We start from the raw sequence: 56,643 nt of genomic DNA, 5'->3' as shown, positions 1-56,643 counted from the left end.
AGGCCCAGGACGGCGGTGACAGTGACGATGGTCCAGCGCAGTTGGACGATCGTTTCCCAGTAGATGCGCAGGCCCGTTGAAGCCCTGACCTTGTACAGCACCATGGTGAGGATTCCGGAGATCAACAGGAGGGTACCGGTCGCCTTGAAGTGGTCGAGCTTGAATTTGGTGGCCGCGACAGGCTTGCCGGCCGAGTCGGTGATGTCCAGCCCTGGCCAGGCAAAGGTCACGCTGCCGACCTGGCTCAGCCAGGCCTTGACGAACGGAATCTGGGCCACAGAGAACACGGCGATGATGACCAGGTAGGGGGCGATCGCCATCCAGATCTGGCGGGGTTCGGGCCTCGTGTTGTCGGTCGGCACGGACGCGCCGCCGGTGGCAGGGACTGCCGACGATGAGCCAATCTGCCCGGCCCTGTTGGATGGACCCGCAGCGGACGGACCCGCAAGTGACGCGCCCGCACCTGACGGGCCGGCGGTGGAACCGCTGCGGCGGGAGCCGGTGGCGGCGGCGACGGCGGCGTGGGCAGGCTCTGAGGAGCCCTCCACGGAGCCTTCCATTCCCACTGTTTCCGTGGGCTGCCAGACCTTCAGCATCAGGAGCACGGCAGCCACGGTTACCACTGCGGCGACCACATCGGTCAGTTCCACAGCGAAGTAGTTGGAGGTAATGAACTGGGCCAGGCCGAATGCGGCGCCCGCAACGAGGGCCACCGGCCAGGTCTGCTTCACGCCGCGCCGGCCGTCAACGATGAACACCAGCAGCAGCGGAACGATCAGGGCAATGAAGGGCGTCTGGCGCCCTGCCATCGAGGACAGTTCATTCAGCGGCAGGCCAGTCACACCGTTCAGGGCGATGATTGGTGCTGCCATGGCGCCGAAGGCCACGGGAGCGGTGTTGGCCAGCAGCGAAACAATGGCGGATTTCAGTGGTTTCATGCCTGCCGCCATGAGCATGGCCGCTGAAATCGCGACGGGGGCGCCGAAGCCGGCCAGGGATTCCAGCAGGGCGCCGAAGCAGAAGGCGATCAGGATGGCCAGGATCCGAAGGTCGTTTGAGATGGAACGGATGGTGCGTCCCAGCACTTCGAACCAAGGGGTGGCCACGGTGAGCCGGTAGATCCACAATGCGTTGACCAGAATCCACAGGATGGGGAACAGGCCGTAGAAAATGCCGGCGGCAGTGGCGCTCAAGGCCTGGTTCACCGGCATCTGCCAGCCGACGACGGCGAGCACAAGCGAGAGGGCCAGGCTGGCCAAGGCAGCTTTGGGTGCGCGGACCTTGAAGACGCCCAGTAGGACGAAGAGCAGGACGAGGGGAAGCGCAGCGCAGAGCGCAGAAAGCACAAGGGACCCGGCGATGGGGTCGAGTATCTGCTGAAACATGGGTCTCCAGATTTGTGGTTGGCGTCACAACACCGTGGCGCACAACGATTGTCTAACAAGTACACATGTAGGTCAAGCGTTACTTGTTCACTTGTCTGGCAAGATGGAGAAGAACGCCGAAACTTACGGGAGGGAAGCTGACGTGCCTGGCCGGATTGCTGCAGTCTCGATCGTGGAAGCGATCGCCGCCGACCTTCGGAGCCGGATCTTCTCCGGTGACCTCGGCTCCGGCCAGAGCCTCACCGAGACAGAGGTCGCCTCGTCCTATGAGGTGGCCCGCCCCACGGCAAAAGCCTCGATCGAGAAACTCGTTGCCGAAGGGCTTCTGGACCGGGGTACGCACAAGACTGCGCGGGTGGTGGACCTCGGGCCGGATTCGGTGCGGGATATCTACCTCGCACGGGCCTATTTGGAAAGCGAAGTGCTCCGCAGGCTTGCCCGCACCAAGGCTGTGCCCCAGACGGCGGTCCAGGCCAATCGCGATATCGCAGCAGTGCAGACGGGTACGCCGCTCGACGTCGTCGAACCCGACATGCGGTTCCACACCAGCCTGATTGACGCCGCGGGCAATCAGCGCATCAGCAGGATGTACCGCTCGCTGGTGGGCGAGGTGCGGTTATGCATGGTCCGCGTCCAGTCCCTGCAGCTGTTGGACACCGAACTGATTCACGCCGAACACCAGAAGATCCTTGAATTGATCGAGGCCGGACAAGGCGAGGCAGCCGCCGACCTGCTGGATGAGCACCTTGGGCGGGCCCGCGAACGGCTGGTGGCGGCGATGGGCGGGGCCGCCGGTCCCGAGGCCGAATATCCATCGGGGATGCTTTCGCAGTAAGCATTCCGGCTTCTGGGCCAACCCCGACGTCATCACACGAGTGACGTGATGGTTCCGGGCAGGAACCGGTCCGCCGTCGTGCTTGCCCTAAGGGTCTGGCGGGCTGCTCCGCGCAGGGTGAGAATGTGAAAGAGCCGGGGCTCTGCAACCGGGCATTCACAGGGAGACCCTTATGGCCAATGCGCCCGTACTGGTTTTAGGCGGCACCGGCATGCTGGGCAGCCAGGTTGTCACTGAGTTGCTCAAGCGCGGTAAGCACGTCCGGGCGCTGGTGCGTCCCGGTTCGGATGCCTCACGGCTTGAGGCCGCCGGCGTGGACATTGCACGTGGCGACATGCTGGATGCCTGGTCGCTGCTGCGGGCCATGGAGGGCGTTGACGCCGTGGTCACCTCGGCGGCGGGATACACCAGGCACCGTCAAGGCGACACCCCCAAAACAGACATGGTGGGCAACGCCAACCTGGCCGAAGCAGCGAGCCGCTCCGGCGTCCGAAGGTTCGTTCTGACCAGCATCCTCACGTGCGACCAGACGCCCCAAGTGCCGCATTTCTGGCACAAAAAACTGGCCGAAGACAAACTGCAGGAACTCGGTGTCCCGTTTGTGGCGCTGCGGCCGGGGGCGTTCCTTGATCAGGTCACTCGTTTCGGCGGCGACCCTGTCACCAAAGGACGGCTGACCTGGATGGGATCCCCGCAAATCCCGTTGACTTTTGTGCTCACCTCCGACGTCGCCGCCTACCTTGCCGAGGCCGTTGACCTCCCGGGGCTGGAAGGGCAGCGTATCGATATCGGCTGGGACCGGGCGGTGGCGATGCAGGAGGTTGCCGACGTCGTGGGCCGCCTCTCCGGCCGGCCCATCCGCGTCCGGTCCATCCCCCTGGGCGTCCTGCGCGCAGCGGGGACGGTCCTTGCGCCGGTCAACGCCATGGCCAAGGACGGTGCCGCCATGTTGGAGTGGTTCCAGTCGGGCCGTTACGTTGCGGACACCGCCCTGCAGCGTCAGTTTTTTGGCGAGCCTCCCACCGCCGAGGTTGCCATCAGGCGGTTCGTCGCGGGCCTGGGGCACACTCACCACCCAGGCCCGCGACGCCGCTAGTTTTCCCGGACTGACTAACCTTCCTTGTACTAACCCGCTCTGGACTTAACCCGCCGTGAGCAGGTGGGTGAAGTGGTCGTACCGGAAGGTGACCGCTCCGCCGTCGTGCTTGTAAACGATGTTTCCGCCGTTGGGCGCACCGCCGGCACCGTAGTTTTCGTCCCAGCCGCGGTTAAGCGCCGCCTTGAACTCATAGGTGCCTGCCTGCAGTTTCTCAACGGCCAGCTTCCACACCATGGTTGCCGGGTCCAGCGTCAGCTGGGCCTCGTCGCAGGCGGGAGCCCAGTCCTCCGGGCACCCGAGTTCGGTGTTGAGGCTCCCGGCGATGGCAACGGCCCCGGGCTGCTGCGAGGCGTAGATGGCGCCGAGGATGTGTGTGCTGTTGTCGTAACGGAACGTCACGGCCCCACCCGGGTGGTCCAGCACAATGTCCGTGCCTCGGAAGACTCCGCCGGCGCCATAGTTCGCATCCGGGTTGCCGTCGAGCACGGCCTTGTACTTGTACTGTCCGGCAGGCAGTGCGTCAACGGTGAGCCGCCAGATGTTGTCCGCCGGATCCAGTGTCATCATGGCCTGCGGGCACGCCAGCTCCCCCTCGTCGCAGCCCATCGCCAGGTTCAGGTCTCCGGCCACCGTCACGGTATCGGGTTGCGGAGCCTCACCCACAAAGACGGTCCGCAGCTCGCTTGCCACACTGAACCCGGGGCCGGTCATGGTGGCGCGGTACTGGACCTTGGTGCCGTCAGCGAGTCCCAGGGCCGCCAGGTCATCGACCACCGAGTACACCGGCGACGAATCATCGGAGCCCACAGCTATCCACGCCCCGCCGGCAACGCTGCGTTCGAAGGACACCACGTGGCTTGCCTTCTCGGGGTCCGCGGTGGCGCTGAGCTCAACTGGACTCTTCACACCGCTGCCTTCGGCAGGCTTCTGCAGGGTCAGGATCGGCGCGGGAACTGCTGCTGCGCGGGAACTGCTGCTGCGCGGGACTGGCTGGTGGCCGTGTGGCCGCCGTTGTCCAGCACGGTGGCCCTGTATTCGAGCGCAGTGCCGGCCTCCAGCGCTGCCACGTCATGGAACACCTCGTATGGCGCGGTGTCATCGGTGCCGATCGGTTCCCAGCCACCGCCTGCCGTTTTCGCCTCGAAGGTGACCTCATAGAACGACGTACCGTCGACGTCGGCCGTTACGTTGATCCGCCCGTTGTCCGCGGGTGCCGCGGCGGGTTCCTGGAGCGCGACGGCGGGGGCTGCCTTGGAGTGCGGGATGCGGCCCGATGCCTGGTAGACCACGGCGGACAGCGGCGGGACCGTGACGGTCAGCTTGCCCGCTGCGGAGGTTTTTGCTTCTTCGGCGGCGTCACCGTAGATCTTCGTGTAGCTGCGCTTGCCGATGTAGGTGGGAACCTCCGCCGTCTGCGGCTGCTCGCTGTTGTTCAGGGCAACGACGTATTCGCGCTGGTCCTCGGCATCGGTCCGGGAGAAGGCGTAGATCCCGGCTCCTTCGGAGGCGAACCGATGCTGGTGGGCGCCATCGCGCAGGGTCGGGTGCTCCCTGGTCAGGGCAGCCAGCTGGCTGATCTTGGAGTACAGCGGGTGGGCTGCGTTGAAGTTGTCCGTTGCGTGTGTGGCGTCGGTACCGAGGAGATTGTCGTCCAGGTACTCCGGCACCTGGCTGGCGAAGAGCGTCTGCCGGGCATCCTGGTCACCGCCCGGACCCGTAAAGCCCTGCTCGTCGCCGTAGTAGACCACCGGGTTGCCGCGCGAGAAGTACATGAGTTCGTGCGCCAGCTGATCGCGGGCCACCTGCTCCGTGTCGGTTGCCCCGGGGTTGTCCGCGGCGATGAAACTGCCGATCCGGCCCATGTCGTGATTGCCCAGGAATGTGGGCAGTTGGTAGACGTTGGAGTCGGCGTCGGTGTACCAGTCGTCAGTGGCGAAGAACGTCTCCAGGGAGCGGGTGTCCTGGCCCTTCGACGCGAAGTTCCGGGCTGCATCCTGGAACGGGAAGTCCAGAACTGCCTGCATCTCGTTCCGGGTGGTGAACTGCGACGTGAAGCTCTTGGTGGTATCGAACACCTCGCCGAACATAAAGAACTCATCCTTGCCCTGTTCATGGGCATAGTTGAGAACGTCCGGGCCGAACTCCTGCCAGAACTCGTTGTTCACGTGCTTCATGGTGTCGATCCGGAAGCCGTCCACGCCGAACTTGCCTATCCAGGTCTTGTAAATGTCCTCCATCCCCTTCACCACAGTGGGGTGCTCGGTGAAGAGATCGTCCAGGCCGAAAAAGTCACCGTAGTAGGAGTCCTCGCCCACAAAGGTGGTGTCGCCGCGGTTGTGGTAGAGCTCCGTGTTGTTCAGCCAGTCGGGAACCTTCAGCTCCTCTTCGCCCACCTGCAGCACGGGTTTGTAGGGGAAGGACGTCTTGGGGTCCAGCTCCGGAAAGCTGTCCGAGCCTGCGAAGTCACGGTCGTCGAACTCCACCCCGGCCGCCGTTTTGTAGGGATCCGTGTCCTTCGACTTGTAGGGCTGGCGGGCACCGATTCCCTCGCTGTTTTCGAAGCCGATCACGTCCGCAGTGTGGTTGGTGATGATGTCGAAGTACACCTTCATTCCGCGGGCGTGGGCCTCGTCTATGAGTGCCTGCAGTTCGGCGTTGGTACCGAGGTGGGGATCGATCTGGGTAAAGTCGGTGACCCAATAGCCGTGGTAGCCGGCGGACTTGTCCTCCGTCTGCACCGCTTTGTTCTTGAAGCTGGGGGTCAGCCAGATCGAAGTGGTGCCCAGGCCCTGGATGTAGTCGATTTTGTCCAGCAGGCCAGCCAGGTCGCCGCCGTTGTAGAAGCCCTTTTTGGTGGGATCGAAGCCGGACACCATCGGGTCGTCCGGGAGGCCGCCGAGGTCGTTGGTGGTGTCCCCGTTGCTGAACCGGTCAGCCATCACAAAGTAGAAGTTCTCATCCGTCACCGGGGCGCGGAGCGAGTGGCTGGCAGCCGACGACGGCGTTCCCGGCTTGTCAGGGCCGGCCTTTGACGGGTCGGGTGCAGCCTGCGCGGGGAGCAGCGCGGTTGCGGCAGCGACGGCCGCTACGAGAATGCCGGCGCCGGCCCGAAGGAGGGGCGTGCATTTGGATGCCGTCTTGGGGCGGGTGGCTGGTTGGAGCCTTGGGGTGGAGCCTTTGAGAGTGCGGTATTTCACGTCAGGAGAGACCTTCCTGGTAGCGGCGTTGCTGTACAGGCTGCGTTGTATCGATGGGCCGCGCACATGGCTTCTGTGCCCCGTGGCGGTTTGGGACTCGGTTTACCGGGCGATCAACGACCGCCGTAGGGTGAACCACGTCAGAGTGTAAGCGCTTGCATCGAATAAATCCAGTCTTTTGGCTGCCGTCTCCAAGGGCTATTCTGCAGGCGCCGAAGGGTGCACTCGGCCCTGCTGGAAGCGTCGGTTAGCATGGAGTTTCCAGCCACATCGGGAGGACGGTTGGCCCATATTTGTGTAGCCGCTGCGATGCTGATTCCCTCTGCGCATGAACCGACGACTGGATCCACTAAAAGGATTGGGCCGACAAGGCCCAGAGGTCACCGAAATTGCAGCCTGCCCATCGAGAGGGCGTCTCATGCCCGCCAGTGAACTGCGGTCAGCTTCCTTTGATGACATTTGTGCCCGGCTTCGGTCCGCAGGGTGTGTCTTTGCAGAGGAGGAAGCTCAACTGCTCCTTGCTGCGGCATCCAGCGCTGCCGAGCTCGCTTCGTCGGTAGAGCTGCGCCTCGCCGGCTTCCCTCTGGAGCATGTGCTGGGTTGGGCAAGCTTTTGCGGACTCCGGATTGAAGTGGATGCGGGCGTTTTTGTTCCCCGCTGCCGCACCGAAATTCTGGTGGACGAAGCTGTTGCGCTGCTGGAGGATGACCGGCCGCGGGCCCGCCGCAGAGGAGATTCGCCTGCCGTCGTAGTGGATCTGTGCTGTGGTTCCGGCGCCGTCGGTGCTGCAATCGCCTCCCGTGTTTCCGGAATCGAGTTACATGCTGCGGACATGGACCGGGGCGCTGTGGATTGCGCTCGACGTAATGTAGCCCGGGTGGGCGGCCAGGTCCACGAGGGCGATCTGTTCGCTGCGCTGCCGCCCGCGATCCGTGGCAGGATCCAGATCCTGGCCGTCAACGCCCCCTATGTCCCGACAGGTGAGATAGGCACCATGCCCCCGGAAGCCCGCTTGCATGAAAAGCGACTGGCGCTTGATGGCGGGCCGGACGGTCTTGATTTCCACCGTCGTCTTGCCGACGGGGCATCGGAGTGGCTCCACCCGGGCGGCAGCCTCATCCTGGAGACCAGCCAAAGGCAAGCTGATCAGACGGCCGCGATTTTGGCCGATGCGGGACTGGCCGTCCGGATCGTCCGCTCTGAGGAGCTCGACGGCACAGTGGTTGTTGGCGTTGGCGTTGGCATTGGCCCTGGGCTGGGCTGACTAAATCAAATAAGTCCTAGCGGGTGGCGGTCGACGCTCCAACGCTGATCCACAAAGTTCGTTTCCCGTGTGTGCTCAACCCAATGTGCTCAACCTGAAGTAATCAACCTGAAGTACTCAGCCCGAATTTCTCATCCGTCCGGTGCTCATACCGGCGAGGTCTGTCGGCGCAGGTTTGAGCCGGGTGACCGGCAACGCTCTCGGCGCATGGTTGAGCCGGGTGCGCTATTCGCGTTGGGGTGGTGGGGGTGGTTTGAAGTAGTGGTTTTGTTGGGGTTTTTGGGTGGGGTCGATGTGGCGTGGGGGTGTGTACCAGGGGGTGCCGTGTTGGGTGGTGATGGTCCATTGTTCTTTGTGGATGAGGTGGTGGTGGTGTGAGCAGAGGAGGGTGCCGTTGGTGGTGTTGGTGGGGCCGTTGTTGGACCAGTAGGTGATGTGGTGGGCTTCGCACCAGGGGGCTGGGATGGTGCAGTTGGGGAAGGTGCAGCCTTGGTCGCGGGCGGTGAGGGCGAGGCGTTGGGCGGGGGTGAAGAGGCGGGTTTTGCGGCCGAGGTCCAGGATTTCGCTGTTGGTGCCGAGCAGGACGGGGATGATGTCGGCGTCGCAGGCGAGTTTGCGCAGGGTGGTGTGGCGGCGACGGGGCCGGTGAAGGTGTAGTTGCCCGTCTCTGTCTCTGGCCCTGGCCCGGTGCCCGTGCCTGGGCGCGTTTTGGTGGTGATGTTGTTGCCGGTGGTGGTTCCGTCCGCGGGGTGGGGGAGGAGGTCTTGGTAGTGGATGGTGGCGAGGATTTGGGGGCGGTTTCCGCCGGTGATGGGCAGGGTGTCGGTGCGTAGTGCTGCTTTGAGGGCGCCGATGATGCCGTCGAGTTGTTTTTGGGAGCGGGTGCGCCGGTCCAGTTCCACATCCGCGTTGGCGTCCGCGTCGGCCCAGCGGTTCTGGCCGGTGCCGGGACCGGTATCGGGGCCGTTGCCGGTGCTGCCGCCGATGTCCCCGTCAATGTCCCCGTCGATGCGGCTGGTGCTGCTGGTGCCGGTACTGCTGCTGGTGGTGGGTGTGGTGCGGGGGTTGGTGGCGGTGTTCATGACGGTGAGGAGGTGTTCGTATTGGTCGGTGGTGGCGAAGATTTCGAGGTGGTGAAGGCCGTGGCGGGGTTTGCGGATGAAGGCGCCTTGGGTGTGGCGGAGGGCTTCTTCGGACGGTTCGGTGCCGTCTGCGTCGAGGGTGTCGGACCAGCGGCGGGCGACGCGGGCGAGGAAGTCCGGGTCTGCGGTGGCTGCGGTGCGGGTGAGGTCGGTTTCGATCAGGGTGAGGGCTTCGGGGGTGGTGCGGTGTTGGAGCCGGTCCAGGGTGAGGCTGATGATGGTCCCGGCCCGGGAGGACACCGCCGGGCAGGCAAGCGCGGGCCCTGAGTCCTTTGGATCCAGGGTGCTGGCAGTGACTGCTGGGTCCGGGGTGGGGGTGAGTCCTGCGGCGAGGTGTTCCCTGGGTGGTGGGGTGGTTTCTCCGGTGAGGGTGGTGGCGGGCAGGATGGCGCGGGCGAGGGCGAGCCGGCGGTGGGCTTCGGATTTGCCGATCCGGAGCCTGACGCGGAGGAATTCGGCGGTGTTCGCGCATCCGTCGTCCGCGGGCGAGGACACAACGGGCGGGGCGGCGGGGCCGGTGGGCCAGGTGGTGTCGGTTTCGTTCAGGGTTTCGGTGCCGTGGTCCCAGCCGGTGACCCAGGTCCTGGTGGACCTGGTGCGGGCGGTTGCGGCGTCGGCGATGGCTTGGGTACGGGTGCGGTCCACCGACCCTGCGGCGAGGACTTGGAGGTATTCCACGGTCCGGGAGATGTCTTCGACGTCGCCGGCGAAATGTGCGCTCTCAACATAGCCGGCCATCGCGAGCCGGGCCGGGGCGGCAGCCGCGGCGGCGTTCACAGCGGCCAGCAGCGCGGCCAGCCCGGCGTCGGCCGTCCCGACACCCGCCCTGTCGGCCGTCCTTCCGTTGGAAGCGCCCCCAACAGGCTGGCCCGCGTGCGTGAGCACGGCGGTGGAACCGCCGGACTCCGCAAGCTGACCACTAAAAGCTTCCATGGGAACACTCTGCCAGGGGGGTACGACATTTAAGCCGTGGAGGTGGCCAGCGTCCACCTTCAACGTATTGGAAGCACCCCCAACACGCGGATCCGCCCGCAAAAGTGCAGCGGTGGAACCGCCGGACTCCGCAAGCTGACCACTGGAAGGTTCCATGGGAACACTCTGCCAAGGGGGTACGACAGTAATGATGAAATTGGCTCGTGCCGGCGGGTCGGCCACCCCGTCGGCTGGGCTGGCTAGCCAGTCCCGTGTGAACGAGCAAGCTACATCGGCCTCGACGTCAGGCCACAGGGGTAAGATGGAGGGGTGGCCGGGCCGGGCTACCGCTGCCTGTCCAGCAGACTCGCGAGCCAGGGCAGGAACCCTGAGCCTGGGCATCGGCCCTTAAAACTCTGCCGGCCGCCGCGTCCCCCAAGGATCGCGACGGCCAGCAAGGTCAAACAGTTTTAGCACAGTTCCGCCCCGACCTCAGTGTCAAGCGGCGGCCCTGCGTAACGTTCCGGGCAGGAACCCTGAATCAGTCCCTTCGCGGGTCCACGTTCGTGGCTGCCCCGGCGGGGGTGGCGCCACCTTCATCGGACCAGTCCTGGCCCTGGGCGTCATTGAGGGCAGGATCGGATTCAACATCCGAAGTCCCCAGGTTCACTGTTTCCGGGTGCGTGCTGTGGGCCGGGATGTGATCCCCGGCTTCGGCTGCGCGGGCTTCGGCTGAGCCGGCAGCGTGAGCTGACGAGGCACTGCCCGAGGCGCCGGCACTGACCGACGTGCCGACGTCGGACGTCTTGCCCTTACCGTCGCCTGACGCGCTGTCGTGGTGGACGGCGGAACCAATGACGGTGCCCGCGCGGCGGGCGGCCTCACCCAGCTGGTCAGCCAAGTCGGGAGCCTTTTCCTTGATGGCCTCCGTGGCTGCAGTGACTTTGTCCTGAACAGGCTTGCTGTCCCAGAAGCCTGCCGCCCTGGACTTGAGCTTGTCGTACGCCGCACGGCCGGAGCGCGAACCCAGAACGTAGCCTGCCGCTACTCCGATACCCAAAAGAAGTTTGTTTTTCATGATGAACTCCTGCTCCATGAGAAGGTTTTCAGTCCGGGCCTACCTGGCCCGGAGAATAGAAAACCGGCCCGGGGATTTTGTCCCCAGGCCGGTTTCCTGGCGCGCGTCGCAATTAGCTGCGGACGCCGCGCTTGGTGATCATGCCGTAAACGAGAAGCACGATGAGGGCGCCGCCGATGGCGAGCAGCCAGGTCTGCAGGGAGAAGAACTCCTGCAGGCCGGTGCCGAAAATCATTCCACCGATCCAGCCGCCGAGCAGTGCTCCAACGACGCCGAGCACGAGGGTGATGATCCAGCCGCCACCCTGCTTGCCCGGAAGGATCGCCTTAGCGATCGCACCAGCGATAAGGCCGAGAATCAGAAATGCAAGAAATCCCATTTTTACGTTCCTCTTCCTAAGTAAAGGAGGTTCCCGGATCCCGGGGACGCTTAATCCTTCTGCCTCAATAGTAATCATGCTTACTATCGGTTTGCCAACCCCACCCGTTATAAAAAGGCCTCGTCAGGTACGTTTCAGTGGCCGGTGGCGTCGGAGTCATTGCCGGCCCCGGGGCCCTCGTCCAGGATGGCAATTTCCGCTAGATCCAGCGGATCCAGGGCGAAGTCGAAGACGTCCAGATTCTCCCTCATCCGCTCCGGATTTCCGGACTTCGGAATCGTTACAAGACCCTGCTGAATATGCCACCGCAAGACAACCTGGGCAGGTGTTTTCTCGTACTTTTCACCCAGCTGGTAAAGGATGGGGGCGCTCAAAAGGTCTCCTCCTGAGCCTCCCAGCGGACTGTACGACTCCGTGACAATATCCAGCCGGGAGTGGAACTCCCGCTCCGCATTCCTCGTAATGGCAGGGCTGAGCTGGATCTGATTCACCGCCGGAACCACATCCGTTTCCGCCAACAGACGCTCCAGATGCGCAGGTTTGAAGTTGGACACTCCGATCGACCTGACTTTCCCCTCCGCCTGCAGCCGCTCGAACGTTTTCCATGTGGAGATGAACTCGTCACGCTGGGGGAGCGGCCAGTGGATCAGCAGCAGGTCCACATAGTCCAGTCCCAGCCGCTGCAGCGAACCGTCCAGCCCCTCAGCTGCGCGGTCGTTGCCCTGGAACTCGCCGTCCAGCTTGGTGGTGACGAAGAGGTCCTCCCGGTCCACACCGCTGGCCCTGATCCCGTCACCCACCCCTTTTTCATTGCCGTATTTCACGGCGGTATCGATGTGCCGGTATCCGGCTTCCACGGCGCGTACGACGGCGGCACTCACCTTTTCGTCGTCCAGCGGCCAGGTGCCAAGCCCCAGCTGCGGGATGCTGTAACCGTCATTGAGCTTGATCAGCGGTGCGAGTGTCATCTCAACAGTCTCTCCTGCTTTCTGCCTTCCTAGCCCTCGAATGCGCGGAGAATATTGCCCGCCTGGTAATCGAGCACGGTCCGCGCAAGGTCAGACACTTGGTCCGGGTTCTTCTGCTGGTCCAGGAACTCCACGAAGCGTGCGATGGCCTGCGCAGCCTTGGCGGCATCGCCGTCGGAAACTGCCTTAGCGGCCTGCTGGACACTCGCCTCCAACTGCTTGACCGCCGGACCCGATACCCCGCCGGACTCAATGTGGTCCTCCAGGGTCTGCTGGAGTGCTTTCACGCTGCCGGGGAGCCACGCTGCGCGCAGCGGCACATCAGTGAAGTCCATATCTGCGGCAAGGTAGAAATCGGTGTACGAAGGCTGGTTGTAGGTGGTGTTCTGCCGCGCCACCTCGGCGCGGTACTGGGGATCGTGCATCAGCGTGTAGAGCTTGTGGTTGGTCACTTCGGTGCTCATGTACATGCGGAGGGCCGAGCTGTCGGCCGTGCGGACGAGCATTTCTTCGCGCCAGTCACCCACGACGTCGGCCACCAGGCTGGGGGTGCCCTTGGTGCCGTTGTTGGTGCGGGTTCCCTCGGCTGTCAACAGCCTGCCGCGCTTGAAGTCATCGATGGTTGGCGTCTGTTCCTGGGAACCATTGATGATCTGAGTGGTCATATCCGCAGCCCACTTGATGCTCATATTGGTGCCCGGAGCGGTGGTGGAGAGCTTGTCGCCGTCGGCCGACTGCATGCCGATCGCCCAGTTCTCGATTCCGGGAACAGATGGATCAACGTCGCCGATCATGCCGCGGCCGGTGTCCTTGCCGGAGTAGGCACCGAACAGGACCTCGCCGGTGGCGGCGTCGCGCATGGCATAGCCGTAGGGGGCGTAGGTGCCGCCCTCGTGGACGGTGAAGATTTCCTTGCCGGGCCGGGCGGGATCGATGTCGGTGACGTGCATGGCGTCGCCGTGGCCCAGCCTGGCCTCCTCGCCGGGGGCGGCGCTGGCCGCGGGCATGGTGTCGAACGAGCTGTAGAGCAGCGAGCCGTCGTCGTCGATGGCGGCGGAACCGTACACAATCTCCTGCTTGCCGTCGCCGTCCACGTCAGAGGCACTCAGGGAGTGGAAGCCCTGGGTGGTGAGCGTACCGAATTCAGGGTCCGTACCGTTGCGGCCGTGCGGGCCGTCGTTGAACGGGTTGGTCATGGGCGTCCAGCCGGAGTCCACATTCCAGACGGGGGACAGGTTGGCGCCGTCCCAGGTGTAAGCAGCCAGCGTTGTCCGTGTGTAATAGCCGCGGGCGAACACGGCGGCCGGCTTCTTGCCGTCCAGGTACGCGACGCCGGCAAGGAAGCGGTCCACGCGGTTCCCGGGTTCAATCCGGGCCATGGCGTAATCGCCCCACATCAGTCCGTCGTCGTGCCTGCCGGGCTCATAGGCCACGGTCTTCAGTTCCTTGCCCGTGGCACCCTCGAACACCGTGAGGTATTCCGGGCCGGAGACGATAAAGCCTTCAAAGGCGCGCAGGTTGTTCCGGGCGCTTCGGGAGGGCGCGTAGACGTCCATGAAGTAGTCCGCCACGGCTTCGGCATCCGTCCGGGACAGCGGGTACTGGTACTTCGGGGCGATGCCGAACGCTTCCTCCAGCGTTGCAGGCCAGTTGCCGGCCTTCACCTCGGGGTGGTCGCTCCAGCCCTGGAAGGTGGCCACCATGTGCTGGTAGTAGTCGGCGGCGCTCATCCGGTAGTCATCGGCGTTGGAGAAGCCGGCGTCCAGGTCGGACTGGAGCATCGAAATGAAGGATTCGCCCGCCACCGAACCGTTCACGTTGTACGAGATGGTCTTGGTCCCCGGCGCCGTCTTGAACATCATTTCGGAACGTCCGTCGCCGTCGAAGTCGTTCACGAGCATCTGCGTGTAGTGCGCACCGGAGCGGATGTTGACGCCCAGGTCGATCCGGTGCAGCAGGGTTCCATCTGCCTTGTAGGTGTCCACGTAGGTGTTGCCCGTGTAGCCAACCTGGGAGACGTCCTTGGAGTTGTTCGGATCCCACTTGACCACGAACTCGTACTGGCCGTCGCCGTCCACATCGCCCACCGAGGCATCGTTGGCTGAGTAAGTGTACGCCTGGCCGGCTGGAGTGACGCCGTCGGCCGGCTTCTTCAGCGGAATGTCCTTGAAGTTGCCGCCCCATGAGGTGGCTGTGGCGCTCCGGTCCAGCTCAACGCCGCCGACGACGGCACGCACGTCGTATTCCGACGCCCCGGTTCCTGCGGCGTCAAGGAAGTTGGTGCTGTCCGTGACAGTGGCGAGTTTCTGTCCGTCCCGGTAGACGTTGAAATCGGTGCCGGTGAGGCCGGTTGCCGTGGAGCCCGTTGCCTCATGGCCCAGGAGGCGCCAGCTGACGAAAACACCTTCGGACGTGCCGGCTGCCACCAGCCCGCGATCGAGAAAGTCCAGCTGGACGCCTGCGGTGCCTGGCTTCCCGGAGGGCCCGGCTGCGGCTGCCGGGGCAGCGAGGCAGCCAACGGTCAATGCCAGGCCGGCTACTGCCGCAACAGAGAGGTGGCGTACGGATTTCCTGCTCGGATTCATCGGTGAATCCTTTCAATTTTCGATTGGGAAAACGCTTCCCCAGTAACTTAGGGTGCATCCAGTCACAAATCAACCCTTGCGGCGTGCCCGGAATGACGGTATTTAGAACGTTGTAGAGGAATCCTGCGGTTTGGTGACTGCTGACTCTTCGGGCTCCCAGCGCAGCAGGTCCCCGGGCTGGCACTCGAGGACGTCGCATAGGGCCTCGAGGGTGGTGAAGCGCACGGCCTTGGCGCGGCCGTTCTTGAGGACGGCCAGGTTTGCCGGGGTGATCCCCACCCGGTCCGCCAGTGTGCCCACCGCCATCTTCCGCCGGGCCAGCATCACATCGATGTCCACGACGATCGGCATCAGATCACCTCGTCGAGCTCGGTGCGCAGGTGCTTCGCTTCGGCATCAAGCTCAACGGCCTGGGCCAGCAGTGTCCGGAGTACCAGGACGATCAGCGCCACTCCGGCAATCAGCAGCGATGCGCCACAGATCAGCAGGATTATGCCCGGAGCGGCATCGCCTGGTGCGAGCATGACCGCGAGGGCGAAGACCAGGACCGATGCGGACGCCACGGCCCAGAAGATGATGTCCACGTACCGGAAGGCGCTGTGCGAGAAGACCGTGTTCCTTCGTGCCATCGTCAGGAGGCGCCAGACGCACACCAGCGTGACCTGGACTGCGGCGATTCCCAGCACGACGATCAGGATGGCCAAAATGCGTATGCCGCTATCCGTGCCGGCCTCTTCCAGGTCCGTGGACAGAAGGGGGACCATCCGCACTTGGACAAAGAGCGAGCCGGCGAGCGCCAGGGCAAGAACTGCGCGCAGCGCAAGGGTTGTCAGCTTTCCCACAGGGTCTCCTAGAGTATCGATTTACGGTGAAAGTCTATCGATAATCAACAGGTACGGCAAGGTTGCCCGCGGTCAGCAGAGTGATGGGGCGCGGTCCTGTGTGCGCTCGTCCCCGTTGTGCCCGCCCAGGGGCCGAACCCGCGATACCTCCCGGCGTGCCGTTAGCCGGTACGCCCCGCCCACCTGACCAGGCGGTCGCTCAGGTCCATGAACTTCAGGTCCACCACCTGCAGGCCGGGGTGGGCGTCGTGCCACTGGACAATCTCCCGGGCGCCGTCCGCGAACGGGATGCTGGCGGCGTAGCCCGGCACCAGTGACTTGATCTTGGTGTTGTCGAACACCACCGAGTGGGAGCGGTCGCCCAGCAAGCCGGGCCCCAGTTCGGGGATGTTGCCGGCATTGAGCGCCGCGATGGTTTCCGACGCCACGTGGACAAGTTCAGGCTCGGGAACGCCTGCCGCCCGGGCGAACAGGCGGTAGATCTGGTTCCACGGCAGGTATTCATCAGACGTGATGGTGTAGCTCTCGCCGACAGCCTGGGGCCTGCCGAGGACTCCCACGAAGGCCTTGGCGAAGTCCCTGCTGTGCGTCACCGTCCACAGCGAGGTGCCGTCGCCGTGCACCACCACCGGCGCTCCGGTGCGCATCCGGTGGATGTCCGTCCAGCCGCCCAGCATGGCGATCTTGGTGCGGTCGTAGGTATGGGAGGGGCGGACCACCGTGACCGGAAAATCGTCCGAACGGTAGGCCTCGAACAGCAGATCCTCGCAGGCGATCTTGTCGCGTGAATACTGCCAGAAGGGGTTCTTCAAGGGAGTGGACTCCAGGATGGGCAGCCGGGTGGGCGGCTTCTGGTAGGCCGAGGCAGAACTGACGAAGACATACTGGCCGGTCCTGCCGCGGAACAGCTCCATACTGGTGCGTGCCTGATCCGGAGTGAAAGCAATAAAGTCCGCGACGGCGTCGAACTCCCGCCCGCCCAGCACGTCCTGTACCGATGCCGGGTCACGGATGTCCGCGTGAAGTACCTCGGCGCCATCCGGCACGGACCGGCCCGAAGACTGGCCCCGGTTAAGGACGGTCACCCGGTGCCCCAGCGCGACGGCGCGGTCCGCCGCCGCCGCGCTGATGACCCCCGTGCCGCCGACGAACAGGATGTTCCTCGGCGCCACGGTATCGGTATCGGCCACAGGTTGAGTGCCCGCCTGGGGAAGGGGCGGATTTACCACGCGTAATCTTCCGGGGCGGTGCGGTGCCCCGGGAAGATGTCATCGAGGCGCTTGAGCGCATCGGCGTCGAGCGTGACATCCAGAGCCCGGATGGCGGCGTCGAGCTGTTCCTGCGTCCGCGGGCCCACGATCGGCGCCGTGACCGCAGGCTGGTGCAGCAGCCAGGCAAGTGCGACGTCGCCGGGTGCGTGGCCCAGTTCGTCCGCAAAATCCTCGTACTGTTTGATCTGGTCCTGGTGCTTCTTCAACGTCTCGAGTGCCCTGCCCTCGGCGCGGCGGACGCCCTGCTCCTGCTTCTTCAGCACACCGCCCAGGAGGCCGCCCTGCAGCGGTGACCAGGGGAGGAGCCCCAGGCCGTACTGCTGCGCGGACGGGATGACCTCCAGTTCCACTTCGCGGCGGAAGAGGTTGTAGATGGACTGCTCGCTGACCAGGCCCGTGTAGTTCCGCCGCCGGGCAGCTTCCTGTGCCTGCGCTATGTGCCAGCCCGCGAAGTTGCTGCTGCCGGAGTACAGGATCTTGCCCTGCTGGACGGCGACTTCGATGGCCTGCCAGATTTCATCCCATGGGGTGTCGCGGTCGATGTGGTGGAACTGGTAGACGTCGATGTAATCGGTCTGCAGGCGCTTCAGGCTGGCGTCCAGGGCCCGGCGGATGTTCAAAGCGGAAAGCTTGGATTCGTTGGGACGCTCAGTCATGGTGCCGTACAGCTTGGTTGCCAGGACGGTGCGTTCGCGCCGCTCGCCGCCCTGGGCGAACCAGCGGCCAATGATTTCTTCGGTCCAGCCACGGTGCCCGGTGCCGCCGTACACATTGGCGGTATCAAAGAAGTTGATGCCGGATTCCAGGGCGGAATCCATGATCGAGTGGGCGTCTGCCTCCTCGGTCTGGGGGCCGAAATTCATGGTGCCGAGGCAGAGGCGGGAGACCTTCAGGCCGGAGCGGCCAAGGTGGGTGTACTGCATGGGTGGATCCTTAGGGTTGGTGGGGCTATGCGTCGGGAATGTCAGGGTCAGAGCTGGGTGAAGGCAGCGACGGCGGGATCGGAACCGATGCGGGCGCCGGACTCGAGGGCGGTGATGGACGCACGTTCGTCGTCGGTAAGAGTCAGTGATGAAGCAGCCAGGTTTTCCCTCATCCGCGATGAATCGGCTGACTTGGGGATGACGATGTTGCCGGCGGCAAGGTGCCAGGCGAGGACAACCTGCGCGGTGGTGGCGCCGTGGGCCTGGGCGATCGCCGTCACGGCACGGCCGTTGAGGTCCCCGCCCTGGCCCAGCGGACTGTAGGCCTCCACCTCGATACCCAGGGCACGGCACTTCGCCGAAAGTTCGGCCTGCTGGTAGCTGGGGTGCAGTTCGATCTGGTTGACGGCAGGAACAACTTCGGCGGAGGCCAGCAGGGTATCCACGTGATCGGCCAGGAAGTTGGACACCCCGATGGCGCGGATCTCCTTGTTGGCGTAGAGGCGCTCCATCTCCTTCCAGGCCTGCACGTAAAGGTCCTGGGACGGGACGGGCCAGTGGATCAGGTACAGATCCACGTAGTCCAGGCCCAGTGCTTTGCGGCTGTTCTGGAATGCTTCCTGCGCCCGGCCCTGCTCGCCGTTACGGAGCTTTGTGGTGATAAAGAGTTCTTCCCGCGGAATCCCGGCGGCGGCGATGGCGGCACCCACTCCGGCTTCATTGCGGTAGGCGGCGGCTGTGTCGATGTGGCGGTAGCCGGCCTCCAGGGCATCTTCGACGATCCGTTGGGTATCCTCCGGCGGAACCTGAAAGACTCCGAAACCCAACGGGGGAATGGTGACGCCGTTGTTCAGGGTCAACTCTGACATGGTGTGGCTCCTTTGCTGCGGGTATTGCCTACGCTGCGGCCTGGTTGGGAAAGCCGGGAAACCGCTTTCAGGAAGGCTCTGAAACGAGCCTATGCACTTTCGGACAGATAGTCAGCCCTTGACCCTGTTCCTGTTTGTCCTAGGACTGCCAGTCCTACCTTCGTTGTAGATAGAGGTCATTCCACCGGGGCACAATGGGGTGCATGGGTCAGAGCGCCGAGTTCGGAAAGTTCCTCAAAGCCATGCGGTCCCGGTTGAGCCCCGAGGACGCAGGAGCAGAGGGGAGCTCAGGCGCGCGCAGGGTGCCCGGGCTTCGCCGTGAAGAGGTGGCCAGGCTGGCCGGGGTGAGCACCGACTACTACGTCCGCCTGGAACAGGGGCGGAACATCCACCCTTCCCGTGCGGTGCTGGATTCGGTGTCGCGGGCACTCCGGCTGGACAACGGCGAGCACGCGCACATGATGGATCTGCTGGAGAACTGCGCCGCTACGTCCCGCGCGCCCGGACCGGCCCAGAGCGTCCGCCCCGCCCTGCGTCAGTTCCTCGAGGCCGTCGGCGATGTTCCCGCGCTGCTGCTGGGCCGCCGGACTGATGTCCTTGCCGGAAACCGGATGGCCTTCCTGCTCTTCGCCGATTTCCCGAAACTTCCTGCTCCGGAGCGGAACCTGACCCGGTGGCTGATCCTTGATCCCCAGGCCCGCGTGTTGTTCCGCGACTGGAAGACCGTTGCAGCGGAAGCCGCGGGTGCCTTACGGGTGGACGTCGGCCGGCACCCGAATGACGCCCAGGCAAACCAGCTGGTGGGGGAGCTCGCCGTCCACAGCGAGCACTTCCGCCAATGGTGGGCGGGGCACCGGGTGGCCACCCGGTCTTCCGGCGTTCTCAGGCTCCACCACCCCGCCGTCGGCGACCTTGAACTGAACTTTGAAAACCTGGTCCTCCCCGACGATCCGGACCAGCAGCTCAGGGTGTTTTCCGCCAAGCCCGGTTCGCCGTCGGCCGATGCCCTGCTCCTGCTGGGCAGCCTGGGCGCCCCGGCGTTAACGGATCACCCTGAGAACCCCGGGCAGCCGGCGCCGCTCGCTGCTGAAGCCCGTCCGCCGAAACCCTGAGAAACGCTGATGGCTGCGCCGGAACGGCGCAGCCATCATGTTTCGGAGCCAGTGGTGGTCAGTGTTCTTCCAGGCGGAAACCGAGCTTGATGGTGACCTGCCAGTCTGCGATCTTGCCTTCTTCCAGGTGACCGCGGATTTCCTTGACCTCAAACCAATCGAGGTTGCGGAGGGTCTGGGATGCCTTGGCAATGCCGTTGCGGACGGCGTCATCCACGCCCTCGGTCGATGTGCCGACAATTTCAGAAATGCTGTACGTGTGGTTGGACAACTTCGCTCCTCGTGATCGCCTTTGAGTCCCGGTTGCGGGCCGTCCTTGCAGACTAGTAGGACTTCCGGGCGGGGGGAAGTGGCAGATCCCGTGGTCAGACGCCCTGCGGTGTGTCCAGCACCAGGGTTTTCAGGTCATTGAGGGTCTGCTGCATGTGTGCGTCCATGGCCTCACGGGAACGGCCGGCATCCCGCGACTCGAGCGCCTCAGCGATGTTCTGGTGATGCCCGATCGCGTGCTCCTGGATCTCCGGCACGGCAGATGTTTCCGCCCGCCGCTTCTCCAGCACCCGGTGCAGGGGTTCAAAAAGCACAGCCACAAAGACGTTCTCCGACGCCCGCAGGATCAGGTCATGGAAGGCGAGATCGGCCTCGACAAACGCTGCGACATTGTTGACTTCATGGGCAGCGCGCATCGCAGCCACATACCCGAAAAGTGTCTTGATGTCTGCGTCACCGATGCGGCCCGCGGCCAGTTCGCAGGCCCCGGTCTCGAGCATCCGGCGGAGTTCGATGAGCTGAACCGATGCGTCTGCCTCATTCTTGCCCTCGGACGCCGCGCGCAGCACGGCTTCGAGGGACGCCCAGCGGTTCAGCGGGTTGACGAAGGTGCCGCGGCCACGTTCAACGCTCAGGATCCGTTGTGCCTCCAGGGTCTTCATGGCCTCGCGGACGGTCATGCGGCTTACGTCGTGCCGGGCGCTGAGTTCAAGCTCGCCGGGCACGCTGGATCCGGGCGGAAAGTCCCCTGCGATGATCCGGTCGAGGAGTTCGTCAGCAACGACCCCCACCAGTGATTTCCGTGCCATGTTCCCCCTGCTGCGCCGTGCCACATATGTCTGACAAGTCTACTTGCGCGTTTTCCTTGTGGTGTGCCACACTATTTCAAATGTTAGATGTCAGACATCTTACAGATACCAATATCACCACAAGATTTCACACAACGGAGTGCACAGTGACGCTTGAAGCAGACATCCTGGCGGCCTTCCCGGCAGAGGTCCAGATTCCCGCCCGTCTCGTTGCCGACGCGGTCGCCGCCTCCAGCGCGGTGACTCCCAAGATGCTGGTAGTGCTCGACGACGACCCCACCGGAACGCAGTCCGTTTCAGATCTGCCGGTGCTCACCAGCTGGGACGTCGAAGATTTCATCTGGGCGTTCGGCCAGGCAAAACCCGCCGTCTACGTGCTGACCAACACCCGCAGCCTGGATCCCGCCGAAGCAGCCGGGCGGAACGAGGAAGTGGTCCGCAACGCGCTTGCCGCTGCAGGCACCAGCAATGCAGGCACCAGCACGGCCGGTTCCAACCTTCGGCTGGGGTTTGTCAGCCGCAGCGATTCCACCCTCCGCGGCCACTACCCGCTGGAACCTGACATCGTCGCCGCCACCGTGGCTGGGGTCACCGGCGAACAGACTGACGGCGTGGTGCTGGTTCCTGCCTTCCCCGACGCCGGCCGCGTGACCATCGGCGGGGTGCACTACATGCGCGGCACCGGGGAGGATGCCGGAAAGCTCACGCCCGTGGCGGAGACCGAATTCGCCAGGGACGCCAGCTTCGGCTTCGCCAACTCGGACATGGCCAAGTACGTGGAGGAGAAGTCGCAGGGCCGCTTCGCCGCCGGGTCGGTGATTGTGCTGGACCTGAACATCATCCGCGCCTCCAGCGATCCCCAGGTCACCGCGATTGCCATCGCGGACGCCATCGCGCCGGCCACCAATTCCACCCCGATTGTGGCGGACATCGTCACCGAGAACGATCTCCGGGCCCTGTCGCTGGGCCTGGAGGAAGCCGAGCGCCGCGGCAAGAAGCTGCTGTACCGCGTGGGCCCGCCGTTCGGCCGTGCCCGGATCGGCCAGGAAATCCGCGAAGAACTCAGCGGCGCCGAAGCCTACGCCGGCAACACCCCGTCCCTGGCTGGCGGCCTGATCGTGGTCGGCTCCCACGTGGGCGTCACCACCCGCCAGCTCAAGGCCCTGACGGAGCAGCACAGTGCGGCGCGCATCGTCGAGATTGACGTCGAGAAACTTCTCGCCGCCGAAACCGAAACAGCCGCGGATGCTTACCTGGACCAGACCGTCAACACCGTGGTGGACGCGCTGCACGGCGGCGATGTCATCGTCCACACCAGCCGCCTGCTCATCAAAACCGACAACCCCGCCGAAAGCCTGCGGATCGCCCGCACCGTTTCCGCCGCAGTCGTCGCCGTCGTCAACCGCACGCTGAAGACCTTCCCGCCCCGGTTCGTCGTCGCCAAGGGCGGGATCACCTCCTCCGACGTCGCCGCCCACGGCCTGGAAATCCGCCACGCTATTGTCCGCGGGCCCATGCTCCCCGGCATCGTGAGCCTCTGGGAGCCGGTGGACGGCCCCGCGAAGGGCATCCCGTACATCGTCTTCGCCGGAAATGTGGGCGATGACCAATCCCTCGCCGACGTCACCCGCAAGCTCAGCAACACCTTCAACGGCTAGAACCCACGGATTCACAGGAGAACACCATGACCAGCAACTACACCGTCACCGTCCTGGGCCTCGGCGCCATGGGACTGCCCATGGCCACCCGCATGGCCTCCCAGCTCACCGTCCACGGCTTCGACATCGCAGAGCCGCGCCTCAAGCTCGCCGAAGAGGCCGGCATCCGCACCTTCGCCTCCGCCAAGGAAGCCTCCAAAGGCGCCGACGCCCTGCTCCTGGCCGTCCGCAACGGTGAGCAGCTCAACGATGTCCTCTTCGGCGAGAACGGCGTGGCCTCCGTGCTCGAGCCGGGTGCCGTCGTCATCCTCGGCAGCACCGTGGGTACTGAAGCGATCCCCGCCACCGTCGCAAAGCTGGCCGAATACGGCGTCGAGCTCGTGGATGCGCCGCTGTCCGGCGGCCCCAAGCGCGCCGGTGAGGGCGATCTGCTGATCGTCGTCGGCGCTTCCCCGGAAGCCCGCGAAAAGGCTGCTCCGGCGCTTGAACTCCTGGCCTCCACACTGACCGTTGTCGGCGACAAGCCAGGCGACGGCCAGGCCCTCAAGACCGTGAACCAGCTCCTCTGCGGCATCCACATCGCCGCCGCTGCCGAGGCTATGGCCCTCGCCGACGCCCTCGGACTGGACCAGGCCAAGACCCTCGCCGCCCTCGAAGCCGGCGCGGCGGGTTCGTTCATGCTTTCCAACCGCGGCCCGCGCATCCTCGAGGCCTACACAGAGGAAGGCGCCGAGGTCCTGTCCCGCCTGGACATCTTCGTCAAGGACATGGGCATCGTGGGCAAAGCCACCCGCGCCGCCGGCCTGGCAGCCCCCGTTGCCGCCGCAGCCGAGCAGCTCTACCTCCTGGGCCAGGCCCAGGGCCTCGCCGCCGCCGATGACTCAGCCGTCATCAAAGTCGTGGCACCCACCAAGCGCACCGCGTAAGAACCACGCGCTCAGCACTTCACTGCAAACGTACGACGACGGCGGTCCCCCCTCCGCCGTCGTCGTACCCCCCCGAAGTCCCCAGCACCACGTCCCAAACAGAAATATCCAGCGCCCGATAGCCCGTCTTCTGGAAGACTGGCTTGTCAAAGGAGACACCCGCAATGAACCCCCTGATTAACTCCCTGATGGTGCGGGCGGCCGATGCCCCAGCCATCAAACCCGCCGTGGAGCTGGGTACTCCGCTGCTGCTCACCATCGCGGCCATTGGCATCGCCGTACTGCTGGTGATGATCATCCGCTTCAAGATCCAGGCCTTCGTGGCCCTGCTGACTGTCAGCATCGCCGTGGCCGTGGCCTCCCAGATCCCGCTCAAGGACGTGTTCACTGTCGTGGCCAACGGCGTGGGCGGCACCATGGGTAAAGTCGCGCTGCTGATCGCACTCGGCGCGGTGCTCGGCCGGATGATCGAGGTTTCCGGCGGCGTGCAGTCGCTGGCCTCCCACTTCACCGAGAAGCTTGGTGCCAAGCGCGTGGCGGTGGCCCTGACCGCCGTCGGCTTCCTGGTGGCCATCCCCGTGTTCTTTGAGGTCGGCATCATCGTGCTGGTCCCGATCGTCTACGCGTTCGCCAAGATCGCCAACGTGCACCCGGTCAAATTCGGCCTGCCGATGGCCGGGATCATGCTTGCCATCCACGTGGCCGTTCCGCCGCACCCGGGCATCGTCGCAGGCGCGGGCGTGTTCGGTGCCGACATTGGCCTGATCACCCTGATCTCACTGATCATCTGCATCCCGCTGGGCTTCCTGTCCTACTTTGTTGCCAGCATCATGAACCGCAAGGACTACGAGCTGCTCCCCGGCGTCAAGGCCCAGGTGGCCGAGTTCGGTTCCGATTCCCTGGTGAAGGTGGGCCACGACGGCCCCGGCGCTGCAGCGATTGCTCCTCCCCGCCCGGCCCTGATCATGTTCCTCATCGCCGCGCCGATCGTGCAGATCCTGATCGGCACCCTGGGTACGCTCACCATCCCCAAGGACAACTCCTGGTACGGCCTGGCGGCGTTCATCGGCAACCCGTTCTTCGCCCTCCTGGTGGCCGTGGCCCTGTCCTTCTTCCTGCTGGCTGTCCGCCGCAACTGGTCGCTCCGGGAAACCGGCGAGATCTTCGAAGGCGCGCTGCCTCCCATCGCCTCCATCCTGATGGTGGTTGCCGCCGGCGGCGTGTTCGGTGAAGTCCTGCGCACCTCCGGGATCGGCGCGGCGCTGTCCCAGACCCTTGACCACCTGGGCCTGCCGGTCATCGTGCTCGGCTTCGTCATCTCCCTGGCGCTCCGCGCAGCCCAGGGTTCGGCCACGGTCGCCATCGTCACCACCACCGGCCTGCTGACCTCGGCCGTGATGGAAGGCGGCTACTCACCGGCCCAGATCGCCGTGATCGTCATCGCCATCGGCTTCGGCTCCCTGGGCCTGTCCCACGTGACCGATGCCGGCTTCTGGACCGTGGTGCGCTACTACGGCCTCACCGTGTCCGACGGACTCCGCACCTGGACCGTGCTCACCACCATCCTCGGCCTGGCCGGCTTCGCGCTGACCTTCGTCGCCTGGATCCTGGTGGGAGGCCTCGGCGTCTGATGCGCACCCGACTCGACCACCTGGTCACCTCCGCCCTGCAGCAGAACTCCGCCGTCCCGGCGTTCACCTGCTACGACTTCACCACCGCGCTTGCTGTGGTGGGCGCCGCCGAGGACGCGGGCCACGGCATCATCCTGCTGGTTGCCCCCAAGACCGCCGCCACCACCAACGGCCTGCGCCTGATCGCCGCCCTCCGCGGGCTGGCGGACGGGGCATCGGTCCCGGTAGCCGTCCAGCTTGATCACGCCGCTGACCTCACGGTGATGGCCGACGCCGTCGCCGCGGGGGCGGATTCGGTCCTCGCGGACGGTTCGTCCCTCCCGTATGAGGACAACATCGCGCTGGTCCGTGAGGCGCGCGCCCTGCTGGGTGCCGACGTCGTGCTCGAAGCGGAACTCGGCGGCCTGGCCGGTGACGAGGACCGTGCCTTCGGCGCGGACGAGGCCGGCGTTGACGTGGCCGGCCTGACGGACTCCGCCCTCGTGGAGGACTTCGTGGCCCGGACCGGCGCGCAGCTGCTGGCCGTCGCCGTGGGCAACGTCCATGGCAAGTACAAGGGCGAGCCGCAGCTCCGCTGGGACGTTCTCCAGGACATTGCGGTGCGGACCCACATCCCGCTGGTGCTCCACGGTGCCTCCGGCATCCCGGCCGGCGAGCTGGTCAAGGCCGCCGCCATGAACGTGGGCAAGGTGAACTTCAACACCGAGCTCCGCACCGGTGTCCTGGCCACGCTCCAGGAACAGCTGCAGGCGCACCGGGCCGACGGCGAGAACCTCCAGGGCCTGCTGGGTCACTGGAACACCTCGGCCCGGGAGTTCGCAACAGCAGCGCTGGGCATGCTCACCCGCTAGGCCCTGAACTCAGGTCCCCGGGCGAAGAATCGGAGGGAGGCTAGGATCAAGCCATGATCCTGGCCTCCCTCATTTTCGCGTTCCTCGCAGCCGCCCTCCACGTGTACATCTTCACCATGGAGTCCCTCACCTGGACAAAGCCTGCCACCTGGAAGCGATTCGGAGTGGCCTCCCAGGCCGACGCCGAAACCACCAGACCGCTCGCCTACAACCAGGGCTTCTACAACCTGTTCCTGGCTATCGGCGCGTTCGCCGGAGCCGGCTGCGTGGCGTTCGCACCGCAGGGTTCCGTCCAGCCTGTGGTGGGCTGGACCCTGATCTTCACCTGCTGCGGTTCGATGCTGCTCGCCGCCGCGGTCCTCGCCCTCAGCGGGCGGAAGTACCTCCGCGCCGCCGTTCTGCAAGGCACGACGCCGTTGCTCGCCGTCGTGCTCGGCCTCGCCGCCGTGGCGGCTTAAGAGCGCCTGCTGAGGAGGCCCGCCGGTCTTCTGGCCGATGCCACGCTTCGGGCGGACAATGTACGTGACAGGTAACGGCGACATCCGGCGCAGGTAGGGACCGCAGGTGAGTGGCGTGGAGGAACGGGGGCCAGCCCCGTGGCATGGGCAGTCCGGGCAACCGGCGCAGGCCCCGCAGGACGGGCAGGTGAGTCACCGCGACCTTGCCATCGATCTGGTCCGCTTCATCTGCCTGGCCCTGGTGGTGGTGAGCCATTGCATGATGGTCAGCCCCGTTCTCCATGCTGACGGCACCGTGACCAGCGAGAACACGCTGGGTAACCAGCGCTGGTTCGAACCCGTCATCTGGATATTTATGGTCATGCCCTTGTTCTTCGTCACCGGTGGAACCACGGGCCTGCAGTCGTGGTTGCGGCTGAAGGCCCGCGGGGGCACCGGCGTCGAATTCGCCCAGGCCCGGCTTCTCCGGCTTGTCCGGCCCGCCGCGGCCCTTCTGGCAATGATGTTTGTGGGACTGTGGGCGGCACGGCTGCTGGGGGTGGACCCCCAGGTGACCCAGCTGATCACCACCGGGGCGGGCATGCCGCTCTGGTTCCTCGCGGCCTATCTCGCCGCCCAGCTGAACATCCCGCTCCTGGCACGGTCCCATGCGCGTGCACCCTGGGTGACCCTTGCCGCTTTGGTGACGCTGGTGGTGGCCGTGGACTGCCTGCGCGGCGCCTTGCCCCAGCTCGCGTACGCCAATCTGGTCTTCGTGTGGTGTTCCGTGCAGCAGCTGGGTTTCCTCATGGCCGATGGTCACTTCGCCAGGCTCCCGCGCTCCTGGCTGCTAGGACTGATTGCGGCGGCCAACCTGTTGCTGGGCCTGGTCACCGGCCTGGGCCTCTACCCGGGAAACATGCTGGTCAACCTCAACCCGCCCACCCTGTGCCTCTTCCTCCTGGGTGTCTCCCAGGCTGCCGTCCTCCAGCTTTTCCGGCCGAGGATGAACTGGATTTCCGGGGTGCGCTGGGTCCGGGCGGTGGTCTCCGCGGCCGGGCGGCGTGCCATGACCGTGTACCTGTGGCACCTGCCGTTGCTCGCTGCCTTGTCCGGGCTGCTGCTCCTCACCGACTTTCCCAAACCCGCGGCCGGAACGGCGGCATGGTGGTGGGCGCGGCCCCTGGTCCTGGTGGGGGTTATCGCCCTCCTGCTTCCCGTGATTGCCGTGTTCGGGCGCCTTGAGGAACGTCCGACGGCGGCTGTCCACAGCCGCGGCAGGCCCGCCATCGCGGTGGTGACCGCCGCCGTCGTCGTCTTCATTCCGGTGGCGGACGCCGCCTTCAACGGCCTCACGCTCGCGCTGCTTGGCGGCGGCGCGGCATGCTTCGCGTTGGCTGTCCTGTTGCTGGGCCGGATCCCCGAGCGCCCGCCCGGGCAGGCTGCTTCAGAATCCGGGAAGGGGGAGGGCAGGGCATTGCCAGCGGGCCCAAGTAGTGCCAGTGTCGAACCATGACTGAGAACATGGTTTCCCTTGAGGATGAGTTCAGCCCCGACGTGTCGCTGGCACGGGACGATGTGCATCACCGTTACGAGCTGCGGGTCGGCGGGAAGGTTGCCGTCCAGTCCTTTTTCCGGGACCAGCCCGGACACGTGGATTTCACCCACACGGAAACCGCCGAGGAATTCACCGGCCAGGGGCTGGGCAAGGTACTGGCCCACTTTGCATTGGACGACGTCATAGCATCAGGGAAACGGGTCATCCCGCATTGCCCGTTCATTGCCGGTTACCTCCGCAAGCATGAGGGCTACGAACAGCACATCGACTGGCCCGAGGACTAAGGGACCGGCGGTGGGACCGCCGGGCGGGCGGGCTGGCGCGCCATTATTACTGGCGGGCTGGGGCAGCCAGGGTAGGTCCCAGCCTTGTGGGCATGGCGGCATCTTCGTAGAGTCGTAAGTGGGCCATGCAGCCGGCCCACGGTACTTCCGTGGAGATACCCGTGAGCCACAGACTTTCCCACCACAAGCTTCGAGTCGTTGTCCATTGCGCTGTGGATCCAGGGCAGATCCGGTTGGACGTGGGCGGTTGCCTGACCCAGTCCACTTTTCCAGCCCTGGTACACCTGCTGCTCCGGGCGCACCGTTTAGTGTCCAGCCCCGCTATATCCCTGGACCTCCGGCGGGCCATCCATCTTGACGCCGGAGTCCTGGCCCACCTTCGCAGGGCCGCCACGCCGGGCGGCCGTCCAACCGGCCACGTCGATGTCCTGCACCACGGGCTGGGACGGGTGGCCGCCGCTGCACTGGAGGAGGCCGAAGACCTCAGGCTGACCCTCCTGGAACCCGTATACATGCCGGTGTGCCCGGTCCATTCCGGCAGCCAGTTCGAGGCCGCCCGCCGGGACGCCGCCGAGGCATCGGTGGTGGAGCACCCCAGCCAGCCCACCGATCCGGCCAGCCCGGTGCGTCCCTCGCGCGCCGCATCGGCGAAGCGGGCGCAGCGTGAACGGTCAAACAAGGCCGTTCACCTGCATCTCTGAGGCGCTACCTGCCAGTGCGCAGCGGCTGCGTGGCTTTCTTGCGCTGCCACTCCAAGGCGTGCCAGAACAGGAGGGCCAAAGCGTCCAGCAGGCCCGCCAGGACTGCCCAAGGCGCAAAATTGAACAGTACGTAGGCCAGCGGCGGCGGCCCGGAGGTAGTTCCCATCATGGACGCTGCGTTCGCCGAGACCCACACTCCGCCGATCACGAGAAGTGCCGCAAGAAGCCACAGGGCAACGATGAACGGGTTGACCGAGACCCAGGCGGGGCGCCCTGGGTCGCCACCCTCCTCACGAGCGAGGGACTCCTGATCGATTGGTATGCCGTCCTGGTCCACCTCGCGGAACCTGATGTGGTTGCCCTGGTCCTGCTCCATTCTTTCCCCCTGATGATCGATCGCTGCCCGCCGGGTCTGCTGATACCAAGACCCTACTCGGAGCCGGGCGGGCGTGGAGGACCGGCGGTTAGGCTTGGGGCCATGACGCCTCAGGACAGCACGACCACAGCTCTGATCACCGGTGCCACCGCAGGCATTGGAGCCGAGTTTGCCCGGCGACTTGCCAGCCAAGGCCACCATCTGGTGCTCGTGGCACGGGACCGGGCCCGCCTCGACAAAACGGCGGCGGACCTGGAGCAGCAGTACGGGATCACCGCTGAGGTGCTGCCCGCAGACCTGACGGACGACGACGGTGTGGCGGCCGTCGTCGGACGCCTCACGGACAGTGCAAGGCCGGTGGAGATCCTGGTCAACAATGCCGGCCGCGGGCTGTTGGGCGACTTTGAGCAGAACAGCATCCTGGACGAGAAGAAAGGGCTGGTGCTGCACTGCCAAGTGCCGCTGGAACTGACCCACGCCGTCCTGCCGGGCATGCTGGCACGCGGTTCAGGCAGGATCATCAACGTGGCCAGCATTGCCGCTTTTCTCCCGCGGGGGACGTACTCGGCGGCGAAGGCCTGGCTGCTGAGTTTCAGCCGATGGGCCAACCCGGCATACGGGAAACGGGGCGTGAAGGTCACAGCGGTATGCCCCGGCCTGACCCATACCGAATTCCACGAGCGGATGGGAATGGACAAATCCGCAACACCGGCCTGGCTGTGGCTGACTGCCGATCGGGTGGTCCGCGAAGGGCTGGCAGACAACCTCCGGGGCAAAGCCGTGTCCGTCCCGTCCAAACGCTACAAAGCGTTGGCCATCGTGGGGCCGCTGTTGCCCGGGCGTCTGGTCACCCGGTCAGCGGCCCGCGTGGAGTAGGCCCGGGCCGCATCCCGGTTCTGCGTCCCCTCAGCGCGTGCCCGCTCCGACGCCGGACGGTCACCACCACCAGTATCCCCACAACGGCGCCCACGAAGGTCTCCAGGGCCCGCTCCACAATGAGTACGCCGGGACTGATGGGGGCGGCCAGTTGCGTCATCAACAGGATCACCGGCGTGAACGAAATCATCGCGAGCCCGTAATGCCGGGCCATATACAGCTCGGTGGTGAACTGGAAAATGACCACGAGGATGGCCAGCATTGCCACGTGGTGCACTCCGTAAAATTCCGCGGGAAGCCATGGTCCAGGAACCAGGACGACGGCGGTAACGGCCAGGCCGAGCAGTGTCCCCACAATGCGGTGGATCCCGCGGCGGACGCTGCTGGGGAGGTCTGCACCGGCGAGCGGAACCGCGGCCGCCGCCATGGCCCAATGCGGATGGCCGCTCCCGCTGAGCACGCCGGCGGACCCTGCAATGCCCACTGCCAGGACATACCGGGCTGCGTGCACAACTGCCAGCCGCCGGGCGTTGCCGCGAAGGGGTAGTGCATCCCGGCCCGCACCCGGACGCCAGGCCCTGGTACGAACCCACCCGCTGAAACCCACCGCGATGGAAAACGCCGCTGCCCCTCCGGCGATGAGCAGTGCTGCGTACCACGGGACGGCCATGGGTACCGAGGCGCAGGCTCCCAAGGCCAGGATGCCAAAAAACGGACCGTTGGGCTTGAGCCTCACCCTGTCCGCAAACACGGAGCCTGCCCCGGCCAGCAGGGCCTCCACACCCACCAGCCACCACGAATGCAGATGGTTCACGGACAGGAACACCCCCACAGCGACGCCGCTCAGCAATATCAGCGCGGCCTGCGACTGGTGCCTCAACCGGAACTGATGGGGCTCTGACCGGCCGTACATCCCGGTCAGCGCACCGAAGACGGCATAGATGATGAGATCGGGGCGGCCGGCGCCCAGGAGCATAAGGGATGGCACGGCCACACTGATGGCGACCCGGAGTGCGGCGAGGTGGTCCCGGTTCGCCGGTTCGAGCGTGTGAAGGGCGCGCAACTGCTTTAAGACGGGCTTCACGGGGTACACCACCTTCAGTTCCGGCTTTTTGGTGAGCCTTCCGGAAGTTACCACCGGACGTTTCCCCCGGGCATCTTCGTGTACATCGGACGTAACCTGCTTCCGGACACGGCTAAGGCCCGCCCTTCATGATTCCCCCAAGGAAATCACAAAGGACAGGCCTTATGAGCGTGAGCTACAAGCCGCGGTCAGGCAGGGCCTCCAACAGAAAGAGCTTCTGTCAGTTCGCTGCTCCCGCAGGTACCTTGTCGGCTGCTGCGCTCGCCGTCGTGATGTCCTGGGTCTCGAACGGCAGTTCGGCCAGGTCAATCAGCGGATTTTCATCCTGTCCGGCAACCAGTTCGCGTGCCTCGGCCTGGGTGTCCACACTGGGCATGGAGCCCGGCAGCGGACGCTGGGCAGATTCCTTCAGGAAGTAGATGGCCACGGCGCCGATCGCCGAGGTGCCCATCAGGTAGTACGCGGGCATCATGTCATCGCCCGTTGCGGTGATGAGGGCTGCCACGATGAACGGCGTGGTTCCGCCGAAGATCGCTACGGAGAAGTTGTAGGCAATGCCCATCGCACCGTATCGGCTCGACGTCGGGAACTGGGCCGGGAGGGCCGAGGCCAGGTTGGCCACGTAGAACGTCACCGGGAACGCGATCAGTGCGAGGCCGGCCAGGGTGGACCAGATCTCCCCGATGCCGATCAGCATGAAGGCCGGGGTGGCCAGGACCACTGTGCTCAGCGCGCCGATCCAGAGGACGGGGCGGCGGCCGATGCGGTCCGAGAGCTTACCGGTGAGCGGAATGCAGAGGCTCATGATGACCAGCACGGGGATGGTCAGCAAGGTGCCGTGGACCGGATCGTAACCCTTGGATTCGGTGAGGTACGTCGGCATGTAGGACGTGAGGGCATAGCCGGCGGTGTTGGCGGCGGCCACCAGGATCATGGCCACGATGATGGAGCGCCAGTATGCCTTGACGATTCCAACCGGTCCCTTGACGACGGCTTCGTCGCCGGCAGCGGCGTGCTTGGCGAGGTCTTCCTGGGCATCGAGGGTTGCCTGGAACTGCGGGGACTCCTCGATCTTGCTGCGGAAGTAAACAGCGATCAGGCCAAGCGGACCGGCGACGAGGAACGGAATCCTCCAGCCCCACTCTTCCATGGCAGCCTGGCCGAGCGTCAGCTGCAGGACGGAGACCAGGGCGGCACCGAGCGCGAAGCCCATGTAGCTGCCCATGTCCAGGAAGCTGGCAAAGAACCCGCGGCGTTTATCCGGCGCGTACTCGCTGACGAAGGTGGTGGCACCGGCGTATTCGCCGCCGGTGGAGAACCCCTGTACTACCTTGAGCAGCACCAGGAGGGCTGCGGCCCACATGCCGATCTGGGCGTAGCCGGGCAACAGGCCGATGGCGAAAGTGCTGGCTGCCATGATCATCAGGGTGGTGGCCAGGATCTTCTGGCGGCCTATCTTGTCGCCCAGCCAGCCGAAGATCACTCCGCCCAGCGGACGGGCAATAAAGGTGGCGGCAAAGGTTCCCAGGAGGAAAAGGGTTTGCGTGGACGGATCGGATTCCGGCAGGAATACGGGTCCCATGGTGGTGATGAGGTAGCCGAACACGCCGACGTCGTACCACTCCATGGTGTTACCCACGATGGTTCCGCCCAGCGCCTTTTTCAGCATCGGCTGGTTGACGACGTTCACGTCGGACTCTTTGAGCCGACGGCGGCCGAGGATCTTGGGTTTGCGTGCACTGCTGGGTGCTGCGCTGGTGTTTACTACACCGCTGGGTACTGCATCTTCCGGTGTTGCGTTGTTGGTTCCGCGGGCGTTGTTCGCGCCTGCTGAAGAGTCGGTCGTGCTTCGGTCTTTGGGCATTTGGGCGACTCCTGTGGAGGTCATTTGCTTGCGACTTGTAGCTGCCCCGCTCTGGGCAGGCCTTCAATTTTACGCGAATTCTCTGGTAACTCAGAGCTGGATGGCGTAGAGTGCCCTGTTTAACCCCCTGTTCGGGCATGTTTTGGAGATATTTTTTTCGGCGATCCTGCCGCTCCATCACTGGCATCCGCCGGGTTTGGCGGCATGCTTTCCCAATCTTTTTCCGGAACTGCCATCTCGGGCGGCTTTAGGCACACGTGCGAGCCGCCGAAAGTGACGGCCGCCACCAGCGTGGGCGGGGTCAGGGCGCATCTGTGGGCTGCTCCCTGAGCCGGCGGCGGAAGGGGTTCACAAGCTGCTCCGACACTGCCTATTGTTGTGCCATGGGAACACTGATTTTTGAGTAGGCGGACGCCCGCGGCCTGGTTTTGCAGGTCCTCGTCCCGGCCGAGCTCGTCAGATACGCTGATCCCCCTCAGAAAGGTTCCAAAGAATGACTGAAAAATCTGCTTCAAGCAACCCCGAATCCAGTGCGGAAAGCGCAAACGAAGCCACTGATCATCCCGCGCCCAAGGGCATCCGCTCGGGCCTGACGGAGGCCCAGCAGGCCATGCTCGCCAGTAAATCCAGGGGCGGGGATGCCGGCCTGCAGAGCGTGGGCAAAAGCCACAAGCCCACCCATGCCAGTGGCAAACAGGGGCCGGCGGAGAAGAAAGTCCGCTGGTAATCCGCTGGTAATTCACGTTCAGGAATTATTCGCCCCCAGATCAGGGAGCACTTCATTTTCATGGTGGAAAGGAAGAAAAATGGCTGAAAAAATGACTGATGTAAAGATTGAACCGGAGGTTGCCGGCCATCTGGCGGCGGCCATGGACCAGCCGGCAGTCCCCGGCCCGGCAACTATCGCTGTGGGCCTGGCGATGGCCGGAGAGCAGCACTGGCCGGACGGTAACGGGAAGAAGCGCCACCCCAAAGAGAACGAATCAATGCACGGCAGGGCCGGTCACGAGGCAGCCGTGAACGCTGTCCACCGGACGGGTCGGCCGCAGATGCCGCACTCCTCCTGATGACCCGCATCTGACCCCACGTCACAGAAAGCACCTGGCGACACCCATTTCCCGGGGGTCGCCAGGTGCTTTCCGCGTTGAAGAGGACCTGGTGCGCCGCGCGGCCTGGCCAACGTTCCGCTAGGCCTCCGGGACAACTTCGTCCGGCTCCTTGTCGACCCGCCAGCCGCGCCAGACAGGGTGGCGGAGCCTCCCGCTGCCCGTCCACTCACCGAAGGTCACTTCCCCCACCAGCCGTGGCGTGACCCAGTGGGCGTCGGACGCATCCTCGCGGGGGACGTCGTCGAACGGTGAGGTCTTGCGTGCCAGATCGTCCATTTTCTGCCGCAGCTCGGTCAGCTCACGGGAACTGAAGCCGCTGCCCACCCTGCCCACATACCGCAGGTTTTTACCTTCTGGGATGCCCACCAGCAGTGAACCAACGGAGCTTTGCCGCCCGCCGCGGCCAGGGCGCCAGCCGCCCACCACCACTTCCTGCGTTCTTGCGAGTTTGATCTTGATCCAGGTCCTGGTCCGCTGGCCGCTGACGTAACGGCTGTCCGGTCGCTTCGCCATCACCCCCTCCAGGCCCAGTTCCTGTGCGCTTTCCAGAATGTGGTCCAGCCGCTCGTCCAAAACGGGCGATAGTTCCACCGGAAGATCGGACGGCGAGTAGAACTCCTCCAACTGCTGCCGCCGCGTCTGGAAATGCTTTCTGCGGAGGTCCTCGCCACCCACGGACAGCAGGTCGAACAGCATGAGCCGGACGGGGATAGCATGGCGGGCTTTTTCGACGTCGGCCGGTTTGGTCAGTTTCATGCGCCCCTGGAGCACCCCAAAATCGGGCCGCCCGGAAGGCCCGACGGCGATGATCTCACCATCGGCAACGAACGGCCCGGCCGGCCAGCCTGCCCGGTCCGTCAGCTCGGGGTATGTTGCCGTGACGTCGTTGCCGTTGCGGCTGAGGATGCGGATTTTCCTGTCATCGGCAACGATCACCCCGCGGACGCCGTCCCATTTCAGTTCAAACATCCATTCGCTGCCTTGCAGGTCGGCGGGGTTTCCCGCGGTCGCCATCATGGGCCGAAAGTCTTCCAGGGGCGCAGCAGGGGCCTCGTCGGCTGGTTCGCGGGCGTGCTGTGATGGCAGGGATGCGGGCCGGCTTCCAGCGCGTGTCCGTTCATCCCGGTTTGTGCCGGTTTCCCCTTCTTCTTCCACATTCGTGCCGGTTTCCCCGTCTGCGTCAGCATCGCCATTGTCGCGGGCGGGTGCGTGCCGGTGCCTGCCACCGTGGTGTTCCTTGTCCATCAGATGGATGAGCCATTGCCCCTCATCACCCCGCCCCCGGCCGGTATGGATCAGGGCGAACTTCCTGGTTCCGCCCAGGCCGCCGCCTTCAGACCCTGTCAGTGTGGCGATGACTTCCTTGCCGTTGATCCACTTCTCGAGTTCGTAGGTTCCGTGGTCCCAGATGGTGACCTCGCCGGCGCCGTACTGTCCTTTCGGGATGGTTCCTTCGAAGGTGGCGTAGTCCATGGGGTGGTCCTCGGTCTGGACCGCGAGATGGTTTTTGCCGCTCGATTCCGGAACGCCCTTGGGGAGCGCCCAGGACACCAGGACTCCCTCGTGCTCCAGCCGGAAATCGAAGTGCAGGCGACTGGCGTGGTGTTCCTGGATCACAAAGGTGTCGCCGGTGCCGCCGGCGCCGGCGAACGGCTCGGGCGTCGCGTTCGGATCGCGCATGGAACGGTACCGCTCAAGGCGTGGATGCCCGCCGCCGTCGTCCGCTGTTTTGTCAGTCTTGCCGCCGGCCCCATCAGCGCCCTCCTGCGGGCTCCCAGGGTGCCCCCCACCATGTTCGACGGCGTCGAACGGGTCCTTGCCCGCCTCGACCCGGCGCAGCACGGCCTTGTAGTCCAGGTGTTGGAGGTTGGGGGAGCTGAGCTCCCGCCAGGTCCGCGGGGCGGCGACCATCGGGGTGGGCCGGCCGCGCAGTGAATACGGCACGATGGTGGTCTTGGCCGCACTGTTCTGGCTCCAGTCCACCAGGACCTTGCCCGTGCGCAGCGTTTTCTTCATGTCGCTGACAGCCAGATCCGGGTGGTCCGCTTCCAAGGCCCGCGCCAGTTCGTGAGCGAAGTCGGAGATCTGGTCCGACGTCTGCGATCCGTCCAGTCCGGCATAGAGGTGGATGCCCTTGCTGCCGCTGGTCACCGGGACCGGATCCAGGCCCACGTCCTGCAGGATGGCCCGGGCAAGGAACGCCACCTCCACACATTCGGCCAGCCCTGCGCCCTGGCCGGGGTCGAGGTCCAGTACCAGGCGGTCCGGGTTCAGCTGCCTTCCATGGGAGTCCACCTGCCACTGGGGCACATGGATCTCCAGCGAGTTGATCTGGCCGAACCAGGTGAGGGTGGCGGGATCGTTGACCATCGGATAGTAAATGGTGCGGTCCTTGTGTGTGATGGCGGCGCGGGGGAGCCAGCCCGGCGCCGAATCCTCCAGGTTCTTTTGGAAGAACACCTCGCCTGGGTGTTCCGCAGTGCCCACACCGTTGACCCAGCGCTTTCTGGTGGCAGGCCGGTTGGCTGCTGCCGGAATCAGGACATGGGCCACAGCCGCGTAGTAAGCCAGGACGTCAGCCTTGGTGGTGCCCGTTTCCGGGTAGATGATTTTGTCCAGGTTGGTGAGTGTCAGTTGCCGTCCCGCCACCCGGACACGTTCCTTAGGAGGGACCAAAGGTCTTCACCTCCGGCCCTGCGTGCGGTTCACTTGAGGAATGAGAGCCATCTGGAAAGGTGCCATCGCGTTTGGCCTGGTCAACGTGCCCGTCAAGGTCTATAGCGCCACCGAGGATCATGACATCAGTCTCCACCAGGTCCACAATGCCGACGGCGGCCGGATCAGGTACCAGCGCCGCTGTGAGGTGTGCAGCAAGATCATCGATTACTCGGACATTGAGAAGGCGTTTGAGGACGGCGGCCGGACCGTTGTCCTGTCCAAGGACGAGCTCAAATCCATCCCGGCGGAAAACAGCCACGAGATCGAGGTGGTCCAGTTTGTCCCCTCGGAGCAGCTGGAACCCATGATGTTGGAAAAGAGCTATTACCTGGAGCCGGATTCGAAGTCGCCCAAGGCGTACGTCCTGCTCCGGCGGGCGCTCGAGGATACGGACCGGGTGGCCATCGTCCAGTTCGCCCTGCGCGAGAAGACCCGGCTCGGGGCACTGCGCATCAAGGATGACGTGCTGGTGCTTCAGTCGCTCCTGTGGCCCGACGAGGTCCGGGAGGCCAACTTCCCGGCCCTGGACGAATCCGTGCGCATCTCCGCCCAGGAACGCGAAATGTCCGCGGCCCTGGTGGAATCCATGGCCGCAGATTTCGATCCTGACCACTTCACCGACGAATACCAGGTCCAGCTGCGCACGCTCATCGAAGCCAAGCTGGAAAAGGGCGACTCCCTGGACACTGAAGAGACCTTCGGTGTGGAAGCCGGCGAGGGCGGCAAAGGTGAAGTCATTGACCTGATGGAAGCCCTTAAGCGCAGCCTGGACCGTAAACGCGGAGGTGCGGCTGCAGAGGAGTCCGGGGGCTCCTCCGCGGATGCAGACTCCGGGGAGGACGAGGAAGAAGAGTCCGGGGAGTCCAGCAGCGGAACCAGGAAGGCCGCGGCAAAGTCCCTCACAGCGAAGTCCGGCACCGCCGGATCCGGCACTGCGAAGTCGTCCGCTGCAAAGTCGGGCACAGCCAAATCCACAGCCACGAAGTCTGCCAGTACCGGATCCACCACGCGCAAGCCCGCGGCCAAGACGTCGGCCAAGGCTGACTCGGCGGCTGCCAAGCCTGCGGCGAAGGCCACCACCACACGTGCCCGGAAAGGCGCTTAAGGCACCAGCTGTTCCGGTGATGGCCGCCGCCTAGGAGTACCGGAGCGCAGAGATAAGTTCGCTCTTCTTCTTGGCGGAGTAACCGGTGAGTCCGATTTCTTTGGCTTTGGATTTCAGTTGAGGGACGGTCCAGTCTTCATAGCTGCCGGATTTGCCGCCGTTGCGGCCCACCGAGGAGCGGCCTTTTTGGGCAGCAGCGTTCGAGATGCGCGCGGCCTTCTGCTTGGAAGCGCCGTCTTCCCGCAGTTCCTCGTACAGTTCCGGATCCTTCAAGCTCGGGTTCTTCTTGCCGGGCATGACGTCCTCCTTCAGCCGGGTGGAATGTTGGGTTCCTACGCTCCCACGCTAATTCCGGGCCTGTGGAAAAACAAGGAAACAGTAAGGTTGCTTCCTTCGGATTCCAGGCGTCCGCTCCATCTGCAAGCTTCGCCTGCATCCGGAATCCCAGAGCTCGCAACGTTGGCACTTTTGCCGACAGTACGTTGCCCGGATAAAAGTATTTCTTGAGCAGTCATAGGCGGATGCCTGGTGTTTCTCAACCGGCTAGGCCTGCTTGCGCGCCGGTTCGGATCGGCAAAAATTACGTGCCTACTCTCGTTTCAAGACATTTCTGTCGTTCCGGCAGTGTCCGGTGAGAAAAGGTACTGCTGTCAGAAAATAATGCGCATAACAAGGAATTCGATTCTTTCTGGTTGTAATCTTTGTTCAAGCTGATGCTGGTGCTTTCCGCATTGTATGGGGGGAAGGTGCGGCTGAGGCCCAAGGTGCCGGACTCAGCCGGCGCCTCCAGCCATAAAAGGAATAGCCGATGTCCAGGGACGAGTTCTCTCTCCCCACGATCACCGGCGCAGAGGAGACACCGGGTCTGGGGGGACCTGCTTTGCCGCAGCAGGCGGCGGAGGGTATTTCCCTGCGTTCCCGTGTGATGGAGCCGATCAAGAATGTCCTCTTTGACCCTGATCCCGAGGGTGAGTGGCGCATGTCGGTCCTGCGCAGCAGGCCGTTACTGACGGCGTTCAGCCGATCCAAGAATTCCCGGAAGGACGAGTCTCCGGGTTGAAGCCCTTACACGCTGCGTCGGCAGCAACAGGGCTCGAGTTGGAAATGGCGGCACTGCAGAGGGGGATTCCTTGCTCGTCGCAGCCGGAATGAATGGGGACATGAAGGAAGCCTCAATGAAGAAACAATTAAAAGGCGCAAATAAGTATTTCAAAGGATGGTGGGCATGAAAAGATTCTTAGCACCCGTAGTTGGCCTTGCGTTGATTTGTGGTTTTATGTCTGCACTGAGTTCGGGCGCTGCTCAGGCTGCGGCCGGGCCTTGCATCGGTGCCCCTGCCGCGGACGGCACGACGTACACCGAAACCCGGCAGTTCGTGGATAGTCAAGCATGGTGGATTCCGGACACTGATCAAGCCAACAACTCCACCACCAATCACGGCCATGTTCACATGGGGGCGTGCATACCTGAGCGCGAGACAATCAGTTCGGGCAACCTGACGGTGCATGTGCGGGTGGTCCTCCACGACAACCCGGGCAAGGCCAACTACGTCTCGATGGTGTTCAAGACCTCCGACACCGAAACAACTGTTCAGAAGTGTTACCTACGGGCGACGGCGGCGAACTTCACTTGCCCCGGCCCGTCCAGCACGGGCAAAGGCGACTTTGTGTGTACAGGTACATGTGAGCGCTGGCTGACGTTCTCGCGGCCAATCTCTTCATTTAACCATTCAGGCACGCAGGAGGTCCGCTTTCGCGGGTTCGTTCCGGAGCCGGGCGGCAACGAAATGCGCGCTAACTTAAATTGGCAGGTCAACATCCAAAACGGAGCGTCTGCGTCCAACGTCTCCAGGTATCCGTTCCTGCGGGGCAAGGGCTGGTACACCAACGCGCAGTACTGTGAGGCCTCGGTCCGTGCAGTTCCCCTTCCAGACGGTCCGGTATCAGGAGTCTGGACTCCCGTGGTGGGCCTGTCCACCCACCCCGATGGCTCGCTCCCGACGACTCACTCATTTGTCTCGATAGACCCGGATTTCCACGCCGTTCCTTCCAAACCCGGAACTGTGCTTTGGAATGCTGCAGGTCCATACGGACCCGACCCGTTCGGCGCCGCCCCCATCTCGATCGACACCAGGACTCTCACCAATGGTGTCCATAAGCTACACCTACGATCGTCGTGCCGTGACAACAAACTGGGTTCGACAAACTCCGGGGTGACCGTGATTCCCTTCACAGTGGCCAACTGATGCTCACTGTCACGTCCCGCTAAATCCTTCTTCAGACAGGGGCCCTGCCGCATGCGGCAGGGCCCCTGTCGAGAACTGCAAGGTCTTCTGGCGGACCGCTCATCGCACGTTGCGCCAAACCTCTACCGCCCTGGTGCCGGTGGGGCATGGGGCATACGACGTTCTGAAACCCTGCGAGGCCGGCATCTGCCACTTCCAGGGCCCGTGCACAATGGCCTCATGGCCAGTGGGAACATGACGGCACCGGCCCGCAACCTGATACTCGATGTTCCCCCAAAGTCTGGTTGGTCTTGAATGTCGTCACTCGATACTCGGCCACACCCAGCCGATGCGCGATGGGGCGAACTACCCCACCCGGGCTGCTCACCGCTGATACCCGGGAGGACCTGCCGGCAGAGGAAACCGTTGGATCCTTTACAGCCTGCTCCCGTGCGGCCACAATGGGTCGCATCGCAGCCTCCACTGTGCCAACAGCGTGCTGTCACTCAAAACCTGTCAAAGAAGAGGGGTCCCGAGATGAATGGCGAAGCGAAAGTAGACGAGGCAGACCTGGCGCTGAAACAAAAGCACCGGGCCATGTGGGCCTCCGGAGATTACCCGGCACTGGCCGCCGAACTGGTCAACGATCTGGGAGCCATCCTGGTTGATGCCTGCGGAATCAAGCCGAAGCAGCGCGTGCTGGACGTGGCCGCGGGTGCCGGTAACGCAGCCATTCCCGCCGCCATGATGGGCGGCAAGGTCGTAGCCAGTGACCTCACGCCGGAACTGTTCGACGCCGGCCGCCGGCAGGCAGCCGATCGCGGCGTTGAGCTGGAGTGGGTGGAGGCCGACGCCGAGGCCCTGCCGTTCGGCGACAACGAATTTGATGTGGTGACGTCCTGCCTCGGCGTCATGTTTGCCCCGCACCACCAGGCCAGTGCCGACGAAATCGTGCGGGTGTGCAAGCCCGGCGGCACGATCGGCCTGCTTAACTGGACGCCCGAGGGTTTCCTCGGCAAAATGCTTGCCACCCTGAAGCCGTACGCACCGCCGCCACCGCCCGGGGCATCACCGGGGCCGCTTTGGGGCAGCGAGGACCATGTGCGTGAACTGTTCGGCGACAGGATCACGGACGTCAAGGCCGAAAAGCGCACCCTGGCCGTCCGCAGCTTCCATCAGCCGCAGGACTTCCTGAGGTACTTCAAGTCCCATTACGGTCCCACCATCTCGGTCTATAAATACATCGGCGACGACGCGGACAAAGCCAAGGAACTGGACAATGCCCTCATCGGGCTGGCTGATTCCTTTGGCGAGGCCCACGGTGACGCTGTGTGGCAGATGCAGTGGGCATACCTCCTGCTGACTGCCCGGAAGGCCCGCTGATGCCCGGGGCCTTTGTGGCCGAATCCGCGATCACCATCGATGCCCCGCCGGACCGCGTCTGGGAGGTCATCACGGATCCGGACGCCGTCAAGGAGTTCATGTTCGGCGCGGATCTTCAGACCGACTGGACAGTGGGCGGGCCGATTTTGTGGCGCGGTGAATGGAAAGGCAAACCCTACGAGGACAAGGGACGGATCCTTGAGGTGGAGCCCAACAGGAAGCTGGTCCACACCCACTTCAGTCCGCTTGGCGGTGAGGACGACAAGCCCGAGAACTACCACACGCTGACCTGGACCCTTGAGGGCCAGGACGGTCAGACGCGGCTCACTCTCTCGCAGGACAACAACGCCAGTGAAGAGGCGGCGGAGCATTCCAAGGGGATGTGGGACATGCTTGTTACGGATGTCAGAAGGATCTCGGAACGGAGCTAACCGGACCGCTCCCCAAGCGATGCCAGCCCTTAAACGCAGACGGCCGCCGTCGCGCTCTCCCACTCAGGGAAAGCGCGACGGCGGCCGTCGGCTGGAAGCCGCTACTCGGCGTCGTGATCCGTTTCGAGGATCCGGACCAGGCTCTCCAGGGCGTCGTCGGCCCCGGTGCCTTCGGCGCGAAGCACCACAACGTCGCCGTGGGAAGCGCCCAGGCTCATCAGGGACAGGATGCTGGCGGCATCCATCGCTTCGTCTTCAGGCTCGCCTTGGCGGGCGATGGTGATGTCGAGGTCGTACTCACCGGCGGCCTCGGCGAAGATGGCGGCGGGGCGGGCGTGCAGGCCTACGCGGCTGGCGACGGTTGCGGTGCGTTCTGACATTCTTGCTCCTTTGTCTTTCGGCGCCTGTTGGTCAGGGCCGTGGATCAGTAAATCGGTGAGGCGGGTCAGACCGTTGCTGGAACGGCTTCCACCGTAGCAGCGGTCTTCGGGGCTGCCCAGCGCTTGAGGGCCACCACGGCCAAGGCACTGACGATGGTTCCGGCGATGATCGAGACCACGAACATCAGCAGGTTGCCGATGGCGAAGAACACGAAGATGCCGCCATGTGGTGCCTGTGAGGTGACGTTGAATGCCATGGTCAGCGCGCCGGTCAGGGCGCCACCCACCATGCTGGCGGGGATGACGCGCAGCGGGTCTGCGGCGGCGAACGGGATGGCGCCTTCGGAGATGAAGGAAGCACCCAGCAGCCAGGCAGCCTTGCCGTTTTCACGCTCAGCCAGGCTGAAGAGCTTCTTGTCCAGGACGGTGGCCAGTGCCATGGCCAGCGGCGGAACCATGCCGGCGGCCATCACGGTGGCCATGATCGCCCAGGGAGCCTGGTTGGTGGCACTGCCCGCGCTGAGGCCGGCAACCGCGAAGGCATAGGCAACCTTGTTGACCGGGCCGCCGAGGTCGAAGCACATCATCAGGCCGAGGATGATTCCGAGGACGACGGCGGAGGCGCCGGTCATGCCGGACAGCCAGCCGTTCAGGGCGGTGGTAAGTCCGGCGATGGGTCCACCGAGGACCAGGAACATCAGGCCGGAGGCAAAAATCGACGCGAGCAGCGGGATGATCACCACGGGCATCAGGCCACGCAGCCAGCGCGGAACCTGCCAGGTGCCGATCAGGTGCGCCATGTAGCCGGCGAGCAGGCCGCCCACGATGCCGCCAAGGAAGCCAGCACCCATGAAGCCGGCCACGGCACCGGCCACAAAGCCCGGTGCGATGCCTGGACGGTCGGCGATCGCGTAGGCGATGTAACCCGCAAGGGCAGGAACCAGGAAGCCCATCGACAGGGCGCCGATCTTGAACAGGACCGCACCGAGGTAGATGGCCAGCCCACCTTCGGGAAGGTTGCCGAAGTTGTTCTCCACCACCACTTTGTCGGCGACTGCGGTGATGTCATAACCGCCCAGCAGGAAGCCAAGCGCGATCAGCAGACCGCCACCGGCAACGAACGGAATCATATAGCTGACACCCGTGAGCAGTGCCCGCTTCAGTTTCTGGCCGATGTGCTCGCCCTTTTCGGAGGCTTCGCGCTCGGCCTGTTCCTCTGCACCGAAGTGCGGCACGCGGCGAGCGTTCGGATCCGTGGCCGCATTGAGGGCTTCCTGGACCATCTTGGCGGGCTCGTCGATGCCGCGCTTGACGGGTGCGTTAATGACGGGCTTGCCGGCGAAGCGCTCCTTGCCGCGGACGTCCACGTCCACCGCGAAGATGACGGCCTCGGCAGCGGCGATGACTGCGGGATCCAGCGGCTTGGCCCCGGAGGAGCCCTGCGTCTCGACCTGCAGGTCCACGCCCATTTCCTGGGCGGCGGCTACCAGGGAATCGGCGGCCATGTAGGTGTGGGCGATGCCGGTGGGGCAGGCCGTCACGGCAACGAGGCGCCTTGGTGCCGTGGCGGTTGGGGCCGCGCCGGCGGTGGAGCCTGTCGAGGCGGCAGCAGCAGCTCCCGCGCCGGCCGCACCGGCAACTGAACCAACTGAGTCAGCGGGCGCAGCAGCGGCGTGGGCTGCAGGCTTGTCCGCAAGGGCGCCATCGACCAGCGCCACGATCTCCTCACGGGAGGATGCATTGCGCAGAGCCGCGGTGAAGTCCTTTTTGATCAGGGACCGGGCCAGCTTGGACAGGAGCTTGAGGTGCTCCTGGTCTGCGCCGTCGGGAGCAGCGATGAAGAAGATCAGGTCCGCCGGGCCGTCCTTGGCGCCGAAGTCCACTTTGGGGTTGAGGCGCGCCATGGCCAGCGTGGGTTCGATGACTGCAGCTGAGCGGCAGTGGGGGATGGCGATGCCGCCGGGGATGCCGGTGGCCGTCTTCTGCTCCCGGGCGAAGGCGTCGGCAAAGAGGCCTTCAACTTCCGAGGCGCGTCCGGTGGCAGCAACTTTGCTGGCCAGGTGCCGGATCACGTCCTGGGGCGAGCCGCCCAGGTTCTGGTCGAGCTCGACCAGGTCTGTGGTGATGAGCTGAGTCACTGTCAATCCTTTCGAAGGGCCGTGATGGTTACGGCATCCGGGGTGGTTTGGTGGACTGCCGGGACAGTGGAACCCGGCAGGGAAGCGGCGGCGGCACCGTGTGCCACAGCCTGACGGAGGCAATCGGCCGGGGCGGCGCCCTGGCCGTGGGCGAGCAGATAGCCAGCCAGCGACGAATCGCCCGCGCCGACCGTACTGACCGCGGCGACCGGCGGATGTGTGGCCAGCCACGCGCCGTCGGCCGTTACAAGGACAGCTCCCTTGGATCCGAGAGTTGCCAGCACAGCACCCACACCGGAACGCACGACGGCGGCGGCAGCCGCTGCGGCAGCCCCCGGATCCGCTTCAAGCTCCTGTGCGGTTAACGCCGTGGCGAAGCCGGCTGCTGCAGCCAGTTCCGCCAGTTCCTCGGCGTTGGGTTTGAGGAGGTCCGGCTTTCCGGACACCCCATCCTGTGAGGTACCTGAGACGGCGCCGGCCAGCGGGCCGCCGGAGGAATCGACGGCGATCAGCGGTGCTGCCTGCTGTGCGCCATCTCCAGCGGACGCGCGCAGCCGCCGGGTGACCGTGGCGTAGAAATCGGCGGGGAAGCCGGGAGGCAGGGAGCCTGCCAGGATCACCCAGCCGGCGCCGCGGGACTGCTCCAGGAGCAGCCCGATCAGTGCTTCCTGCTGGTCTGCGCTCAGCAGCGGACCGGGTTCGTTGATCTTGGTGGTGACGCCGCCCGGTTCGGTCAGGGCAACGTTGGTGCGCAGCGGCTCATCGATGGGGAGGGCCGCGAACGGAACCCCATCGTGGCGGAGGCCGGCAAGGACAGGATCGCTGTCCGCACCGGGAAGGACCGCGACAGTCTCCACGCCCGAGGCGCACAGTGCCCGGGATACGTTGACACCCTTGCCCCCGGACTCCTGGCTGACAGAGACGGCACGCTGGACTTCGCCGCGTTCCAACGGGCCGGGCAGGGCCACGGTGCGGTCGAGGCTGGGGTTAGCCGTAAAAGTGACGATCATACGATCACCACGTCAACGCCGGCGTCGGTGAGGGCTGCTCTGAGTTCTGCGCTGGGCTCGCTGTCTGTTATCAAGGTGTCCAGATCTTTCAGGGAGGCGAACTGGACCAGGGTTTCCGCGTCCAGCTTGGAGGAATCGGCGAGCACCACAATGCGGCGAGCCGAATGGACGAAGGCTGCCTTGACGGCGGCTTCTTCAGGATCGGGCGTGCTGAGGCCAAAATCGGCGTGGATGCCGTTGGTGCCGATGAACGCGATGTCCGGCCGCATCCGGTTCGCAGCTTCCACAGTTGCCTGGCCGACTGCTGCCTGGGTCAGGCCGCGCACCCGGCCACCCAGGAGCTGAAGGGCAATTCCTGGCGTGCTCGCCAACCTGGCGGCGATGGGGACCGCGTGGGTGATGACTACGAGTTCGGGTGCTGGCGAGCCGGAAGGAACGACGGCGGCGCGCCGGGACAGCAGGTCGGCCAACGCTTCTGTTGTGGAGCCGCCGTCGAGCAGGATGCTCCCGGATATTGCCGGCGGTATCAGCGCCAGGGCAGCATCCGCGATCCGCATCTTCTGACCCGGGCGCTGGACCATGCGGTCGTTGATGCTTTCCTCGATGGTGCTGAAGCGGTCGGCTGCAACGGCCCCGCCGTGGACCCGGCGTACCGTGCCGGCGGTCTCGAGGGTGGCCAGATCACGGCGGACGGTTTCCGTGGTGATGCTGAAACGCTCCGCGAGCAGGTTGACGCTGACGCGGCCGCTGCCGGCTACAAGCTCGGCGATCTTCTGCTGGCGCTCCTCGGCGAACACGTACCCTCCGTTGCGTAAAGTGCTGAATCCCAGTGGCGTGAAGTCCGGTGACTGACATCACATGATGTTGGATTACCTGACTTTATCTGCGTTTGTGTTGGTTTGTCAATGGAAACCCACACGAAACAAAGTAGGGGGCGTTGCGGGCCTCTGCAGCCTGCCGGCCCACGAAAAAGCCGGGCCGGACCGTGGTGGTCTGGCCCGGCTTGTCGGGATCCATGATGAGGTGCTTTGCGTCCGGCTTCTCAGGTCCGGCTGTTCTGGCGGTTACAGTCCGCCGTCGCGGCTTTCGTTGCGGGTGATCCGCTCGCCGGTGTTCGGATCAACCACGGAGCGTGTTTCGCTGACGCGGCGGCTGCGGCCCGGCGATGCCAGGACCAGCGATGCGATCAGCCCGATCACACCGACGGCCATGAGGATGTAGCCGATCATCACCTGGTCAATGAATGGAATGAGCCCTGGAGCGACGGCCCAGGCCAGGATGGCTCCGAGGGCGATGAGGAAGATGGAAGAACCGATTCTCATGACTTGCTCCTTGTGGTTCGAATGCGTGGGTGCCGAACGGTAAGCATGCTGTCTTATGCTCAAGGTACAGCCCGCCGGGGCGTGATTCAATCATTGGCCGGCGGCGCGGCGCGGGCGTCGTGGCTGTTCAGTGGCCCGCACTGGCTAGTCTGATCTGATGGAAACAGTTGTGTGGTCCAAGCCGGAGGCTGAACGGGCGGGAACCCCTCTGTTAGTCATGATGCACGGCTACGGCACTGACGAATCCCGGATGGTGCGGCTTTTCGAGTACCTGCCGTCCGAATTCACCTGCGCGGCGCTGCGGGCACCCATGGTGATCGGAGACCACTACGGCTGGTTCCTGCTGGACTATTTCCTGGCCAACGATTTCGCGGATGTCATCTCCGCCACCAACGCCGTTCAGACCTGGATCAACGTGGTCAGGGGCCAGCACAGCAGCGTGAGCCTCCTCGGCTACTCGCAGGGGATGGCCATGGCCAGCACGCTCCTGCGCCTCCACCCCAACGATTACACGGCGACGGTGGGGCTGTCCGGGTTCGTGCTGGAGAACGAGCTCTTGTCCCTCAGTGAAACCTTCACTGCTCCGCCCCCGTTCTTCTGGGGGCGGGACAAGGCTGACCTGGTCATCAACGAGGACGCCACCGCCTACACCGAACAGTGGCTGCACGAGCACACGCTACTGACGGCCAGGACCTACCCCGGGATGGGCCACGCCATGAGCAAAAGGGAGATGGTGGATGTCAGCTCGTTCCTCCGGCATTACGTGTTGGGTCGGCCTGAACCGGCCTGAACCGCCCCGGTGACGAGAAGCGGGTTCAAACAGTTGCGCGCGAAATTTGCAAGCGCTTACACTTCTTGAGGCCGATTCAGCGGCCACTGTTCAGCCAATCCGCCGCGGCAGATCACCAGGCAGCTTGTCAGGGCGTGCCAGTGCGCTCATGATGGGAGAAGACGTTTTTCAGCAGCCCCTTGGCCCGCCCCGGCGTCTCCGCCCGCGCCCGGCCCCCGCGCTCGCAGATTAAATTGCAGTTTTACCGGACACCGTGGTCCGCGCTTCCTGGCTTCATGCCTGCTGAAGGCACCTTGAGATCCAGTCCCTGACCTTAGGCTCCTTCGCTTAGACCACGCTTCTGATGACATGCCCCTGCGGCTGCCCGCCGCCTGAAAGGACACCCTGAATGACCGAACTTCTGAAACCCCTGGACACGGACTGGGCCACTGCCTCAGCCATCCTCTTCGATCTGGACGGCGTGCTGACCCCCACGGCCACCGTCCACGAACGGGCGTGGCAGGAACTGTTCGACGGCTTCCTGGCATCCCGCCCTGAGGTGCCCGCGTACCGGGAAAATGACTATTTCGACCACATCGACGGCAAGCCCAGGTTCGACGGCGTCCGGGACTTCCTGGCGTCCCGCGGCATCGTGCTGCCGGAAGGGCCCACCGATGAGGACCCCACGAAGGTGACCGTGCAGGGACTGGGCAACCGTAAAAATGAGGTCTTCAACGACATCGTCAGCGCCGGCGTCGAGCCTTTTCCAGGCTCGGTGCTTTTCCTCGAAGCTGCGCTGGACCGCGGACTGAAGGTCGCCGTTGTCTCCTCGTCCCGCAACGCACCCGCTGTCCTCAAGGCCGCAGGCCTGAACGGGCACTTCAGTGTTGTGGTGGACGGCGTAGTGGCCGCGGCCGAGGGCCTGCCCGGCAAACCGAACCCGGACACTTACGAGTACGCCGCAGAACTGCTGGGCCTGCCCAGCGAGGAATGCGTGGTGGTTGAGGATGCTGTCTCCGGTGTCCGGGCCGGCCATGCCGGGCGTTTCCACTCGGTGATCGGTGTGGACCGGGGTGCCGGCCGGCAGACCCTGCTCGACGCCGGAGCCACCCACGTGGTCAACGACCTCAAGGAACTTCTCTAGCACCGCCCACGTGCGGCGTCTTCCCCGCGCCGCCCGCCTTGCACCTGCTCACCCACCCTGCTCACCACCCGGCTGCCTGCGGGCCAGCCGCAACACCACAACGCCTGAGGACCCCAACACCATGGCACTTATCACCGCGGACCGAGACCGGTTCCCCAACACCCCCTGGCAGCTCGTGGAGACACGCCACGAGCCCGGCACCGAGGGCGTCCTGGAGACGCTCTTTGCCCTGGGCAACGGGCATTTGGGTATCCGCGGCGCCCACTGGGCGGCCGGGGACGCCGACCTGCCGGGCAGCTTCATCAACGGGCTGCACGAGATCTGGGACATCAAGCACGCGGAAAACGCGTTCGGTTTCGCCAGGACCGGCCAGCGCATCATCTACATCCCGGACGCGAACAACTTCACGGTGACGATCGACGGCGAGTCGCTGTCCCTGGCCGAATCAACGGTGCTGGACTACCGCCGTTCCGTCGACTTCTCCACCGGCAGCTACGAATGCCGCATCACCTGGCAGTGCCGGTCCGGTGCCACGGTGACCACCACCGAGCGCCGGGCGGTGGGGTTCGCCTCGCGCGGCAGCCTGGGCATCTCACTTGAGGTGGCAGCAGACCAGGACGTTTCCGCCGACGTCACGTCGTCCGTGATCAACCGCCAGGACCAGCCGGTGGAGGACCACTCCACCCACGACCCGCGCCGCGCCGGCCGCCACGCGGGCAGGGTTCTGCTGCCCCTGCGCATCGAGGGTTCTGACGGATCGCTCCGGCTCGCGTGGGAAGCCGCCGAATCGAGGCAGCGGGTGGGACTCGCCGTGGACCACTGGACCTCCGCGGGCCATCAGCCGTTCGAAACCCTGGCGGGCCAGGATGAAAGCAGCGTCCGTTATGTTCTGGCCGTGGGTGCCGGCGAGCCCTTCCGGCTTGAAAAAAGTGTCAGCTACGCCGCCGGCCGCGGCGTCCAGGACTCCAACCAGGACGCGGCCGAAGCTGCTGAAGCCGGCCTGCGGAGCGTGGCGGACATCTTCGCCGAAAGCGGGGAACACTACCGCCAGTACTGGGCCACTTCGGACATCCAGGTAGGCGGCCAGCCCGAACTCCAGCAGGCCATCCGCTGGAACCTGTTCCAGCTGGCGCAGGCCACGGCAAGGGCCGACGTCGCAGGCATTCCCGCCAAGGGCGTCAGCGGCTCCGGTTACGAAGGCCACTATTTCTGGGATCAGGAGGTGTACCTCCTGCCGTACCTCACGTACACCAACCCCGACGGCGCCCGCCGGGTCCTGGAGTTCCGGCACGACATGCTCCCGGCTGCCAAAATACGTGCCAAAGAGCTCAGCGTGGACGGCGCACTGTTCCCGTGGCGCACCATCAACGGCCTGGAAGCCAGTGCCTACTATGCTGCCGGCACGGCTCAGTTCCATATTGCCGCTGCCATCGCCTTCGCCACCAACCGCTACATCTGGGCCACCGGCGACGAAACCTTCCGCGAGGGCATGGGCGCCGAACTGCTGATCGAGACCGCCCGCATGTGGAGCTCGCTGGGCTTCTTCGGCAAGGACGGCCAGTTCCACATCCACGGCGTCACAGGCCCGGACGAATACACCGCCGTGGTCAACGACAACCTGTACACCAACGTGATGGCCCGGTTTAATCTCCGTGCCGCAGCTGAGCTGGACCATGCCGGGATTGACGAGGCCGAGCGGGAATTCTGGATGCAGGCCGCCAACCGTATGCAGCTGCCCTTCGACGAAGACCTGGAAGTGTATTCGCAGGACAACGACTTTATGACCCTGGAGCCGTGGGACTGGACCACTCCCCGTTCCAAGTACCCGCTGCTGCTGCATTTCCACCCGCTGGTGATCTACCGCCACCAGGTGCTCAAGCAGGCCGACACGGTGCTGGCCATGTTCCTGCAGTGGCAGGATTTCACGCCGGTCGAAAAGCGCCGCGCCTTCGACTTCTACGATCCCATCACCACCGGCGACTCCACCCTCTCGGCCTGCGTGCAGGGAATCATGGCGGCCGAGGTGGGGCACCCCGAAGCGGCCCTGAAACACTTCACGGATGCTGCGTTCATCGATCTGGACGACACCCACGGGAACACCATCGACGGCGTGCACATTGCCTCAACCGGCGGAGTCTGGAGCTCCCTGGTCTCCGGTTTCGCCGGGCTCCGGGATCAGGGGCCGGTGCCGTTCTTTGACCCGCGGCTGCCTGCGGAATGGGACGGACTCTCCTTCCACCTCAAGATCCTGGGCCGGCTGCTGCATGTGGAGCTCGAGGCCGGTGCGCTCACCCTCAGCGTCCGCAGCGGTGAGCTGCTGGACGTGGATGTCCGCGGGCAACTCCTCAGCATCGGGGCCGAACCCGTCCGCGTAGCCCTGGAACCCGTTGAATTCCCGGAGCGGACCGTCTTCCCCAGCGGACCGCCGACAGCGAGCCTGCCGATCGTGCGCGCCCTGGGGTAGGACTCTCCCGGGTTGGGGCTTTCAGGAGACTGGCGCTGCGGCGTCAGTCTCCTGCCGCCGTCGTGCGTTGCCGGCGTTCAACCCAGGTGCGTACAACTCATGCTGAGCGTTCAGCGTCAGCCGGGGTGTCCAACGGGTGGGACAGCTCGTCGGCGGGCATCCGGGCCACGATCATGGCGATGACCGCGAGGATGGGGCAAACCCCGCCGGCCACGAGGAAGATTGCCCAGATGGGCAGGACTTGGGCGGCAGGTCCGGCCAGTGCCATGGAGACCGGCATCAGGGCGAGGGAAACAAAGAAGTCCAGGCTGGAGACGCGGCCCAGCAGGTGGCTTGGTACGCGCCGCTGAAGCAGGGTGCCCCAGATGACCATGCCCACGCCGCCGGTGGCGCCGAAGATGAACAGTGCAGCGGCCACTGTCCAGAAGCTGTCCAGGATTCCGATCGCGGCCAACGGCAGGCTGCCTGCTCCCCAGCACACCATCATCACCGTGAGGTAGCGGCGCGGCAGTTTCAGTGAAGCGGTCAGCAGCGAGCCGGCCGCCCCGCCCACGCCCATGACGGCCAGCAGGAAGCCGAACATCCGGGAGTCCCCGCTGAGCTGGTCGCGCACCACGAACGGCATCAGCACTTCGATGGGCCCGATCAGGAAAAGGACCGAAACGCAGGCCCACAGCAGGGTCCACAGCAGCCAGGGCGTTCGGACGGTGTAGCGGATGCCCTCCCGGAGATCTGCGAAGAAGGACGTTTTGGCGGCACCCGTTGCGCTGGTGCCTTGCTCAACCTGGCTGCCGCTGTGGCCGGTGCCGGGGTGCGGACCCTTGCCCGCACCGTTGACGGGCGCGGCGAGGGCGTGGCGGCCCAGGAACGTCAGGGTGATGAACGCCAGCAAATGGCAGGCGGCCACGCCGCTGACGGCGTAAGAGGGTGAGAGCGCGGCCACCAGGATGCCCGCGACGGCGGGTCCTGCCGCCTGCTGGAGCATGGGACGCATGGTCCCCTCCATGCCGTTGGCAGCAAGCAGGTCCTCGGGCGGAAGGATGCGGGGGAGGATTGCGGAGTACGCGGGGAAGAAGAACGCCGCACCCACGCCCAGCACAAAACTTCCCACGGCCAGATGCCACAGCTGCAGCCAGCCAGCCATGGCCAGCACGCTGATGGTGGCTATCACGGCAAGGTTGGCGCCCTCGACGCCGATGATCAGGAGCCGTTGCGGCACCCTGTCCGCGGCGATCCCGCCGGCCAGGACGAAGGCCACCAGCCCGACGCTTCCGGCTGTTGCCACCAGGGACAGCTCCAGCGGGCCGCCGCCGAGGTGGATCACCTGGTAGACCATCGCGACAGCCCACATTCCCGATCCGAAGATGGAAATGGCGAGGGCAGCGATGAGGACCCTGTACTCCCGGTGCGCAAACGGCCGCAGGGCTTGGAGTGTGGGCATAGCCCAAGTCTAGGCTCGGCGGGGAGGGCGGCGGAACATCAGAACCCGAGGCAGCGGCTCGCCAGCGGAGGTCCCCACTTTCCTGATGACGTTCGTAAAGTGTTAAGCCCCCTTACTGTTAAGGCAGGGCCGCAGCCAAAGCTGCCGGCGGATGGAAGCAGCACAGAAGCAGAGGTGACCATGTCCAAGCGCAGCAATCCCGCAGTTCGAATCGCTCAGGAGACCGCCCACAACGCGGTGTTCGACGCCGAAGGCAAGCCAAAACCCGGAGTCCACAACATGCTGCTCCGGGCAGTGGAGATCCAGCGGCCGTTTGTCCTCGCATACGTGCGGCGGCTGCAGCGCAAGCATCCCCAGGCCAGTGCGGCGAAGCTCGCGGAGATCCTGGAACGCGACTACCTGCGTGCCGTGACCGGCGGCGGCGCGATCGTCGGGGCAACTGCTGTTGTGCCCGGCGTCGGTACCGTGGCCTCCCTGGGGCTGTCCGCCGCGGCAACAGTCGGGTTCCTCGAAGCGACGGCGCTGTATGCCACCTCGCTCGCAGAGCTGCACGGGATCCGGCTGACCAACCCGGAAAAGGCCAGCACCATGGTGATGGCCATCATGCTGGGGGAGGAGGGCACTGCCCTGCTGGGAACGCTGAGCGGCCAGGCGATGGGCAGGGGCGCCAATGCCACGCAGGCATGGGGAAACGTTCTCTCCAAGTCGATGCCCACCGGTTTCGGCGCTGTCAGGAACAGGATCCAGAAGGCCTTCCTGAAGAACCTGCTGAAACGCCAGGGCACCGCGCTGTTCGGCCGGGCACTTCCGTTCGGCATAGGGGCCGTGGTGGGCGGTGCGGGTAACCTCATCATGGGCCGCGCCGTGGTGGCTAACGCCAAGGAGGCCTTCGGCCCGATGCCGGATACTGTCCCCGGGGAGCTCAAGGCCACGGCGGCTCCGGATAACCTCACACTGGAAGGCAATAACCTTGGATCTTAATGCTGATCTCGGCGAATCGTTCGGCTCATGGAACATGGGGGACGACGCCGCGATGTTCCGGCTGGTGACCAGCGCCAACGTCGCCTGCGGCCTGCACGCCGGCGATCCGGTCACCATGCTTGACAGCTGCCGGGCCGCCTTCGAGCTGGACGTGACGGTCGGCGCCCACGTGGGTTACCGGGACCTGGCCGGTTTCGGCCGCCGGTCCATGGACATGTCCTTCGACGAACTTTTTGGCGACGTCCTGTACCAGCTGGGTGCTCTTGACGGTGTTGCCCATGCCGTCGGCGCCTCCGTCGACTACGTAAAGCCGCACGGCGCGCTGTACAACCGCCTCTTCCATGATGCCGATCAGGCCTCCGCAGTGGTCGCAGCCATCCAGGCCTACGATCCCGGACTTCCCATCCTGGGCCTGCCGGGTTCGGAACTGCTGGTGCAGGCACGCGAAGCGGGCCACCCCGTCTTCGTTGAGGCCTTCGTGGACCGCGCCTACCAGCCCGACGGGACGCTCGTACCGCGCTCGCAGGAAGGTGCCGTCCTCCATGACCTCGACTCGATCGTGGAGCGGGCAGTGCGCCTCGCGGTCAAGGGAGAAGTGGTGGCCGTGGACGGAACCGTGGTTCAGGTCAGGCCCGATTCCCTCTGCATCCATGGCGATACGCCCGGAGCCGTGGAGATGGCCACCCGCGTCCGGGCAGGCCTCGAAGCAGCCGGGGTGGCCCTGGAGTCTTTCGCCCACTAAACGCAGGTTCCTACAGCAACGCGGGGTCACTTAACGCCCGAAAAAGGGCCCCGAAAGGACCAAAAGTGACCCCGCGTAGCATTAAAAGGGGGGCAGGCTAGCCGAAGACCAGGTGTGCGGCGCTGAAGATGACCAGCCCTGCCAGGGACCCCACCACGGTGCCGTTGATCCGGATGAACTGGAGGTCCTTGCCCACCTGGAGTTCGATCTTCTGCGACGTCTCTTCGGCATCCCAGCGGGCCACGGTATCGGTGATCACGCCGGCGATGTCCTTGCGGTACGTCCGCACCAGGTAGCCTGCGGCGTCCCCGATCCAGGCGTTGACCTTGCCGGCCAGTTCGTCGTCGTTCACGAGCCGGGTACCGAAGTCCCGTACGGCTGCCTTGAACTTCACCGTGAGCTCGCTGTCAGGATCGTCCACGGCGCTGAGGAGGGCGCCCTTGACCGTGCCCCACGTGCGCGAGGCGAGTTCACGGACCTCGGGATCACCCAGGACCTGGGCCTTGATGTCTTCCGCACGGGCAATCATCTTCGGGTCATGCTGGAGGTCCTGGGCGAGATCGTTCAAGTACTTGTCGATCGACTGCCGGACCTGATGGTTCGGATCGGACTGCACCGCGCGGGTGAACTTGAGGATCTCCACGTAGACCTTGTCTCCCACCAGCCCGTCCACAAACTGCGGGACCCAGGTGGGGGAGCGGTCCGTGACCAGGCGGCTGACCGTTTCGTGGTTGTCGTTGACCCAGTCCGCGGCCCGGTCCACCAGCAGGTCCACCAGCTGGTGGTGGTGCCCGTCGTGAAAAATCCGCTCCGCGAGCCTGCCCACCGGAGGTCCCCACGGCGGAGCCAGCAGATGCTTGCGCACCATTGATTCGATGACTGCCTGGACGTCGTCGTCGTTCAACACCTTGAAGGCACCGCGGATGACGGCGGCCCCCTCCTTGGCGACGCGTTCGGCGCCGCCCGGAGCGGCGAGCCACTCACCTGCCTTGCGGGCGATGTTCACGCTGGCCAGCTTGTCCTGGACCACCTGCTCAGAGAGGAAGTTGGTCTCCACAAATTCGCCCAGCGAAGCGCCGATCTGGTCCTTGCGGCGCGGGATAATGGCCGTGTGCGGGATCTTGATGCCCATCGGGTATTTGAACAGCGCGGTGACGGCGAACCAGTCAGCCAGCGCCCCCACCATGCCGCCCTCCGCAGCGGCGCGAACGTACTGCAGCCAGGGATATTCCTTCTGAAACGCAAACGCGAAGACAAAAATGATCGCCATGACGATCAGCAGCCCCAGCGCCACAAGCTTCATTTTCCGCAGCGCGGCCGCCTTTTCGGCGTCGCCTGCACTGAGTTGATGGCCGACGACGGCGGCGCCCCCCTGGGCAGGACGGGTAGCACCTGCGGGCGGGGCCGGGTCGGGCCGGGTAGTTGGCTCAGAGTTCACCTGCATGAGCCCAGCCTAGCCCCGCCGGCCCGCACCGGGTCCGCTAACGTGTCCTCATGACATCCGACGAGGCTGCGAAGAACAGGCCACTGGTATTCGCCCACCGGGGCGCCAGTGCGGCATTTGCCGAACATACCCGGGCGGCTTACCTCCAGGCCATCGCCGATGGCGCGGACGGGGTTGAGTGCGATATCCACCTCACCCGGGACCAGTACCCGGTGCTGCTGCATGACGCCAACCTGGACCGTACCTCGGACGGAACCGGCCCGGTAGCGGACCGTACGTTGGCGGAGCTGCGGCTGCTGGACTTCTCGTCCTGGAAGGGTGTCCGGATCCCGGAGAAGTACGGTGCCCGGTCGGAGCAGTTCCTGACGTTGCCGGATCTCCTGAACATCCTGCGCGCGGCGGGCCGGCCGATCCGACTGGCCATCGAACTCAAGCACCCCAGTCCCTACCAGCTCAAACTCGAGGACCGGGTCCTGCAGGTTCTCCGGAGCCAGGGCTGGGACGCGAAGACGTCCACAGTGGACAACATCCAGGTGACGTTCATGAGCTTCAGCCCGGACTCCGTGAAGCACCTTCTCCGGAGCGTCCCGTCCCAGTTCATCTGCCAGCTCGTGGACGACATCGACGTCGACGAGATCCGCGATGAGCTGGG

General features: G+C 64.9%; 51 protein-coding genes and 2 pseudogenes (2 of these 53 only partly in view). 26 read left to right on the top strand and 27 right to left on the bottom strand.

Annotated features, from left to right (window positions below):
* Positions 1-1,385, bottom strand: partial view of an L-lactate permease gene (locus AC1MCA_RS08435; RefSeq protein ID WP_479802643.1) — the 5' portion only. It extends 406 nt beyond the left edge of the window; 1,385 of the gene's 1,791 nt are visible here — the first part of the coding sequence; its start codon is at positions 1,383-1,385; its stop codon lies beyond the left edge, outside the window.
* Positions 1,386-1,488: 103 nt separating this feature from the next.
* Here AC1MCA_RS08435 and AC1MCA_RS08430 point away from each other — a divergent pair, with 103 nt between their 5' ends.
* Complete coding sequence (locus AC1MCA_RS08430; protein WP_479802641.1) at positions 1,489-2,220, top strand: GntR family transcriptional regulator; 732 nt, start codon at positions 1,489-1,491, stop codon at positions 2,218-2,220.
* A 172-nt stretch (positions 2,221-2,392) separates the two neighbouring features.
* Positions 2,393-3,316, top strand: a complete 924-nt coding sequence (locus AC1MCA_RS08425) for an SDR family oxidoreductase (protein ID WP_479802640.1) — start codon at positions 2,393-2,395, stop codon at positions 3,314-3,316.
* Positions 3,317-3,361: 45 nt separating this feature from the next.
* Here AC1MCA_RS08425 and AC1MCA_RS08420 read toward each other — a convergent pair.
* A pseudogene (locus AC1MCA_RS08420) lies at positions 3,362-6,414 on the bottom strand (alpha-amylase family glycosyl hydrolase).
* 520 nt (positions 6,415-6,934) lie between these two features.
* On the opposite strand from AC1MCA_RS08420, the gene AC1MCA_RS08415 reads away from it, so the two are divergent.
* The gene (locus AC1MCA_RS08415; protein WP_479802638.1) at positions 6,935-7,780 is read left to right on the top strand and encodes a putative protein N(5)-glutamine methyltransferase; all 846 of its coding nucleotides are present in this window, start codon (positions 6,935-6,937) and stop codon (positions 7,778-7,780) included.
* Positions 7,781-8,005: 225 nt separating this feature from the next.
* Here AC1MCA_RS08415 and AC1MCA_RS08410 read toward each other — a convergent pair whose 3' ends face one another.
* From AC1MCA_RS08410 to AC1MCA_RS08360, 11 genes and pseudogenes are all read right to left on the bottom strand, one after another.
* Positions 8,006-8,215, bottom strand: a complete 210-nt coding sequence (locus AC1MCA_RS08410) for an HNH endonuclease (RefSeq protein ID WP_479803339.1) — start codon at positions 8,213-8,215, stop codon at positions 8,006-8,008.
* 380 nt (positions 8,216-8,595) lie between these two features.
* Positions 8,596-9,660: pseudogene (locus tag AC1MCA_RS08405) on the bottom strand (DUF222 domain-containing protein); the annotation flags it as partial.
* Positions 9,661-10,375: 715 nt separating this feature from the next.
* Entirely contained in the window at positions 10,376-10,912 is a 537-nt protein-coding gene (locus tag AC1MCA_RS08400; protein ID WP_479802637.1) for a hypothetical protein, read from the bottom strand.
* Positions 10,913-11,024: 112 nt separating this feature from the next.
* Positions 11,025-11,291 carry a GlsB/YeaQ/YmgE family stress response membrane protein gene (locus AC1MCA_RS08395; protein ID WP_108599113.1) on the bottom strand — a complete coding sequence of 89 codons (267 nt, stop codon included), beginning with the start codon at positions 11,289-11,291 and terminating at the stop codon, positions 11,025-11,027.
* A gap of 134 nt (positions 11,292-11,425) precedes the next feature.
* Positions 11,426-12,259 carry an aldo/keto reductase gene (locus AC1MCA_RS08390; protein WP_479802635.1) on the bottom strand — a complete coding sequence of 278 codons (834 nt, stop codon included), beginning with the start codon at positions 12,257-12,259 and terminating at the stop codon, positions 11,426-11,428.
* Positions 12,260-12,288: 29 nt separating this feature from the next.
* A complete protein-coding gene (locus AC1MCA_RS08385) occupies positions 12,289-14,844 on the bottom strand; it encodes a rhamnogalacturonan lyase (RefSeq protein WP_479802633.1) in 2,556 nt (851 codons plus the stop codon).
* Positions 14,845-14,946: 102 nt separating this feature from the next.
* Positions 14,947-15,195 (bottom strand): helix-turn-helix domain-containing protein, encoded by a 249-nt coding sequence (locus tag AC1MCA_RS08380; protein ID WP_108599116.1) that lies wholly within the window; start codon positions 15,193-15,195, stop codon positions 14,947-14,949.
* On the bottom strand, positions 15,195-15,686 hold the full coding sequence (locus AC1MCA_RS08375) for a DUF2975 domain-containing protein (protein ID WP_479802631.1): 492 nt from the start codon (positions 15,684-15,686) through the stop codon (positions 15,195-15,197). The genes AC1MCA_RS08380 and AC1MCA_RS08375 overlap by 1 nt, the downstream gene beginning before the upstream one ends.
* A gap of 161 nt (positions 15,687-15,847) precedes the next feature.
* Positions 15,848-16,876, bottom strand: coding sequence for an NAD-dependent epimerase/dehydratase family protein (locus AC1MCA_RS08370; protein ID WP_479802629.1), 1,029 nt, complete (start codon positions 16,874-16,876; stop codon positions 15,848-15,850).
* Between the two features lie 32 nt (positions 16,877-16,908).
* A complete protein-coding gene (locus tag AC1MCA_RS08365) occupies positions 16,909-17,880 on the bottom strand; it encodes an aldo/keto reductase (RefSeq protein WP_479802627.1) in 972 nt (323 codons plus the stop codon).
* Between the two features lie 47 nt (positions 17,881-17,927).
* Positions 17,928-18,749, bottom strand: coding sequence for an aldo/keto reductase (locus AC1MCA_RS08360; RefSeq protein WP_479802625.1), 822 nt, complete (start codon positions 18,747-18,749; stop codon positions 17,928-17,930).
* A 203-nt stretch (positions 18,750-18,952) separates the two neighbouring features.
* Between AC1MCA_RS08360 and AC1MCA_RS08355 the strand changes: the two genes are divergently transcribed.
* Positions 18,953-19,861 (top strand): helix-turn-helix domain-containing protein, encoded by a 909-nt coding sequence (locus AC1MCA_RS08355; protein WP_479802623.1) that lies wholly within the window; start codon positions 18,953-18,955, stop codon positions 19,859-19,861.
* A gap of 58 nt (positions 19,862-19,919) precedes the next feature.
* Here the strand turns inward: AC1MCA_RS08355 and AC1MCA_RS08350 are convergent, their stop codons facing one another.
* Together AC1MCA_RS08350 and AC1MCA_RS08345 are read right to left on the bottom strand one after the other, a co-directional pair.
* Positions 19,920-20,132, bottom strand: coding sequence for a dodecin (locus tag AC1MCA_RS08350; RefSeq protein ID WP_108598750.1), 213 nt, complete (start codon positions 20,130-20,132; stop codon positions 19,920-19,922).
* A 94-nt stretch (positions 20,133-20,226) separates the two neighbouring features.
* On the bottom strand, positions 20,227-20,940 hold the full coding sequence (locus AC1MCA_RS08345; protein WP_108598766.1) for a FadR/GntR family transcriptional regulator: 714 nt from the start codon (positions 20,938-20,940) through the stop codon (positions 20,227-20,229).
* A gap of 146 nt (positions 20,941-21,086) precedes the next feature.
* Here AC1MCA_RS08345 and AC1MCA_RS08340 point away from each other — a divergent pair, with 146 nt between their 5' ends.
* The 8 genes from AC1MCA_RS08340 to AC1MCA_RS08305 all read left to right on the top strand — a co-directional run bounded on the left by AC1MCA_RS08340 (position 21,087) and on the right by AC1MCA_RS08305 (position 28,986).
* Entirely contained in the window at positions 21,087-22,598 is a 1,512-nt protein-coding gene (locus AC1MCA_RS08340) for a four-carbon acid sugar kinase family protein (protein ID WP_479802621.1), read from the top strand.
* A 26-nt stretch (positions 22,599-22,624) separates the two neighbouring features.
* On the top strand, positions 22,625-23,524 hold the full coding sequence (locus AC1MCA_RS08335) for an NAD(P)-dependent oxidoreductase (RefSeq protein ID WP_479802619.1): 900 nt from the start codon (positions 22,625-22,627) through the stop codon (positions 23,522-23,524).
* Positions 23,525-23,688: 164 nt separating this feature from the next.
* A complete protein-coding gene (locus AC1MCA_RS08330; protein WP_479802618.1) occupies positions 23,689-25,155 on the top strand; it encodes a GntP family transporter in 1,467 nt (488 codons plus the stop codon).
* Complete coding sequence (locus tag AC1MCA_RS08325; RefSeq protein WP_479802617.1) at positions 25,155-26,006, top strand: class II fructose-bisphosphate aldolase; 852 nt, start codon at positions 25,155-25,157, stop codon at positions 26,004-26,006. Before AC1MCA_RS08330 ends, AC1MCA_RS08325 begins: the two co-directional genes overlap by 1 nt.
* A gap of 53 nt (positions 26,007-26,059) precedes the next feature.
* Complete coding sequence (locus tag AC1MCA_RS08320; RefSeq protein WP_479802615.1) at positions 26,060-26,464, top strand: DUF1304 domain-containing protein; 405 nt, start codon at positions 26,060-26,062, stop codon at positions 26,462-26,464.
* 187 nt (positions 26,465-26,651) lie between these two features.
* On the top strand, positions 26,652-27,959 hold the full coding sequence (locus AC1MCA_RS08315) for an acyltransferase family protein (protein ID WP_479802613.1): 1,308 nt from the start codon (positions 26,652-26,654) through the stop codon (positions 27,957-27,959).
* Positions 27,956-28,285 carry a GNAT family N-acetyltransferase gene (locus AC1MCA_RS08310; RefSeq protein WP_108598757.1) on the top strand — a complete coding sequence of 110 codons (330 nt, stop codon included), beginning with the start codon at positions 27,956-27,958 and terminating at the stop codon, positions 28,283-28,285. Before AC1MCA_RS08315 ends, AC1MCA_RS08310 begins: the two co-directional genes overlap by 4 nt.
* Positions 28,286-28,446: 161 nt before the next feature.
* Positions 28,447-28,986, top strand: a complete 540-nt coding sequence (locus tag AC1MCA_RS08305; RefSeq protein WP_479802611.1) for a hypothetical protein — start codon at positions 28,447-28,449, stop codon at positions 28,984-28,986.
* Between the two features lie 4 nt (positions 28,987-28,990).
* Here AC1MCA_RS08305 and AC1MCA_RS08300 read toward each other — a convergent pair whose 3' ends face one another.
* Positions 28,991-29,362, bottom strand: a complete 372-nt coding sequence (locus tag AC1MCA_RS08300; RefSeq protein ID WP_479802609.1) for a hypothetical protein — start codon at positions 29,360-29,362, stop codon at positions 28,991-28,993.
* Between the two features lie 102 nt (positions 29,363-29,464).
* On the opposite strand from AC1MCA_RS08300, the gene AC1MCA_RS08295 reads away from it, so the two are divergent.
* Positions 29,465-30,238, top strand: coding sequence for an SDR family NAD(P)-dependent oxidoreductase (locus tag AC1MCA_RS08295; protein ID WP_479802607.1), 774 nt, complete (start codon positions 29,465-29,467; stop codon positions 30,236-30,238).
* Here the strand turns inward: AC1MCA_RS08295 and AC1MCA_RS08290 are convergent.
* Both AC1MCA_RS08290 and AC1MCA_RS08285 read right to left on the bottom strand, forming a co-directional pair.
* Complete coding sequence (locus AC1MCA_RS08290; protein ID WP_479803338.1) at positions 30,210-31,322, bottom strand: FUSC family protein; 1,113 nt, start codon at positions 31,320-31,322, stop codon at positions 30,210-30,212. The genes AC1MCA_RS08295 and AC1MCA_RS08290 overlap by 29 nt on opposite strands.
* A 220-nt stretch (positions 31,323-31,542) precedes the next feature.
* Entirely contained in the window at positions 31,543-33,186 is a 1,644-nt protein-coding gene (locus tag AC1MCA_RS08285) for an MFS transporter (protein ID WP_479802605.1), read from the bottom strand.
* Positions 33,187-33,679: 493 nt separating this feature from the next.
* Between AC1MCA_RS08285 and AC1MCA_RS08280 the strand changes: the two genes are divergently transcribed.
* On the top strand, positions 33,680-33,913 hold the full coding sequence (locus AC1MCA_RS08280; RefSeq protein ID WP_108598762.1) for a hypothetical protein: 234 nt from the start codon (positions 33,680-33,682) through the stop codon (positions 33,911-33,913).
* Positions 33,914-33,992: 79 nt separating this feature from the next.
* A complete protein-coding gene (locus AC1MCA_RS08275) occupies positions 33,993-34,253 on the top strand; it encodes a hypothetical protein (protein WP_479802603.1) in 261 nt (86 codons plus the stop codon).
* Between the two features lie 120 nt (positions 34,254-34,373).
* Here the strand turns inward: AC1MCA_RS08275 and AC1MCA_RS08270 are convergent, their stop codons facing one another.
* Complete coding sequence (locus AC1MCA_RS08270) at positions 34,374-36,971, bottom strand: ATP-dependent DNA ligase (protein ID WP_479802602.1); 2,598 nt, start codon at positions 36,969-36,971, stop codon at positions 34,374-34,376.
* A gap of 40 nt (positions 36,972-37,011) precedes the next feature.
* On the opposite strand from AC1MCA_RS08270, the gene ku reads away from it, so the two are divergent.
* A complete protein-coding gene (gene ku / locus AC1MCA_RS08265) occupies positions 37,012-38,118 on the top strand; it encodes a non-homologous end joining protein Ku (RefSeq protein ID WP_479802601.1) in 1,107 nt (368 codons plus the stop codon).
* A 30-nt stretch (positions 38,119-38,148) separates the two neighbouring features.
* Here ku and AC1MCA_RS08260 read toward each other — a convergent pair whose 3' ends face one another.
* A complete protein-coding gene (locus AC1MCA_RS08260) occupies positions 38,149-38,415 on the bottom strand; it encodes a DUF7218 family protein (RefSeq protein WP_479802599.1) in 267 nt (88 codons plus the stop codon).
* Positions 38,416-38,926: 511 nt separating this feature from the next.
* Here AC1MCA_RS08260 and AC1MCA_RS08255 point away from each other — a divergent pair.
* From AC1MCA_RS08255 to AC1MCA_RS08240, 4 genes are all read left to right on the top strand, one after another.
* Positions 38,927-39,178 carry a hypothetical protein gene (locus AC1MCA_RS08255; protein WP_479802597.1) on the top strand — a complete coding sequence of 84 codons (252 nt, stop codon included), beginning with the start codon at positions 38,927-38,929 and terminating at the stop codon, positions 39,176-39,178.
* Positions 39,179-39,343: 165 nt separating this feature from the next.
* A complete protein-coding gene (locus AC1MCA_RS08250) occupies positions 39,344-40,363 on the top strand; it encodes a hypothetical protein (protein WP_479802595.1) in 1,020 nt (339 codons plus the stop codon).
* Between the two features lie 516 nt (positions 40,364-40,879).
* Entirely contained in the window at positions 40,880-41,725 is an 846-nt protein-coding gene (locus AC1MCA_RS08245; RefSeq protein WP_479802593.1) for a class I SAM-dependent methyltransferase, read from the top strand.
* Positions 41,725-42,156, top strand: coding sequence for an SRPBCC family protein (locus AC1MCA_RS08240; protein WP_479802591.1), 432 nt, complete (start codon positions 41,725-41,727; stop codon positions 42,154-42,156). Before AC1MCA_RS08245 ends, AC1MCA_RS08240 begins: the two co-directional genes overlap by 1 nt.
* A 101-nt stretch (positions 42,157-42,257) precedes the next feature.
* On the opposite strand, the gene AC1MCA_RS08235 is transcribed toward AC1MCA_RS08240, so the two are convergent.
* The 5 genes from AC1MCA_RS08235 to AC1MCA_RS08215 form a co-directional block, all read right to left on the bottom strand.
* On the bottom strand, positions 42,258-42,536 hold the full coding sequence (locus tag AC1MCA_RS08235; RefSeq protein ID WP_108600023.1) for an HPr family phosphocarrier protein: 279 nt from the start codon (positions 42,534-42,536) through the stop codon (positions 42,258-42,260).
* A 65-nt stretch (positions 42,537-42,601) separates the two neighbouring features.
* On the bottom strand, positions 42,602-44,674 hold the full coding sequence (locus AC1MCA_RS08230; RefSeq protein ID WP_479802589.1) for a PTS fructose transporter subunit IIABC: 2,073 nt from the start codon (positions 44,672-44,674) through the stop codon (positions 42,602-42,604).
* Between the two features lie 2 nt (positions 44,675-44,676).
* The gene (locus AC1MCA_RS08225; protein ID WP_479802587.1) at positions 44,677-45,684 is read right to left on the bottom strand and encodes a 1-phosphofructokinase family hexose kinase; all 1,008 of its coding nucleotides are present in this window, start codon (positions 45,682-45,684) and stop codon (positions 44,677-44,679) included.
* A complete protein-coding gene (locus AC1MCA_RS08220) occupies positions 45,681-46,481 on the bottom strand; it encodes a DeoR/GlpR family DNA-binding transcription regulator (RefSeq protein WP_479802585.1) in 801 nt (266 codons plus the stop codon). The genes AC1MCA_RS08225 and AC1MCA_RS08220 overlap by 4 nt, the downstream gene beginning before the upstream one ends.
* Positions 46,482-46,748: 267 nt before the next feature.
* On the bottom strand, positions 46,749-47,006 hold the full coding sequence (locus tag AC1MCA_RS08215) for a DUF6458 family protein (protein ID WP_108600026.1): 258 nt from the start codon (positions 47,004-47,006) through the stop codon (positions 46,749-46,751).
* Positions 47,007-47,163: 157 nt separating this feature from the next.
* Here AC1MCA_RS08215 and AC1MCA_RS08210 point away from each other — a divergent pair, with 157 nt between their 5' ends.
* The 3 genes from AC1MCA_RS08210 (at position 47,164) to AC1MCA_RS08200 (ending at position 51,383) form a co-directional block, all read left to right on the top strand.
* Entirely contained in the window at positions 47,164-47,796 is a 633-nt protein-coding gene (locus AC1MCA_RS08210; protein ID WP_479802583.1) for an alpha/beta hydrolase, read from the top strand.
* 388 nt (positions 47,797-48,184) lie between these two features.
* Positions 48,185-48,919: an HAD family hydrolase gene (locus AC1MCA_RS08205; RefSeq protein WP_479802581.1), complete on the top strand. Its 735-nt coding sequence runs from the start codon at positions 48,185-48,187 to the stop codon at positions 48,917-48,919.
* Between the two features lie 121 nt (positions 48,920-49,040).
* Positions 49,041-51,383 carry a glycoside hydrolase family 65 protein gene (locus AC1MCA_RS08200; protein ID WP_479802579.1) on the top strand — a complete coding sequence of 781 codons (2,343 nt, stop codon included), beginning with the start codon at positions 49,041-49,043 and terminating at the stop codon, positions 51,381-51,383.
* A 97-nt stretch (positions 51,384-51,480) separates the two neighbouring features.
* Here the strand turns inward: AC1MCA_RS08200 and AC1MCA_RS08195 are convergent, their stop codons facing one another.
* Positions 51,481-52,824 carry an MFS transporter gene (locus tag AC1MCA_RS08195; RefSeq protein WP_479802577.1) on the bottom strand — a complete coding sequence of 448 codons (1,344 nt, stop codon included), beginning with the start codon at positions 52,822-52,824 and terminating at the stop codon, positions 51,481-51,483.
* 180 nt (positions 52,825-53,004) lie between these two features.
* Between AC1MCA_RS08195 and AC1MCA_RS08190 the strand changes: the two genes are divergently transcribed.
* Positions 53,005-53,805, top strand: a complete 801-nt coding sequence (locus AC1MCA_RS08190) for a hypothetical protein (RefSeq protein ID WP_108600044.1) — start codon at positions 53,005-53,007, stop codon at positions 53,803-53,805.
* Positions 53,795-54,547: a LamB/YcsF family protein gene (locus tag AC1MCA_RS08185; protein WP_479802575.1), complete on the top strand. Its 753-nt coding sequence runs from the start codon at positions 53,795-53,797 to the stop codon at positions 54,545-54,547. Before AC1MCA_RS08190 ends, AC1MCA_RS08185 begins: the two co-directional genes overlap by 11 nt.
* A gap of 97 nt (positions 54,548-54,644) precedes the next feature.
* Here the strand turns inward: AC1MCA_RS08185 and AC1MCA_RS08180 are convergent, their stop codons facing one another.
* Complete coding sequence (locus AC1MCA_RS08180) at positions 54,645-55,991, bottom strand: DUF445 domain-containing protein (RefSeq protein ID WP_479802573.1); 1,347 nt, start codon at positions 55,989-55,991, stop codon at positions 54,645-54,647.
* 50 nt (positions 55,992-56,041) lie between these two features.
* Here AC1MCA_RS08180 and AC1MCA_RS08175 point away from each other — a divergent pair, with 50 nt between their 5' ends.
* Positions 56,042-56,643 carry the 5' portion of a glycerophosphodiester phosphodiesterase gene (locus tag AC1MCA_RS08175; protein WP_479802572.1) on the top strand. 307 nt of this gene lie beyond the right edge of the window, so only the first 602 of its 909 coding nucleotides appear in the window; it begins with the start codon at positions 56,042-56,044; the stop codon falls past the right edge of the window.

Source organism: Arthrobacter sp. BK1 (assembly GCF_056680055.1).
This window is presented reverse-complemented; position numbering and strand designations above follow the sequence as displayed.

What these genes read in the sequence shown, in the direction of transcription:
- AC1MCA_RS08235 (WP_108600023.1), bottom strand. Translation starts at nt 42,536, where the DNA reads ATGTCAGAACGCACCGCAACCGTCGCCAGCCGCGTAGGCCTGCACGCC.
- AC1MCA_RS08295 (WP_479802607.1), top strand. Translation starts at nt 29,465, where the DNA reads ATGACGCCTCAGGACAGCACGACCACAGCTCTGATCACCGGTGCCACC.
- AC1MCA_RS08285 (WP_479802605.1), bottom strand. Translation starts at nt 33,186, where the DNA reads ATGCCCAAAGACCGAAGCACGACCGACTCTTCAGCAGGCGCGAACAAC.
- AC1MCA_RS08390 (WP_479802635.1), bottom strand. Translation starts at nt 12,259, where the DNA reads ATGACACTCGCACCGCTGATCAAGCTCAATGACGGTTACAGCATCCCG.
- AC1MCA_RS08210 (WP_479802583.1), top strand. Translation starts at nt 47,164, where the DNA reads ATGGAAACAGTTGTGTGGTCCAAGCCGGAGGCTGAACGGGCGGGAACC.
- AC1MCA_RS08425 (WP_479802640.1), top strand. Translation starts at nt 2,393, where the DNA reads ATGGCCAATGCGCCCGTACTGGTTTTAGGCGGCACCGGCATGCTGGGC.
- AC1MCA_RS08395 (WP_108599113.1), bottom strand. Translation starts at nt 11,291, where the DNA reads ATGGGATTTCTTGCATTTCTGATTCTCGGCCTTATCGCTGGTGCGATC.
- AC1MCA_RS08310 (WP_108598757.1), top strand. Translation starts at nt 27,956, where the DNA reads ATGACTGAGAACATGGTTTCCCTTGAGGATGAGTTCAGCCCCGACGTG.
- AC1MCA_RS08200 (WP_479802579.1), top strand. Translation starts at nt 49,041, where the DNA reads ATGGCACTTATCACCGCGGACCGAGACCGGTTCCCCAACACCCCCTGG.
- AC1MCA_RS08180 (WP_479802573.1), bottom strand. Translation starts at nt 55,991, where the DNA reads ATGCAGGTGAACTCTGAGCCAACTACCCGGCCCGACCCGGCCCCGCCC.
- ku (WP_479802601.1), top strand. Translation starts at nt 37,012, where the DNA reads ATGAGAGCCATCTGGAAAGGTGCCATCGCGTTTGGCCTGGTCAACGTG.
- AC1MCA_RS08280 (WP_108598762.1), top strand. Translation starts at nt 33,680, where the DNA reads ATGACTGAAAAATCTGCTTCAAGCAACCCCGAATCCAGTGCGGAAAGC.
- AC1MCA_RS08195 (WP_479802577.1), bottom strand. Translation starts at nt 52,824, where the DNA reads ATGCCCACACTCCAAGCCCTGCGGCCGTTTGCGCACCGGGAGTACAGG.
- AC1MCA_RS08215 (WP_108600026.1), bottom strand. Translation starts at nt 47,006, where the DNA reads ATGAGAATCGGTTCTTCCATCTTCCTCATCGCCCTCGGAGCCATCCTG.
- AC1MCA_RS08260 (WP_479802599.1), bottom strand. Translation starts at nt 38,415, where the DNA reads ATGCCCGGCAAGAAGAACCCGAGCTTGAAGGATCCGGAACTGTACGAG.
- AC1MCA_RS08330 (WP_479802618.1), top strand. Translation starts at nt 23,689, where the DNA reads ATGAACCCCCTGATTAACTCCCTGATGGTGCGGGCGGCCGATGCCCCA.
- AC1MCA_RS08430 (WP_479802641.1), top strand. Translation starts at nt 1,489, where the DNA reads ATGGAGAAGAACGCCGAAACTTACGGGAGGGAAGCTGACGTGCCTGGC.
- AC1MCA_RS08205 (WP_479802581.1), top strand. Translation starts at nt 48,185, where the DNA reads ATGACCGAACTTCTGAAACCCCTGGACACGGACTGGGCCACTGCCTCA.
- AC1MCA_RS08355 (WP_479802623.1), top strand. Translation starts at nt 18,953, where the DNA reads ATGGGTCAGAGCGCCGAGTTCGGAAAGTTCCTCAAAGCCATGCGGTCC.
- AC1MCA_RS08385 (WP_479802633.1), bottom strand. Translation starts at nt 14,844, where the DNA reads ATGAATCCGAGCAGGAAATCCGTACGCCACCTCTCTGTTGCGGCAGTA.
- AC1MCA_RS08320 (WP_479802615.1), top strand. Translation starts at nt 26,060, where the DNA reads ATGATCCTGGCCTCCCTCATTTTCGCGTTCCTCGCAGCCGCCCTCCAC.
- AC1MCA_RS08190 (WP_108600044.1), top strand. Translation starts at nt 53,005, where the DNA reads ATGTCCAAGCGCAGCAATCCCGCAGTTCGAATCGCTCAGGAGACCGCC.
- AC1MCA_RS08335 (WP_479802619.1), top strand. Translation starts at nt 22,625, where the DNA reads ATGACCAGCAACTACACCGTCACCGTCCTGGGCCTCGGCGCCATGGGA.
- AC1MCA_RS08275 (WP_479802603.1), top strand. Translation starts at nt 33,993, where the DNA reads ATGGCTGAAAAAATGACTGATGTAAAGATTGAACCGGAGGTTGCCGGC.
- AC1MCA_RS08360 (WP_479802625.1), bottom strand. Translation starts at nt 18,749, where the DNA reads ATGTCAGAGTTGACCCTGAACAACGGCGTCACCATTCCCCCGTTGGGT.
- AC1MCA_RS08325 (WP_479802617.1), top strand. Translation starts at nt 25,155, where the DNA reads ATGCGCACCCGACTCGACCACCTGGTCACCTCCGCCCTGCAGCAGAAC.
- AC1MCA_RS08250 (WP_479802595.1), top strand. Translation starts at nt 39,344, where the DNA reads ATGAAAAGATTCTTAGCACCCGTAGTTGGCCTTGCGTTGATTTGTGGT.
- AC1MCA_RS08255 (WP_479802597.1), top strand. Translation starts at nt 38,927, where the DNA reads ATGTCCAGGGACGAGTTCTCTCTCCCCACGATCACCGGCGCAGAGGAG.
- AC1MCA_RS08225 (WP_479802587.1), bottom strand. Translation starts at nt 45,684, where the DNA reads ATGATCGTCACTTTTACGGCTAACCCCAGCCTCGACCGCACCGTGGCC.
- AC1MCA_RS08245 (WP_479802593.1), top strand. Translation starts at nt 40,880, where the DNA reads ATGAATGGCGAAGCGAAAGTAGACGAGGCAGACCTGGCGCTGAAACAA.
- AC1MCA_RS08240 (WP_479802591.1), top strand. Translation starts at nt 41,725, where the DNA reads ATGCCCGGGGCCTTTGTGGCCGAATCCGCGATCACCATCGATGCCCCG.
- AC1MCA_RS08380 (WP_108599116.1), bottom strand. Translation starts at nt 15,195, where the DNA reads ATGCCGATCGTCGTGGACATCGATGTGATGCTGGCCCGGCGGAAGATG.
- AC1MCA_RS08300 (WP_479802609.1), bottom strand. Translation starts at nt 29,362, where the DNA reads ATGGAGCAGGACCAGGGCAACCACATCAGGTTCCGCGAGGTGGACCAG.
- AC1MCA_RS08415 (WP_479802638.1), top strand. Translation starts at nt 6,935, where the DNA reads ATGCCCGCCAGTGAACTGCGGTCAGCTTCCTTTGATGACATTTGTGCC.
- AC1MCA_RS08400 (WP_479802637.1), bottom strand. Translation starts at nt 10,912, where the DNA reads ATGAAAAACAAACTTCTTTTGGGTATCGGAGTAGCGGCAGGCTACGTT.
- AC1MCA_RS08345 (WP_108598766.1), bottom strand. Translation starts at nt 20,940, where the DNA reads ATGGCACGGAAATCACTGGTGGGGGTCGTTGCTGACGAACTCCTCGAC.
- AC1MCA_RS08365 (WP_479802627.1), bottom strand. Translation starts at nt 17,880, where the DNA reads ATGCAGTACACCCACCTTGGCCGCTCCGGCCTGAAGGTCTCCCGCCTC.